Below are 56,424 nucleotides of genomic sequence, written 5' to 3' on the forward strand. Positions count from 1 at the left end.
GCCCCCGACGGAGGCCCCGCCGCCGCCCAACGACACGCCGCCGCCGCCGTCCGCCAAGCCGCCGCCGTTGGTGGTGGGCATGACCATGTCGTCCACCACCAGCGCGGGCTCCTTCGCCGCGCCCGTGGGCAACACCGCCTACGGCAAGGCCAACGGCCCCGCGAAGGCGCCCCAGGACGTGAAGGGCTACTCCGCGCCCAAGTACGTGCCGGTGTACCAGGTGGACTCGGAGCCGTCCGTCGCGTCCGAGGTGAAGATTCCCTACCCGGACGAGGCGCGCCGCGCGGGCATCGAGGGCACCGTCACGCTGTCCATCGCCATCGACGCGGAGGGCAAGGTGAGCAACGTGAAGGTCATCTCCGGGCCCGGCTACGGCCTGAATGAGGCCGCGCGCGACGCCATCCGCCGCTTCCGCTTCAAGCCCGCCATCAAGGGCGGCGAAGCGGTGGCCACGGAGATGAAGTACTCGTACACCTTCCTGCTGGACTGAACGCGCCTCAGCCCTACTGCGTCTTGAGCGCGCGGCGCATGATGTCGCGCAGCGCGGTCAGGTCCTCGTCCGGCATCGCGGCGATGAGGGGCGGCGGCGAGCTCAGCCGCGCCATCAGCCGGCCGCGCAGCTCCGCGCCGGCCTCCGTCAGCACCAGCATCTTCACGCGGCGGTCATGCTCGCTGCTCTTGCGCTCCACCAGCCCGCGCGCCTCCAGCCGGTCCACCAGCCCCGTCACGTTGGACGCATCACACGACAGGTAGTGGGCGAGCGTGCTCATCGCGAGCGCGCCCTCGCCCAGCTGCCTGAGCACGTGCGCCTGCACGGGAGACAGGTCGAACTCCGCCGCCAGCGCCGGAAAGTTGCGCATGTGGGTGTGCAGCAACTCGTACAGGAGCGCCCACGCCTGCTCGGGAAGTCCACTCTCGCCCTCGGCCTGGCCGGTGGTGGCCGCCGGCCGGCGCATCACCTGCTCGCCAGGACTGTCGCTGAAGCCGTTCATAGTGAAGTTACGTTAATTCATCGGACACACATAAACAATTGACATCATCAACCATTGACCGCTACTACATTCCGCATATTCCAACATCCGACAGTGCGGATTACTTCAACGCCGCGCCAAGGTCGGGTAGAGGACGCAACGCAGTCGTCCATCGGACGGATCCGCCTCGCGCTCCCGCGGGTCGGTGAGGAGGTCGAGCGGTATGAGTACCTTTCTGGCGCTGTCCCTGTCGGCCACCCTGGCCGCGGCGCCCGTACTGACGCTGGATGAGGCACTGGAGTCCGCCCGCCAGCAGAACCTCGATTTGAAGGTCGCCCAGGAGCGCTTCGAGCAGGCGTCGCTCGCGACGCGCAAGGCCTGGTCGGGCTATCTGCCCACCATCACCGCCGGGGCGTCCATCACGCGCAACAACGTGGCGGCCATCATCCCCGCGGGCCCCATCGCGCCGGTGGACATCACCATCCAGCCGCTCATCCAGCAGGGCGCGCAGCTGGAGGCGCGGCAGGCCATCATCGCGCCGCAGCTGTGGGCGGGCATCGCGGCCTCCTACAAGTCCGTGCAGCTGGCGGAGCTCAACACGCAGACGGCGCGCCGGCAGGTGCTCTTCGGCGTGGCGCAGGCGTACTACGGCGCCGCGGCGCAGCAGGAAGCGCTGCGCGCCCAGGAGCGGCTCCTGGAGCTGAACCAGGCGCGGGAGAAGGACACCCAGGCCCGGTTCGACGCGGGCACGGTGACGCGCGTGGCGCTCTTGCGCGCCCAGCTGGACCGCTCGCGCGCGGAGCAGGACCTGGTGCGCGCGAAGAACGCGCTCGCGGGCCTGAAGCTGGCGCTGGGCACGCTCATCCAGCGCGAGCCGGAGTTCGACCTGGCCCCGCCGCCGGAGCCGACGGTGCCCGCGCAGGCGTCGCCGGAGGACCTGGTCAACCAGGCCATCCAGGAGCGCTCGGACGTGCAGGCCGCGGAAGTGGGCCTGAAGCTCAGCCGCATCAACAAGACGGGCGTCATCCTGAGCTACCTGCCCACGCTGGGCGTGACGGGCGCCTACCGCATCGCGAACGCGGCGGGCTTCACCGGCCAGAACGAGACCTGGGCCATCACCTTCGGCGCCAGCTGGACGCTGTTCGACGGCGGCCTGCGTGAGGCGAACCTCTCCGAGGCGTCGTCGCGCGTGCGCGAGGCCACCGTCACCCAGGCGCTGGCCCAGGCCCGCGTGAAGGAAGAGGTGCGGCGCTCCAAGCTGGACCTGGAGAACGCGCTGGCCAACCGCTCCAAGGCCGAGGAGGCCCTGGAGCTGGCGCGCGAGTCCAACCGCCTGACGGACGTGAGCTTCAAGGCGGGCGTCGCCACCTACCTGGAGGTCGCGGACGCCAACACCGCGCTCACCAACGCGGAAGTGGGCTTCGTGTCCGAGCGCCTCCAGGCGTCGCTCGCCGCGCTGCGCCTGCTCAACTCGCTGGGCTCCTTCGAGTCCGGTTCGGTGAAGAAGGAAGCGGCCGCCCTGGGCGCGGAGCCCGGAGCGGGCGCGCCGAAGTCCCAGCCCGTCCAGGAGCAGCCGGCCCAGCCGCAGCCCGCGCCCCAGCAGTAGGCGCGGGGTGACGTGGAATTCCCGGCGCCCGTCCCAGGGCGCCGGGTCCCCTGCCCTCCCGGGCGGGAAGCAGGTGCTTCGTTGTGGGGGGCCGGCACCGGCCCCACCCTCCCCTGTAGGACCCGTTTCCACGAGGAGGGAACCATGGCGGATGCATCCTGGGGCAACTGCAAGAACTGTCGGTTCTTCGCGGGCAACAGCGACGAGCCGAGCGACGACGCGACGCAGAGCTGCAACCAGCCGGAGCTCAAGCAGTTCGCGCTCGTGGTCTCCGGCGACAGCGGCTGCAACGCCTACGAGGCCCGCACCGGAGAGACGGTGCCCACCTACGAAGAGCCCGCGCCGATGCACTGAGCGCCCGCGTGTCCCACCGGCCCTCAGGTGCCGGTGGCGTCGCGGACCTGGGGCACCGTCGGTCCAGGCTCGTGCACCTCGTGCGCCGCGTGCGCGTAGTAGATGCGCTCCATGAGCTTGCGCTGGTGCACGAGCGGCTTGTCGTACTTGTCCAGCCGCATGCCCTTGTGGCTGTAGGGCGTGTCCGCCACGGTGGGGATGAAGCGCGCGTCGTCGCGCACCTCCCACCAGGTCAGGCCCAGCGCGGCCTTCGCCGCCGCGGGCAGCAGGGGCCGGAGCGCGGGCACCGTCGTGCGCAGGAAGGAGAAGACGTGCAGGCGCGTGGTGCGCGCCGTCTCCGGCACGAAGAAGATGTGCGCCTGCGTGATGAAGGGGCGCGGCGCTCCCGAGGGCTGGACCCAGCTGACGGTGTAGACGCTGCGCACCGGGTCGAAGCGCGTCACCCAGTCATTGCGGAAGACGTCCCCCTTGCCCACCGCGAGCAGGCGCATGATGGGCGCGGGCCGCTGCGGGGCCTGGTAGTGCACCTCCGTGTGGTCCTCGTGGTTGTGCGCCTCGAACTGCACCTCGCCCGCCTGCGCGCCGCTCCACCCCAGCCGGGTATGGACGAAGGGCGTGTGCTCGTCCTCGCTGAAGTTGTCGAGCGCCACGTGCAGCGGCGCCTGGAACAGCGTGGAGAACGTCCCGCCGAAGACGTAGTCCCCGCCGGAGAGCTCCGGCATCGCGGACTCGGGCGTGTCCGCGTGCGCGAGCCAGAGGTAGCCGTGGCGCTCCACCACCTGGAAGCTCTTCGCCTCGCAGTGGCGCAGCTCCGGCTGGCTGGGGTTGATGCCGTGGCCTCGCGCGTCGAAGCGCCAGCCATGGTACGGGCACTGGAGCAGCCCCTCCTTCGTCACGGTGCCCTTCGACAGCGGCGCGAAGCGGTGCGGACACGCGTCCGACAGCGCCGCGGCCTTGCCGGAGGCGTCCCGGAAGAGCGCGTAGGCGTGGCCCGCCAGCTCCACGCGGACGGGCTGGCGGCGGAGCTGGCGGGAGGGGAGCACCGGATGGAAATGCCTGACGACGTCGGGGGTAGGCTCCATGGCGCGCGCAGTATAGCGGTCTGTCGCGGCGGACCCAGGTGGGTGGCATAGACTGCCCGGCCGTGAAAGCCCCCGCCCCTCCCCGCCGCCGTGTGCGCTGGTTCGCTGTAGGAACCATGGCCGTGCTGATGGCGCTCGCCGCGGGAGCGTGGCTGTACGTGCGCGGCGCACTGCCGGCGCCGGTGCCCCCGGCGGCCGGGCCCTTCGGCTACACGGACTACGCGCAGGCGCTGAACCACGTGCGCCCCAGCGGGGACCTGGACTTCGAGGGCCTGAGGCGCGACCGCGCGGCGCTGGAGCGCTTCGTCGCGTCGCTCGCGGCGGTGTCGCCGCACCGGCGGCCGGAGCTCTTCCCGTCGTCCCAGGACAGGATGGCGTACTGGATCAACGCGTACAACGCGCTGGTGCTCCTGCAGCTCGTGGAGCGCTACCCGGAGGGCGTGACGTCATCCTGGTTCGGCCGCTTCTACTGGGGCCGCACGTGGCCGGTGGGCGGCGAGCGGCTGACGCTGTACGCCCTGGAGCAGCGCATCCTCCTGGGCGAGTACGCCGACCCGCGCGTGCACTTCGCCCTCTTCCGGGGGACGCGCGGCGGGCCCCAACTGGACGGCGCGCCCTATCAGCCGGAGTTCCTGGACGCCCAGCTCAACGACGCCAGCCGCCGGTATGTCGGGGACGCGCGGAACGTGAAGCTGGAGGACAAGACCGTGCGCCTGGCGCACCTGTTCGAGGAGCGGAAGCAGGACCTCCTCGCCGCGCTGCCGGAGGGCCGGGGCGGCAACGTGCTCCAGTTCGTCTGGGCCTTCCTGCCGGACACCTGCGAGGAGCGCCCGGGCTGCGACACGCGCGGCGACCTGGACCGCGCCTGCGGCCCCGACCTGGACAGGTGCCGCATCGCCTTCGTCCCCGAGGACACGTCTCTGCCCGACGCCGCGAGCACCGCCGAGCGGCGGCGCTGACAGGGCCCCTTCTCGGCTAGCGTCCCGCCATCGCGAACGAACACGCGGGAGGCACCGGGACATGACGATGGGAGCGGTGTGGCTGGCGACGTGGCTGGCCCTGGGGAGCGCGGACCTGAAGTGGGAGCCGCAGGCGAGCGGGACGACGGTGCGGCTGCGCGGCGTGAGCGCGGTGGACGACCGCGTCGCGTGGGCCAGCGGCGACAAGGGCACCGTCGTGCGCACCACGGATGGCGGCAAGACGTGGACGCGGGCGCCCGTGCCGGATGCGGAGGTGTTGGACTTCCGCGACGTGGATGCGTTCAGCGACCGCACCGCCTACGTGCTGTCCATTGGCGCGGGTGACAAGTCGCGCATCTACAAGACGACGGACGGCGGCGCGCACTGGACGCTCCAGTTCACCAACACCGTGCCCGGGGCCTTCTTCAACGGCATGGCCTTCTGGGACGAACAGCACGGCATCGCGTTCAGCGACCCGGTGGACAAGCACTTCGTCGTCATCACCACGGAGGATGGCGGCGCGACGTGGAAGCCCGTGCCGCAAGGGGCCCTGCCGGCCGCGCTCGAGGGGGAAGCGGGCTTCGCGGCCAGCGGCACGAGCATCGCGGTGTACGGCAGGTCCCACGTCTGGTTCGGGCTGGGGGGCTCCATCGCGCGCGTGCTGCACTCGGCGGACCGGGGCAAGACGTGGGGCATCGCGCCCACGCCGCTGGCCACGGGGGAAGGCGCGGGCGTGTTCTCGCTCTACTTCTGGAGCCCCATGGCGGGCGTCGCGGTGGGCGGCAACTACAAGCAGCCGGAGGTGGCCACCGGCAACGCGGCGCTCACGCTGGACGCGGGCAAGCGTAAGTGGACCGTGCCGGAGAAGGCGCCTGGGGGCTACCGCTCCTGCGTGGCCCCGCTCACGCGCGAGCGGAAGATGTCGCTTGTCACCGTGGGCCCCACGGGTTCGGACGTGTCGAAGGACGCGGGCAGGACGTGGGAGCCACTGGACCCCACCGGCTTCCACGCCGTGTCCACGCCGCCGCGCAAGCAGGACACGGCCTGGGCGGTGGGTGAGGAGGGGCGCATCGCCAGGCTGGTCATCGCGGCGCCACCTGCTCCGTGACTGGAGCGGGCGCGGGGCGCTTCCTCCCCGCGCCGGCTGCTTCACTTCACCAGCAGCGCCGCGCCGATGATGCCGCTGTCGTCGCCCAGCTCGGCGTCGGCGATGAGCAGGCCCTCGCGCGACACGCGGGACGACCACTGCTGCACGCCGTCCAGCACCTGCCGCTTGATGCCCGGGCAGTGCGTCAGCACGCCTCCGCCCAGCACCAGCCGCGACGGGTTGAGCACCGTCACGTAGTTGGCCACCGCGAGCGCCAGGAACTGCGCCGCGCGGGTGTGGAGCTCCCTGGCCTTCGCGTCCCCCGCCTCCGCCGCCGTCTCCAGCGTCACCGGGGTGATGGTGTCCGGGTCGTCGTGGGTCAGCGTCTCCAGCACTCGCGAGCTGCCGGACGCCAGGAGCTCCTTCGTCTGCGCGATGAGGTTGTGGCCGCCCGCGTACGCCTCCAGGCAGCCGTGCTCACCGCAGCCGCACAGCCGGCCGCCGGGCACCACCTTGATGTGGCCCAGCTCGGCCGCCACGCCGCCGCCGCCCTGCACCAGCCGCCCGTCCGCGATGATGGCGCTGCCCACGCCGGAGCCCACGAACACCACCAGGATGTCCTGGGCGCCGCGACCCGCGCCCGCGTGCAGCTCGCCCCACGCCGCCGCGGACAGGTCGTTCACCACCTTCACGTCGAAGCCCAGCCGCTTCGTCAACATCGCGGCCAGGGGCACGTCGCGCCAGCCCAGGTTGGGCGCCACGGAGATGACGCCCGTGTCCTTGTGGATCTGCCCCGCCGCGCCCACGCCGCAGCCGTCCACCTTCACGCCGGACTGCTTCACCGCATCTTCCGCCGCCTGGGCGATGGTCTCCACCACGCCCTGCGGCTTGCGGTCCTGCACCGCGACCTTGGCGCTCGCGAGGATTTCACCCTTCCCGTCCACCACAGCGGCCCGGGCGAACGTCCCGCCCAGGTCGATTCCCAGCGTCGGCATGTCCAGCTCCCTCCCCTACGTGCGTGCGTGTGCTTCGCGTGGAGCGTCAGCGGCTCAGGCGCCGACTTCCTTCTGCGCCTGCGCGACCGTCTTCTCGATGAGCGCCTGGATCTCCTTCACGCGGGCCTCCGTGCTGGCCTCGTAGCGCAGCACCAGGATGGGCTGCGTGTTCGACGCGCGGATGAGGCCCCAGCCGTCCTCGAACGTCACGCGCACGCCGTCCACGTCCACCACCTTGTGGCCCGCGTCGCGGAGGATTTCCGTGGCGCGCTTCACCATGGCGAACTTCTTCTCCTCCGTCGTGTCGAAGCGCAGCTCGGGGCTGGCGAAGGTCTTCGGCACGTCGGAGAGCAGCTGCGACATGGACTGCTTCTCGTGCGTCAGGATCTCCAGCAGGCGCGCGGACGCGTACACCGCGTCGTCGAAGCCGAAGTAGCGGTGCTTGAAGAAGATGTGGCCGCTCATCTCACCGGCCAGCTCCGCGTGCTCCTCCTTCATCTTCGACTTGATGAGCGAGTGGCCCGCCTTCCACATGATGGGCTTGCCGCCGTGCTTCGCGATGTCGTCGTACATCGTGTAGCTGCACTTCACCTCGCCGATGATGGCCGCGCCCGGGGACTCCTTCAGCACGTAGCGGCTGAAGAGCACCATCAGCTGGTCACCCCAGAGCACGTTGCCCTGGTCGTCGATGACGCCGATGCGGTCGCTGTCGCCGTCGTAGGCGATGCCCACCTCCGCCTTGACCTCCTTCACCTTCTTGATGAGGTCCTGGAGGTTCTCCACCACCGTGGGGTCCGGGTGGTGGTTGGGGAAGTCCGCGTCCATCTCGCAGAACAGGGGCACCACGTCGAAGCCCATGCTCTCGAACAGGGGCACCGCGATGGCGCCGCCCGTGCCGTTGCCAGCGTCGATGACGATCTTCATCCCCTTGCGGCCCACCTTCACCGTCTGGCGGATGAAGTGGTTGTAGGGCGTGATGATGTCGTAGGGCGTGACCTTGCCGGGCTTGCTGGAGGTCGCGAAGTCCTTCGCCTCGATGAGGCGGCGCAGCTCCTTGATTTCGGGGCCGTGGAAGGTCGTCTTGCCCGCGCCAATCTTGAAGCCGTTGAACTCCTTCGGGTTGTGGCTGCCGGTGATCATCGCCAGGCCGTCCACGGGCAGCGTGTTCGCCGCGAAATAGGTCAGCGGCGTCGGCACCACGCCCACGTCGTAGACGTCCAGGCCGGTGGCGGTGAGGCCCTTCGCGAGCGCGTCGCGGAAGCGCGTGGAGGACTCGCGGCAGTCGCGGCCCACCACGATGGAGGTGCCGCCCTTGCGGCGGATCATGGTGCCCAGGCCCAGGCCCAGGAGCTCCACCACCTCGATGGTGAGGTCCTTGTCCACCAGACCTCGGATGTCGTACTCGCGGAAGATGTGCGCGTTCATGGCAGTGTCCCCACCCTCGACAGGAACCGGGAGGGCGTAACGGAAGGCGTCGGACACTACACGAGCGGGCCCGGGGGCTGCACACGCCCGAACGGGCCCGGCTGACTGTTGAACGCCCGGCCCCTCCAGGGAGGGCGGAACCTACCCCTGGCAGGGGCTGATGGCCCCCATCAGGCCATGGCCCCGGGGGCCTGGGCCCCGGCTCCGGCGCCGGACCCCACTGGCACCCGCCGCAGCAGCGCTTGGTAGTGCTTCAGCCAGGACGTGTTCAGCGGGTCCAGCTTGAGGGCCTCCGCGTAGCGCTCCAGCGCGGCCGGGACGGCCCGTTGGACCTCCAACGCATGCCCCTGGGTGAAGAGGGCGCGGGCCTTCTTCTCCACCTCCGGCCGGGCGGCCAGGAAGGCGCTGCGCAGGGCCTCCATGGTGGGCTCCGGGACGCCCGCGGCCACGCAGCGGGCCAGGCCCCCCAGGTTGCCCCGGGTGGCGTCGTAGCCCACGCGGGAGAGCGGATCGCCGAGCATCCGCTGCGCGGCCAGCACGCGCACGCGCAGGGCGTCCAGGGACTGGCGCTGGCCGGTGGGCAGCGGGCGGTGCTGGAAGGCGACCAGGCGGCGCAGGGCGGCCTGGGCGCGGCGGTGGATGTCGCCGAAGTCGGCGTCGTGCTTCGCGCCCAGCAGCGTGTAGGGGTCCCGGGCGACGGCCTCCGCGCGGGACAGCATGCGGGCAAGCTCCGCGTCGGGCGCGGGCTCCGCGTCCTCCATGAGGGCGCGGGAGAGCAGCCGGCCCAGCGCGGGGAACTCGTCGGAGAAGTGGACGAAGACGCCCGCGGGCACGTTCCAGGTGCGCGCCTCGTCGAAGGTGACGTGGCGGACCACGTCGCAGGCGCCCAGGGCCGTCTCGCCCCGGAAGGACACCTCCACCGTCAGCCGCGCGGCGAGCGGGGGCAGGGAGCCCTGGCACTCGGCGAAGAGGCCTTCGGGGGCGACGTCGCTCACGCAGACGGGCTGGAGGACCTCGCCCGGCGTGAGGCCCAGGCGCACGCGCAGGTCCGCGGGCGCGTCCGTGCGGGGCGCGGAGGCCTCCAGCGGCGGCACGGGGTTCACCAGCGGAATGGGCGCGGCGTCATGGACGACGTCCACCAGCGGAATGGGCGGAGGCGACGGAATGGACACGGGCTCCAGCGAGGGCGCCAGCGTCATGAACGGGATGGCCGCGGCGCCCAGCGTGGACGTGGGGTTCACCGCGGCCCGCGCCGCGACGTCCAGGGGCTCGGCGTCCCCCAGCAGCGCCACGGCGGAGGCCCAGAACGCGGCCACCTCCGCGCGCATGGCCCCCGCACCGGAGCGGGCGCCGTCCGCCGCGCGCAACGCCGCATCCTCCACGGACGTGGCGGCCATGCCCCATTCGGGCACGTCCTCCACGATGTCGAAGTCGTCCGCCGCGTCGTGCTCCCCGGCAGCCTCCTTCGCCGTGGCGCCCCCCTCCACGTCGGACACATCCTCGGGCACATCCGCGGACGCGTTGCGCACCGGCGCCTTCAGGCCCAGCGCCTCCGCGAGCGCGACGCGGAAGGCCCACGCGCTGTCGAACCGCTCCTCCGGCTTCGCGGCCAGCGCGCGCATCAGCACGGTGGACAGCGCGGGCGGCACGCTCGCGTTGATGGCGTGCGGCGGGAACAGCGTCACCTGCGCGGAGCGCCCCAAGCCGAACGGCAGCCGGCCCGTCACCAGCAGGTAGCCCGCCACGCCCATCGCATGCACATCCGCGCGAGGGCTCCGGTTCATCCCCACGCACTGCTCGGGCGCCATGAACGTGGGCGAACCCACCGTCACGCCCTGCGCGCGCTCCTCCTGCGACAGCGCCGCCTCCCGCACCGCGCCCGCGCCGAAGTCGCGCACCCGCACGCGCCGCTCGCCCTTCGCGTCGCGCGTGACGAACATCGAATCCAGCGTGAGGTCCCCGTGCACCAGCCCCCGCGCGTGCGCCGCCTCCAGCCCCGCGAGCGCCTGCTCCAACACCTCGCCCACCTCGGCCGGCGACAGCGGCAGGGGCATCGCGCTCAGCGACTCGCCCTCCGGCGCCTCCTGCAGCACGCAGGGCAACCCTTGCGGACCGGGGCGCACGTCCAGCACGCGCGCCACGTGGCGGTGCACGACGTTGCGCTGCGCCAGCGCCTCCGCGATGAAGCGAGCGCGCACGGCGGGGCGGGCCGCCAGGTCCGCGTGCAGCACCTTCACGCAGAAGCGGTGCCCCGTGGGCACGTACTCCGCCAGGTACACCGACGCCACCGCCCCCACCTCCAGCCGGCGCTTCAGCAGCAACGGCCCGTGCCGCTGACCCTCCAGCGAATCCCCCGACACCGGAGGCCGGGCAGCGACGGAGCACGCCTCCCCATCCCGGTGTTCGCCCACGCAGCGCTTGCAGCCCATCGCCATCCCCGCCTGTCGCCCCGGAAATGGGGCGGACCCGGCATGGACTTGCAACCCGCGCGCCTCGTGCCCGGGGCCCGCCTTCGTCTGGACCGCGACACTCCAACACCCGCGAGTGCCAGCAAACCCCGCAAAACGAACCAGGGCCCCCTGTAGAAACGACAGGGAGCCCCGGGAAGAAATGTGTGGGGTGAAACAGGAGGCGAAGTCGCCTCAAGGCCTACAGCAGCCGGGTGCGCTTCCTGGCCTTGAGGGCCTCGACGACCTTCCGGACGTCCTGGCTCTTGTCCTTGGGGACCACGAGCACGGCGTCACCGGAGTCCACCACCACCACGTCGTGCATGCCCACGACGGACAGCGTGCGCTTGTCGGACAGCACCACGCAGTTGGTGCAGTCCACCAGCACCGCGTCGCCGGAGACGACGTTGCCCTGCGCGTCCGCGGGGCGCACTTCCGGGATGGCGGCGAAGGAGCCCACGTCGGACCAGCCGAAGTCGCCGTCCAGCACCGCGATGTTCTCCGCCTTCTCCATCACGCCGTAGTCAATGGAGATGGAGGGCAGCTTGGGGAACACGCGCTTGAGCACGGCCGGGAAGGTGCGCTTGCCCGCGGCCTTCTGGAGCGCGTCCAGGCCCTTCTGCATCTCCGGCATGTGCTTCTGGAAGGCCTCCAGCATCACGTCCGCGCGGAAGACGAAGATGCCGCCGTTCCACAGGTAGTCGCCGCTGGCCAGGTACTCCTGCGCCGTCTTGAGGTCGGGCTTCTCCTTGAACGCCTTCACGCGGCGGCCGCCGCCGTCCAGCGCGGCACCGACCTGGATGTAGCCGTAGCCCGTCTCCGGGCGCGCGGGCTTGATGCCCAGCGTGACGATGTGGCCGCCCTCCGCGATGCGCGCCGCCTCCGCGAGCGTGCGCTGGAAGCCCTTCACGTCACCCACGTGGTGATCCGACGGCAGCACCGCGAGCACGCCCTTGGGGTCGCGCGCGGCCACCTGGAGCGCGGCGAGCGCGATGGCGGGCGCGGTGTTGCGCGCCACGGGCTCCACCAGGAGGTTGCCCTTGGGCAGCCCCTTCACCAGCTTCGCGGCCGTCTTCGCGTGCACGGGGCCGCACACGATGAAGGTGTTCTTCACCGGCGCGAGGCCCTTGAGGCGCTGGGCGGTGTCGGTGAGCAGCGGCTGCTTGGAGGCCAGCGGGAGGAACTGCTTCGGACGGGCCTGGCGGGACAGCGGCCAGAAGCGGGTGCCGGAGCCTCCGGCCATGATGACGGGGTAGAGGGCCATATGCGGGTGCGAGCTCCTAGGGGCACGCCGGCCCATGGCCTGGCGCGCACGGCGGCGCACCATAGCGCTTCGCGCCAGCGTGGGAAGGGGGCTGCTCGCCGCTCAGGCTGGCAGGACCGCGATGGCCTCCACCTCGAAGAGCATCGCGTCCAGTGCCAGCCGGGGGACGGGAATCAGCGTGCAGGTCGGCTTCATGCCGCCGCTCCAGGCCGCGTCCAGTTCGGGGCCGATGATGCGCAGCTTCTCCTCCGTGTGGTCCACCACGAGCATCGTGAGCTTGGCGACGTCACCGACGCCCGCCCCCACGGACTCGAGGGCCGTCCGAACGTTCATGAACGCCTGCCTCACCTGGAGGCGGAAGTCGGGCTCGAGCGCGCCCGTCTCACGCTCGCCCCCTTGCCCCGCCAGGAAGACCAGCCGGGTGCCGGGCGCAACCTGCGCCACGTGTGAGAAGCCATAGGGCGCCGGGTCGAACAACCCCTTCGGGTTCGTCAGCACCACGGTCGGCGTCTTCGAGGAGTCTGAGTTCTGTCCCATGCTTCACCGTCTCCCATCCGGCCCGACGATGGGAAGGGCCTCGCACGTCTTCAATGAGTTCCGGACGTGGCGCTGTTGGACGCGCGTCGCGCCAGCGGAGGAAGGGGGCCCGGCCGCCTGCCCTCCGAGGGATGGGGCGCGACAATGTGGGCAGAGTTTTGACCCGCCCCCGAAAAGCCAGTCTCATGCCCCGGCGTTGAGCCTCAAGCCCACATCCACCGGATGGACGCTGGCCTTCACCGTGCTGCTGGCGGTGGGGTTGTCCCTGGCGCCATTGCCGGAGAAGTACCGCCCCCTCCCCAGCCTCCGTCAGGAAGGTTCGCTCGGGCCCAAGCTGGCGGCGATCGCACTGCCCGCGTCCCTGCGCGGCGTGAAGGCCCCGCGCCCGCCCTCGGACACGATGGTCCCGGACGCCCCACCCACCGCGGTCGCGGAGGCGGACACCGCCGCCAATGACACGGATCCGAAGGCGGGCCCGCAGGTGGGGGAAGCCCCGGCCGTACCCGGCATCGGCCTGGAGGAGCTGAGCGCCCCCACGCTGGCGACCGCGCGGGAGCTGGAGGCGCTGCGCGAGCGCATGGGCGCGAAGCACGTGGACATCGAGCTCAACTGCCGCAAGACGCGCGCGGACGGGACGTGTGAAGAGGACGGCCTGGCGCCGTTCCTGAAGGCGCTGGGAGATTTGCGCGCGGACACGCGGCGCACGCCGGTGCGGGTCGTGCACCTGGGCGATTCGCTCATTGCCTCCGACTACGTCACGGACGTGGTGCGCGACCGGCTCCAGGAGCGCTTCGGTTCGGGCGGTCCTGGGTTCCTCTACATCCACCGGCTGGCGAGCGCCGGCCGCGCCACGCGCGCGGGCACCGCGAGCACGGACGGCTGGAAGATGGAGCGGCTGGTGGACACGCACTGGCCCAAGGACCGCGTGGGCTGGACGGGCGTGGCCTTCTCCACGAGCGGCCCCGCGCAGTCCACGCGCTACTCCGTGGAGGGCGCGCGCCAGGCGGAGCTGTTCTTCCTGGCCCAGCCCGCCAACGGCGCCGTGCAGGTGGCGGTGGACGGAAAGAATACGCAGCGCATCCAGACGCGCGCCTTTGGCTCCAAGGCGGAGGCGGCCTTCGCCCGGCTCAAGCTTCCCGAGGGCGCCAGGACGCTGACGCTCACCGCGAGCGGCAAGACGGAGCTGCACGGCGTGTCGGTGGAGTCGGGCACGCCGGGCGTCGTCTACGACACGGTGGGCCTGCTGGGCGGCATGGCGGAGGTGTACCTGCGCGCGCAGCCCCAGGCGTTCCGCGCGCAGCTCAAGCACCGCAAGCCGTCGCTGGTGGTGTTGATGGTGGGCGGCAACGAGGCGTTCTTCCTCTCGCGCGAGCGCACCACGCTGGAGGAGGTCCGCTCGCAGATAAAGGAGCTGGTGTCGCGCGTGCGCACGGCGGTGCCGGACGCGGCGTGCCTCGTCATGTCGCCCATCGACGCGGGCGTGCGCACGCTGAGCGGCGAGGTCATCACCCGCCGGCACTCGGCGGAGGTGGCGGAGGTGTTCCGCGAGGAGGCGCGCGCGGGAGGCTGCGCCTTCTACGACACGCTGGCGGCGATGGGCGGCGAGGGCTCCGCGCTCAAGTGGCTGGAGTCCGGCCTGATGCTGGAGGACCTGGTGCACCCGCGCGTGCGCGGCTCCAATCTGCTGGGCCACCTGTTCGACCTGGCGTTGCAGCGGACCTTCGCGCGCACGCATCCGCCGCGCGTGCCGGGCACGGACACGACCGGCCTGCGGGACGCGACCCCGGCGCTGCGCCGCACGTTCGAGTCCCTGGCCCGCCGGGAGTCCGGCGCGAAGCTGCGCGTGGGCATCGCGCAGCTGGGCGCGTCGCACACGGCGGCGCATTACTTCTCCGACAAGGTCCGCGACGCGCTGACGAAGCGCTTCGGTGACGCGGGCCGGGGCTTCATCGCGGCGGGCAAGCCGTCGTCCCGGCTGGAGGCGGCGCGCGTGGCGCGCACGCTCGACGGTGCGTGGACGGTGGAGGACGCGAAGAGCACGCCTGGAGGCGTCTCCGGAAGCATCTGGGGGCTCACCGGCATCCGCGCGGTGGGCGCGCCCGGCGCGAGCCTGGGCATCTCCTTCTGCGAGGGCTGCGCGGAGGACAAGAACCGCCAGGGCCGGCTGGACCTGTACGCGCTGGACGCGCCGGGGGCCGCGGCGCCTGAAATCACGGTGGACGGCGAGGAGATTCCGCCGGAAGCACCGCCGCCGGAGCCGCTGACGCAGCCCACGGTGCGCATCCGTTCGTTCCCGGTGACGGGCGTGGCGCACTCGGTCCAGGTGAAGGTGCCGGAGGGTAGCGGGAGCGCGACGGTGCTGGGCGCGTCACTGGAGTACGACGTGCCGGGGCTGGTGTACGACGCGCTGGGGTTGCCCGGCGCCACGGCCTTCACGGCGCGGGACATGGATGCGCCGGCGATGGACGCGCAGCTGACCGCGCGCCGTCCGGACCTGCTGGTGTTCTGGTACGGCACCAACGAGGCGGAGCTGCCGGGGCTGGACGCGAACGGGCTGCGCCAGGACTACGCGGCGTTGATCGCGCGGATGCGCAAGGCGACGAACGCGGAGTGTTTGGTCATCGGCCCCACGGACCGGCTGCAGAAGGACGCGAACGGCCGGTGGGACGAGGCGCCGTCGCTGGCGAAGGTGTTGAACACGCTGCCGCAGGTGGCGAAGGACGCGGGCTGCGCGTACTGGTCCGCGCGCGCGGCGATGGGGGGTGAGCGCTCCATGCAGCGCTGGCAGCGGCAGCCGGAGCCGCTGGGCCACGCGGACGGCGTGCACCTGACGCCGCAGGGATACGCGGTGCTGGCGAACGCGTTCGTGAAGGACCTGATGGCGGCGTACGAGTCCACGAAGAAGGGCGGCGAGCCGACGGCCTCCGCCGCGGGAGCGCCCTGAGCCGTGCTGTCCCACAGCCTCCAGTACGTCGTCTTCGTCATCACGGTGTTCGCGCTCTACTGGGCGGTGCACCGGCATTACTGGCCGCGGATGCTGTTGCTGCTGGCGGCCAGCCTGCTGGTCTACGTGTCGTTCCTCGGGGTGCCCCTGAGCGCGTTCGTGGGCAGCATGCCGCCCGGCGAGCTGGTGGTGAAGCTGGTGCCGCTGTTCATCTTCCTGGCCGGGGTGACGGTGGATCACCTGCTGGTGAAGGGGATGGGGGCCACGGAGCGGCCGGGGCTGCGCAAGGCGCTGGTGGTGCTGTCCATCGTCTCCAACCTGGGGCTGCTGGCGGGCTTCAAGTACCTGGAGCTGCTGCGCCGGACGGTGTCGTCGCTCCTGGGGCCGTGGGGCGTGGAGGTGCGGCCGGAGCCGTTCCATCTGTTGTTGCCGGTGGGCTTGTCGTTCTTCGTGTTCCAGGCCATCAGCTACACGGTGGACGTGTACCGGGGGAAGGCGAGCTCCGAGCACTCGTTCGCGGAGCACCTGCTCTACATGCTGTTCTTCCCGCGGGTGTTGAGCGGGCCGATTGTCCGCGCGTCGGAGCTGATGGCGCACTTCCGGGAAGTGCCCACGCTGTCTTCGGATGACGGGAACAAGGCGTTGTTCCGCATTGCCGTGGGGCTGGTGAAGAAGCTGGTCATCGCGGACGTGCTGGGCAGCGGCATCGTGGATCCGGTGTTCGGCAGTCCGCACGCGTACTCGTCGGCGGAGTGCGCGGTGGCGGCGGTCGCGTACACGCTGGAGCTGTACTACGACTTCTCGGGGTACTCGGACATCGCGATTGGGGTGGCGTCGCTGTTCGGCTTCAAGTTCCCGGAGAACTTCGCGCGGCCGTACCTGGCGAAGAACCTGTTCGAGTTCTGGAACCGCTGGCACATGAGCCTGTCGTCCTGGCTGCGGGACTACCTGTACATCCCGCTGGGCGGCAACCGGCGGTCGAAGCCGCGCGTGTGCTTCAACCTGATGATGGTGATGGTGCTGGGAGGCCTGTGGCACGGGGCGGACTGGCGCTTCGCGGTCTGGGGCGCGGTGCACGGCGTGGCGTTGTGCGGGGTGCGGTGCTGGTGGTGGTTCAAGGGCAAGCAGCAGGAGCCGGGCCCGGTGCGCGTGGCGTTCGGGATGCTGGCCACGTTCACGCTGGTGGTGTTGACGCGCGTGGTGTTCCGGGCGCCGGACATGGCGCACGCGGGTGAGTTCTACGCACGGATGCTGGCGGGAATCCCGGGCCTGGCGAACGTGGGCCCGCTGGTGTGGAGCATGCTGGCCATCGCGGTCCTCGCGCACGCGGTGCCGATGAAGCTCTATGACACCGCGGCGCTCGTGTTCCTCAAGATGCCCGCCCCCGCGAGAGCCGTGGTCCTGGTGCTCCTGGGCCTGGGAATCCGCCAGCTGTCCACGCTGGAGACCCGGCCGTACGTGTACCTGCAGTTCTGAGTAGGCTGGCGCCGGATGGGTTTCCTCCGGCGACAGTTCCTCTGGCCTGGCATCGCGTGCCTGGGCATCGCGTGCGCGGCGTCAGGTACACGGCGGTTCTATCTGGCGTCGGAAATTCCGAAGCAGGATGGCATTGATGGACTGAGCATCGCGCCCGGCCCCTGGCCGGAGGTTCCCGCTGTGCTGACGCGCAGCTCTCTTGTTCCCGACGACCTGGTGATTCCCACGCTCCAGGCTTTGTTGGAGCTTCCCGGCGCCGTGGACGCATGTGACTCGAACAGCGGGCGACCACGCCCGGAGGCGTCCGAATACTGCGTGGCCATCTACCGGACCCCTTCTGACTGGCGCGTTTCCTGGCCCGTGCGCAACACATTGAAGTCGAGCGACTCCTGCATGCCGCCCTTTGGAGGTGTCAACGACGCGGACCTCGGTAGGAACCTTCCGGTCTTTGGCTATGCGCACAATCATCCATGCGCCTCTGGCCTGAGCAATCAGGACCTGCGCACCTGGCCCATGGCCAAGTCGGAAGGTGCATGGGTGATGGTCGCCTATGGCACGACGCCGGATGGACGGCTCGCGCGTGACGAGCAGGGACAGGTGATTCCAGCCTGGGGGTGGCTTGCCACCGGGCATCGTGATGCGCCCCGGTTCTACAGGTGGAACCAGAAAGGCGATGTCTTCCGGTGGGATGTCGATAGGAAGCGTTGGGACTTCCAGGCACGCTGCGAGCCAAGTCCCCCCAGCATGCTCAGGCCTGAAGGCATTCCCCCCAACTGCTCAGCGGCGCTCAACCCTTAGAGGCCCATGAGCCATCCAGGTGCAACATGTTGAAGGCTCCGCACTCCATGTTGATTGCATCGTTGTTCCTGGAGACAGGACTCCTTGGGACGCCTCTGTGCAACAGGCGGCCGGATCCAAGTCCTGCGGCGGCGCAAGCGCAGGAGGCACTTCCAGACGCGGGAGCATCCGCGACCGGCTCTGAAGCAACGATCCCCTGGCCCAAGCAAGACCTGACGCCACTCGCCACGCTGGAAGGGCCCGCCATCCAGGCCGCGCATGCAGCCCTGGAAGAAGCGCTGAAGCAATTTCCGAAGGAGTCCACGGGCCAGTGCGCCTTTTCCGCCCAGGCCCTCGAAGTCGTCATCGGTCAGGAGGCGGGCTGGTACTTCGCTCGCGTCAACCGCCGCGTGGACAGGTGTCCCGGCTTCGGTCCAGGTGTCACGGGCCTCGAAACGGACTGGTTCGAGCTGTACGCAATCTCTCCAGATGGAGCCATCACGCGATACCCCTACCAGCCCTGATTCACACATTCAGGGCATGGAGGGGTACCGCGCCAGCACCTTTCCCTCGGGTGAGACGGCGTACAGTTCGAACACGTCGAATCCGAGCACGGTGCCGGGTGCCCATCCGCACTTGTCGGGCCGTGGGTTGATGCGGACGAAGTAGATCCCTCGCTCTTCACCCACGATGACCTCCATCCCCTTCGCCGAATAGGTGCAGCTCTTGGCGTACTCCTTGGGATAGCGGGAAAGGACCCGCTGCAACGCAGCGTGCGCGGCAATGACCGCGGGCCCGTCCAGAGTCGCCAGGGGCTGAAGGTCATCGGGCCACTGGATGCCTTCCACAACGGCAGTGCCAGTCCGCGAGCCCTCCACTCCTCCGTCCTGAAGGAGCGAGACGCAGAGCAGCACGTGATGCGGCTTCAGCACTGGAACCTCCACCGCGCCTCGTCAAGACGCGCTGTCCCGCCGAGCCTACCCCACAGCTTCAGTTCGCCTGGAGGGTGAACAGGGTCACCCGGTCGTCCGTGGTCAGCCCCACGCGGTACCGCCACGTCGCGGCGCCGAACCGCACCAGGTACGTGTAGATGCGGTCGTCGCCTCGCGTCTCACGCTTCGCCAGGACCAGCGGGCCCGCGGGCCCCAGCCCCTGCAACAGGGACTTGAAGTGTGGACCGGCCTCCTCGAAGTACCTGTCCGGCACGTAGGCGAACATGGACCGTTCCCAGGCGCCCTGGCGCGTCTTCTCCAGCAGCTCCGTGAGAAATGCAGTGACTTGCGGCTCCGTGTCCGGAATGGGCGCCAGGGGCGGCACCGCGAGCGCCGGATTCACGATGGCCGCGATGCCCTCCACGAACAGCATCGGGTTCGAGCGGTCCAGGTTCGCCAGCACCACGATGGACAGCTCGTCTCCCAGGAAGCGTGAGTAGGCCGTGCGGAACCCCTGCCACGCTCCCGTGTGCTGGTGCAGCGGCTGGCCGTTGCGCTCCAACACCTCCCACCCGAATCCGTACGGATGCGTGGCCCCGCTGTTCAGCTTCACCGGTGACACCACCTCCCGCCAGCTGTCCTGCGTCAGGAGGGCCCGCTTCGCCACCGCCTCCTCCCAGGCCAGCATGTCCTTCAGCGAGAAGTAGAGCGCGCCGTCCCCCGTCGTGTTCAACGACTGCGACACCCACTGCTGGTTCTTCACCACGCCACCCACCAGCTCGTAACCCGCCGCGCGGTTCGGGATGACGTCCGCCTCGCTGATGCCTCGCGCTGTCTTCATGCCCGCGGGCTTGAAGACCTGGCGCGCCAGGACCTCCTGATACGTCATGCCCGCGACGCGGTTCACCAGGATGCCCAGCAGCACGTAGCCAGAGTTGCTGTAGCTCCACCGCAGCCCCACCGGGAACTCCAGCGGCAGCTTGTAGATGAACTCCGCGAACTCCTGCTCCGTGTAGTCCTTGCGCTCGTCGAGCAGCCCCTCCAGGTCCTTGATGCCAGACGTGTGCGTCAGCAGGTGGCGCACCGTGATGGGCTTCCACGTCGCGGGCGCGTCCGGGAAGTACTTCGTCACGCTGTCGGACAGCGACACGCGCCCCGCCTCCACCTGGAGCATCAGCGCCGCCGCCGTGAACATCTTCCCCACGGAACCCGACTGGAAGAGCGTGTCCGTCCCCACTGGGACCTGATGCTCCAGGTTCGCGAAGCCGTATCCCTTCGCCAGCACCACCTTGCCGTGGCTCACCACCCCCACCGCGAGCCCCAGCACGCCCAGCCGCTTCTGCTCCGCGCGCACGAACGCGTCGATGCGCTCGCGGAGCGAGTCACGGGCCTGAGCGGGACGGGCCACCAGCAGGCCCATCAGGAAGACGACAGCCAACGCGAGCGGCTTCTGGCGCATGGGGATCTCCAGCATCCCTTGGGGAGCCCCCATCCGCGCAATCGATGCATGCCCCGCGATATGAACAGCTCGCCATGAGCCGCGCGCCATCCATGGGCCCTCCCCCACCTCCGCTCCGCTTCCGCCGGCGACTGCTGGCGGTGATGCTGCTCGCGGGCCTCATCCCCCTGGCGTTGCTGGGCGCCCTCGCACAGGGCGTACTGGAGCGCGTGCTCTCCATCTCCATCGCGCCCGTGGAGGCCGTGCTCGACAACGTCTCCGATGAGCTGGGCCGCCGCGGGCTGCCGCCAGATGCGCTCGACGAGGCCCGGTTGAACCTGGCGCAGGCGGAGCTGGCGCGGCGGGCCCTGGTTCGCCGCGTGCCCATCTTCATCGCCGGGGTGGGCGTCATCGCCGCAGTCGTGCTGGCCGTATCCGCCGTGCTCCTGGGCCGCGTCCTCACGCGCCCCATGGCCACGCTCCTGGAAGGCATGCGGGCCTACTCCCGAGGCGACCTGTCCGTCCGCCTCCCCGTCCCCGAGCCCGCTCGCGACGAGCTCCAGTTCCTCCTGGGCCAGTTCAACCGCATGGGCCAGGAGCTGCTGGACCAGCGCGAGCACCTCAAGGCCGCCCAGCAGATCGCCGCGTGGCAGGACGTGGCGCGGGCGCTCGCCCACGAGCTGAAGAACCCCCTGACCGCAATGAGGCTGTCGCTCGCGCGTCTGTCTCCGCAGGATGCCGGCACCCTGCCAGACCCGACGCGCCTCGCCGAGGCGGTGGCGCTCCTCCAGGAGGAGGTGGACCTGCTCATGCGCATGACCCAGAGCTTCTCCACCTTCGCGCGCCTGCCGGCCCCCCGCTTCCAGGACGTCTCGCTGCGTCCGCTGCTCGCGGAGGTGTGCGCGCTGTACGAGGGCACTTCGCCAGTCCCCGTGGTGCTGGACCCTGGCGAGGAGGTGTCGCTGCGCGCGGACCCGGACGGACTGCGCCGCCTCTTCGGCAACCTGGTGAAGAACGCCACTGAAGCCTCTCCACCGGACGCCCCACCCGTCCACGTCGCGTTACACGAAGCAGCGGACGGCCGCGTGTACGTCACCGTGAGCGATGGAGGCAGCGGCGTCCCGAGCGTGCTGGAGGGCCCTGTCCTCACCCGAGGCCTGTTCAGCACCAAGCCCGGCGGCAGCGGGCTGGGCCTGCCCATCGCGCAGAAGATCGCCCACGAGCACGGCGGCACCTTGAGGTTGGAACCCGGCGCCCAGGGAGGCACCCGGGCCCAGGTGGTGCTGCCCTCCGACGCTTCCCAGGTGACCGCATGAAGACCGGAGCCCGCATCCTCATCGTCGACGACGACCCCGGCGTCCTCAGGGCCGTGCGTGGATTGCTCCAGGACGGAGGCTTCACCCCCGTGGAGGCCCGCTCCACGGCGGAGGCCGCGCGTCTGCTCGAAGCGCCGGACGCGCCACCCGCGCTGATGCTGCTGGACCTGCGCATGCCGGGCGAGACAGGGCTGGAGCTGCTGGCGCGTCTGCCCAAGCCACTGCCCGTCCCCGTGGTGGTCCTGTCCGGCGAGGCCTCCCCTTCCGAAGCGGTGCAGGCCCTGAAGCTGGGGGCCACGGACTTCGTGGAGAAGCCTCCGTCCCCCGAGCGGCTCCTCACGGCGCTGCACAACGCGCTGGCCCTGGGCGCGCTGCGCGAGGAGCGCGAACGCCTGCTGGACGCGCTGGCCCAGCCGGGGAACCTGGTGGGCGAGAGCCCCGCCATGGAGTCCCTGCGTCAGCTCATCGCGCGCGTGGGCCCCAGCGACACGGCGGTGCTGATCACCGGCGAGACAGGCACCGGCAAGGAGCGCGTGGCGCAGGCGCTGCACAAGGCCTCCGGGCGCAAGGGCCGGCTGGTGGCGGTCAACTGCGCGGCCATCCCCTCCACGCTGCTGGAGAGCGAACTCTTCGGCCACGAGCGGGGCGCCTTCTCCGGCGCGGTGGCGCGGCGCGCGGGCCGCTTCGAACAGGCCCAGGGCGGCACGCTGTTCCTGGACGAGCTGGGAGACATGCCGCTGGAGCTCCAGGCCAAGCTGCTGCGAGTCCTGGAGACGCGTCAGGTGGAGCGGCTGGGCGGCACGCTGCCGGTGCCGGTGGACGTGCGCATCCTCGCGGCCACGCACCAGGACCTGGGCCGCGCGGTGAAGGAAGGCCGCTTCCGGCAGGACCTCTTCTTCCGGCTCAACGTGCTGCCGCTGCACCTGCCGCCGCTGCGTGAGCGCCCCGAGGACCTGCTGCCCCTCGCGCGCGTCTTCGCCGCGGAGCTCGCGGGTCCCAAGACGCCGCTCATGCTCGCGCCGGGAGCGGAGGCCGCACTGCGCGCCTACCCGTGGCCCGGCAACGTGCGCGAGCTGCGCAACGTCATCGAACGGCTGAACCTGCTCCGGGGCGACGGTCCGCTGGAGCTGGGACCGGACGCGGTGGCGGCTCCAACAGGCGCCGCGCCCACGCCGCGCAGGACGCTGGGAGACAAGAGCTACCGCGAGCACGTGGAGGACTTCGAGCGGGACCTCATCCGCGCCGCGCTCCGCGAGGGCGAAAGCATCGCCGGGGCCGCCCGCATCCTCCAGGTGGACCGCGGCAACCTCTACCGGCGCATCAAGGCCCTGGGCCTGCCCGTCACCTCGTGAGCCGCGCGATGTCACGGCCACAACCGCCCGACACATCCGGATGTGTCCATGACATCCGCCCGTCTGCTCGCCCTCCGTCGTTCCGGGCACTTGCCGCGAGGCCCCGCCTGGAACGGCGCATGCTCCTGCCGCCTTCCATGAACCGTCTCGCACTGGCGCTCTGCTTCATCTCGCTCACGGCCCTGGGCCAACCCGCACCGGATGCCGGTACCTCCGACACGTCCGTGGCCCTCTCCCCGTCCACCGCACCCCCGGAAGCGGAAGCCGCCTCGGAGGACTCCAGGGAAGCGACGTGCCCGGAGGGCTTCAACGAGGACGACAGCGACCTCTCGGACTCCACGGTGCTCGGGGCCATGCAGGTCGAGGTCGACGGCCGGGGACTCACCCCCACGGGCCTGGAGTTTCGCGGGCTCCAGCGGCTCACGGATCCGCAGGTCCGCAAGCTCGTAGGGGTGCCTCCCGCGGAGGCCTCGCGTCCCCTGACGGCCACGCAGGTGCAGTCCCTGCTGCATCGCCTGGCACGCACCGGCCTCTTCGCTCGCGTGGAGCCCCGCGTTCGCGTCAGTGACCAGGGGCCGGCCCTGCTCGAGGTGACGTTGCAGGAGAACCCCACGCTCACGTCGGTGGAGTTCGAAGGCCTCCAGGACCTCCGGCCCGACGAACTGTGGGGAGCGCTGTTCGAGCTGTCCTCCCTCGCCTCCGACGAGGACGAGGAGGAGGAGGAGGACGAGGTCACCACGCTGCGCGTCCACAAGCGCCACGGGAGCCTGCGGGTCGTCAGCCCCTGCCCCGCGCCGCGTCCGCCGCGCCCGTGGCTGGCGCGAAGGGAAGCCGGAGCGTTCCGCCCCGGCATCATGCTGGGAGGCGTGGACGCCGCGCTCGGCCGGGTCCTCCAAACCCTCCGCGAGGACGACGGCTACCTGCTCGCGACGGTGTCCGCCACGCTGTCCCCCGAAGGCCGGCTGGTCGTGACGGTGGACGAAGGCCGGCTGGAGTCCGTGGAGGTGCGGGGCGTGGACGACGCGATGGCCACGCGCGTGCGTAAAGCCCTGAGCCTGGAGCCCGGTGATGTCTTCCTCCGGAGTGATGCGCGCCGTGCCATGGAGCGCATGGAGTCGCGGCTGCCCTTCCTGCGAGCGGTGGACAGCGAGGACCTCCAGGACGAACGCGCGAGCGTGCGCATCGTCGAAGAGCGCGAGGCCGAAGGCACGCGGTACTACGTCACGAGGGAGGAGCCCCGCCGCAAGTCGCGGCGCCACGAGCGCGTGGAGTTCGAGCTGGGCTGGGATCCGCTGTTCGACGGAGACGGCGACACCGGGAGCGACGGCCTCACGCTGGAGGGCAAGCGGCTGATCGTGCACGTGCGCCCGCGTCCTCCGGACCTGGATGTGGACCTGCTGCCCGTGCACACGCAGGTGACGGGCTTCGCTCCGGGGCTCAAGGCGAGCCTGCGCTTCTTCGACTCGCGGGACCGCGTGCACACGACACTGGAGGGAGGCTTCTTCATCCCCCTGCGGCTGGGCGGTCAGCGCATCCCGGGCGATCCGGAAGGCACCAGCAGTCAGCGCCACGTCAACCTGCTGGGCGGCGCCAAGGTGCAGCTGCCCGCGCTGGGCATCGAGGAGCTCGGCGCGCAGGTGCATGACTTCATCGACACGCTGGACCGCTGGCGGCTGGGGGACTTCGACTCGTACTTCTACTCGTTCCTCATCAACCGGCCGGACCGGGACTACTTCCGCCGTCAGGGCTTCACGGCCTTCGCCACCTGGCGCTGGGCGGAGTCGTGGCTCGCGGGCGTGGAGGTGCGCGGTGACACGGCGAGCTCGCTCCAGTCCTTCACGCCGCCGCTCAGCCTCTTCCGGAACGACGACCCGCCGTTCCCGAACGCGCCGGTGAACGAGGGGCGCTTCCGTTCAGCGGTGGTGCGGCTGGAGTACAGCGCTGCCGCGGAGCGAGGCACGCGCGTGGGCTCCCTCTTCCGCACGCCGGAGACGTCCCTCTTCGAGCGTCACGAGAGCTGGAAGCGCGAGCCCACGCTGCGCGGCTTCGTGACGTTGGAGGTGGGCGAAGGCCCGGGGGCGGACGGCGCGGATGCACGCTTCTGGAAGCTGGTGGGCGACGTCGCCATGGACCTGCCCATGAAGTGGCACACGGGCCTGAGCCTGCGCCTGCGGGCCGCGACGGGCCACGACCTGCCGCTCCAGAAGCAGGAGGCGCTGGGAGGCTGGACCGCGCTGCGAGGCTTCGGCTTCAAGGAGTTCCGAGGAGGCGACAGCTCGGTGCTCGCGAGCGCCGAGTACCGCTGGCACGGCCTGGGCGTCTTCGCGGACCTGGGCTCGGTGCATGCCGCAGGCGCGTGGTCGGACGCGCAGCTGGGCCTGGGCGGCAGCCTCCACTTCGGTGACTCCGTGCGCTTCGAAGCCGCCTGGCGCATCGACGAAAAAGCCCGGCTCGAGCCCGAGGCGCGCCTGCTGTTCAACCGGACCTTCTGAGCCATGGGATGGCACGCCACAGAGAGCAGGCATGGCGCGGCGCTCGTCGTCGCGGCGGGCCTGCTCGCGTCCGAGGCACACGCGGAAGAGGCGTCCGCCGCCTGCACCGCGACGCTCTCCGGCAAGCGCGTGATGGTCCGGCCGGAGGCACGCGCCTTCATCTCCCCGGAGCTGGACCGGCTGGTGCGGCTGGGGCTCGCGGGAAAGCTGGAGGTGGAACTGACGCTCTGGCGGCGCCGTTCCTTCTGGTTCGACGCGCACCTGGACAGCGCGCGAGTGACCCAGGTGCTCGCGTTCACCCGCGACGGCTACCGGCTGGACGGACGCGAGCTGACGGGAGGCGTGGGCACGCTGGAGCTGGAGCGCGTGGCCTGGACGCTGGACGCGAAGCCCGGAGCGGACGAGCACTTCGTCGTGCAGGTGGAGGTGCGGCTCCAGGTCGTGACAGCCGCGAGCCTGGGCCGCATGGCGCGCTGGCTCACCCAGGGTGAGGCCACGTCCTCCGGAACACCCGTCCTGGGGAGCCTGCTGCGCTCCGTGGCGGAAGACCTCGCGAGACAGGCCACCGGTCGCTGCGACGTGAGCCGCCAGCCCTGAATCAGAACGCCGCCATTTTCGGTGCAGCGTTCTTGCAGTACCGTCATCCGCGGAGTCGTGCGCTCACGGAGCCAAGAGCAGCGTCCGTTTCAAATGCTCAGTGCGGACGACGACCTCTTGCCATGACCTCGCGCACGAAGACCCGGCGCCTCCCGCGCACGAACCCCAAGCCCACGAAGAAGGCTCCGGGGAAAACACCTGTCTCTCTCATCTCTACCCCCCCGGGTTACGCGGAATGGCTCGCCGACGTGAAGGCGCGCATCCACGCAGCACAGCAACGTGCGACCCTCGCGGTGAACCGCGAGCTTCTCGCGCTCTACTGGCGGATTGGTCGCGACATCCTCGTGCGACAGCGGCGAGCGGGTTGGGGTACAGGTATCGTGGAGCGCGTCTCCGCGGATTTGCACTCCGCCTTTCCCGAGATGAAGGGATTCTCCCGCGCGAACCTGATGTACATGCGGGCCTTCGCGAAGGCTTGGCCGGACGAGGCCTCAATTGTCCAACAGCCTGTTGGACAATTGCCCTGGAGCCACAACCTCGTACTGCTCACCAAGCTCAAGACGACGCAGGCACGCCTTGCATACGCGGCGCGTGCCATCGAGCACGGCTGGTCACGCACGGTCCTCTCACTTCACATCGAACAACGCACGCTGGATCGCGAGGGCAAGGCCGTCACCAACTTCGCGGAGCGGCTGCCCAAACCAAGATCGGACCTGGCACGCGAGAGCCTGAAGGATCCGTACCGCTTCGACTTCCTCACGCTCGGCGCCGATGCGAATGAGCGCGAACTTGAGGATGCCCTCGTCACGCATATCTCGCGGTTCCTGATCGAGCTCGGCGCTGGCTTCGCGTACGTTGGCCGCCAGGTCCATCTTGAGATCGATGGCCGGGACTTCTACCTCGACCTGCTCTTCTATCACCTGCGACTCCGCTGCTACGTCGTCGTCGAACTCAAGGCAGGTGAGTTCGAGCCCGAGCACGCTGGCAAGCTCAACTTCTACTTGAGCGCCGTCGACGCGAAGATGCGCGGCGAGCACGATGGACCCAGCATCGGAATCCTCCTCTGCAAGACCAAGAGCCGCGTCATCGCCGAGTACGCCTTGCGCGACACGAACAAGCCGATGGGAGTGGCCGAGTACCAGCTCGTACAAGCATTGCCTGTACGCCTCGAAAGCAGCCTCCCGAGTATCGAACAACTCGAATCCGAATTTGGGGAGTCACCCGAACCCGAGATTCGCCCCGAGTTGCATGATGAATCCCCAAGCGGTCGCCTTGCCAAGACCATCGCCGGGACACCGCGCCCCAAGGAGGCTCCGCGAGGAAAGCAGCCACGCCAATTGACGAGGAGAAAGTCATGAGCCCACGGGCTGTGCCAGCGGCATGGAGGCCTGAGGCTCCATATCAGCCCCGCCGTGCCACCAGCGCCACCAGCGCGATGCGCTCCACGCCCGCGTACGGCGCCTTCTCCAGCTCCTCGCCGAACACGTCCGGATCCAGCTCCTCGTAGCGCACTTCCGTCAGCGGCGCGGCCCGCCACACCGGCTCCAGCGCCGTGCGCAGCAGGTCCTCACCGTCCACCACCGGCGCCCCTGTGTAGAGCACCAGCGTGCCGCCCGGCTCCAGGCGCTCCACGCCTTCACGCACGATGCGCACCGACAGCTCCGTGCCATGCGTGCCGCCGCCATCCCGGTACGTGCGCTTGTCCGTGTCCGCCAGGTACGGCGGATTCGCCATGATCAGGTCGAACCGGCCAGACACGCCCCGCAGCAGGTCCGAGTGCACCGCCTGGACGCCATGCGCGCCGTTCAGCCTCGCGTTCACCCGCGAGTACTCCAGCGCCAACGGGTTCAGGTCCGCGAGCACCACCGCCGCGCTCCGCCCCGCCACCGACAGGCCTCCGGCTCCCGAGCCGCACCCCAGGTCCACCACGCGCCGGAAGCTGCCCGGCACCCGCTGGAGCAACGCGCAGAACCGGTAGGTGTCCGGCCCGAAGAACACCGCGTCCTGCTCCGACGTGGGCCACGCGGAGTGGACATACAGCCCCGCCCCCAGGCTGGAGAACCGCACCCGGCTCCGGTGCGTCCCGTCCTTGCAGTCGACCAGCGCGCCCGCCTCCTCCAGCAGCGCCACCATCCGAGGCTCCAGCACGCCCGGCCCGAAGGGACGGCTCCACCCGAACACGTCCCGGACCGACTGGGCCTGCTTCGCCCCCGGCCGCGCATTCACCCGCCGGTGCGTCTCCGGGGTCACCGTCGTGAAGGCATACCCCCTGGCGCGCAGGACCTCTCCCAGCGCCACCAGCGCGGCCTCCCTCACCTCCATGCCCCCGGCCCCATTGCCACCATCCACGTCGCGCCCTTTCGAAGGGTGTCCCCCTCAACGTGGGACCGGCCCTCCAGGGCGACAAGGCACCTTTACGCCAGGGCCGCCCGCCAGCACGGGCGCCATCACGAGCCCTGGGGGCTCAGCGGCCAGCAGGCGGGGGAGCGTCCAGCAGGCCGTGGAGGCCCGGCACGTCCACCACGAACTGCAGGAAGTTGCGCAGGATGCGCCCCGTGGCGCCCCAGATGACGTGCTCGCCGTGCGTGTAGAAGTGCACGTCGTGCTCCATCCCCTCCCACATGTGCCGCTCCACGCGGAGGATGGAGGGGTCCAGCAGGCGCGCCAGCGGCACCTCCAGCACCAGGTCCACCTCCACCGGATTGGGCACGTACTTCCCGTCCCCGGGGATGACGCCCACGTAGGGACGGATGCGGTACGCGGACGTGGTGGGCGTCTCGTCCAGCAGGCCCAGCACGCGCACGTGGGCGCGCGGGATGCCCAGCTCCTCGTCCGTCTCGCGCAGCGCCGTCTCCAGCGGGGTGACGTCCCGCGCCTCCTGGCCGCCGCCCGGGAACGCGTACTGCCCCGCGTGCGTGCGCAGGGTGGCGGGCCGCCGCGTGAAGACCATGTGCGGCACGCCGTCCCGCTCGAAGAGCGGCACCAGCACCGCGGCCTCTCGCAGCGCCCGGCCCTTCCACTCGAACGTCCGCGCCGGCCTCGCCGTCAGCCGCGTCTCCAGCGCATCGAACAGGGCCTGCACGCGCACGACCTCCCCCTTCCTCAGTCCGTGATCTGCTTCTCCACCGGCGGCTTCGTCGGCGCCTCCGGCGTCGCCAGGTTCTCCACGCCAGACATCGGCTTGAGGATGTTCGCCTGCAACAGCCCCAGCAGCAGCACGCCCAGCGCGATGCGGTACACCACGAACACCAAGGTGGTGCGCCGCTTCAGGAAGCTCAACAGCCACGCGATGGCCGCCATGCCCGACAGGAAGGCCACCAGCGTCCCCACCACCAGGGCCACCGTCGACGGGCGCTGCGTGGCCTCCAGCAGGTGCTTCAACTCGAAGATGCCCGCCAGCGTCGTCGCCGGAATGGACAAGAGGAACGAGTAGCGCGCCGCGTCCTCGCGCTTGAGCCCCAGCGACAGGCCGCCCGTGAGCGTCGTGCCGGACCGGGAGGAGCCCGGCACCAGCGCCAGCGCCTGCCACAGGCCGATGAGGATGCCGTCCTTCCACGTCATGTCCGCCACGGTGCGCTGGTGCGACGCGCGCTTCTCCACGACGAACAGCACCACCGCCAGCACGATGAGGCTGCCCGCGATGACGTAGAGCGAACGGAACTGCGTCTCGATGAGCTTCTTGAACGCCAGCCCGCAGATGCCGATGGGCAGCGTGCCCACGCCCACGAACCACGCGAGCCGCGCCTCCAGCGTGCCGAACGGGTCCCGCTTCACCAGCCCCACGACGAACGCCTTCACCAGCGCGACGATGTCCTTGCGGAAGTAGATGAGCACCGCGGCCACCGTGCCCAGCTGGATGATGGCCGAGTACGCCGCACCCGGATCCGGCCAGCCGAACAGCTCCGGCGCGATGCGCAGGTGCGCGGTGGAGCTGATGGGCAGGAACTCCGTGAGACCCTGGACCAGACCCAGGACGATGGCTTCGAGCAGGCTCATAGGGGATGTGGCCGCCAGGGATATGCCCTGCCCCCCTGCCCCGCAAGCGCGAAGGTTCCCCACACCCGGGCCCAGGTCCGCCACCCGACCGTCCGGTCCGGGGAGCCGGGAGGGCAACCCGGGTAGGCTGGACCCCGCCATGCCCCCCGTCCCCCTGTGTCCCTGCTCCTCCGGCCAGCGCTACAAGCAGTGCTGCGCCCCCTTCCACAAAGGCGAGGCGGAGGCCCCTGACGCGGAGCGCCTCATGCGCAGCCGCTACAGCGCCTTCGCCCTGCGCGAGGCCGCCTACCTCTGGAAGACGCTCCACCCTGAACATCCGATGAGGGCCCGTCCAGAAGCGGACGTCGTGCGCGAGCTGCGAGCCTTCGCCCAGGCCCACCAGTACCCGGGGCTGGCGGTGTTGGGCCACCAGCCTCCGGACGCGACGGGGCTTTCCCGCGTCCTCTTCTTCGCCAGGGTGTTCGAGAAGGGGAAGGACCAGTCCTTCGTGGAGCGCTCGGACTTCCGCCACGACGGCACCGGCTGGCGCTACCTGGACGGCGTCCTCAAGCTGCCGCGCGAGCTGAAGGTCCCGCCGGAATCCCTCACGCTCGAAACCTTCCCCACGGACTGAAGGCACGGCCGCGAAAATCCCCCGTCAGGAAATTCGCGGCCTCTGCGTCCCTGGAGGTGCTGCCCGGCCGGAGAGGCCCTACACGCTCTGGTAAGGCTCCACCACAATGGGGCTCGCGGTTCGAATCCGCCTTGGCATGATCGCCAGCCATCCGGCTTCTCCACTCGGGCAGCACCCTTTTCTCCTCACGTCACCCCCGGGACCGCGCGTCCCTGTCGAGTGACGAGAGGTCCCGGTCATCGCCGTCGCCGCCCGGTGCGCCATCCGCGCCCAGTGACACGATGGCCGGCACGCCCCTGTCCAGCGTGTACACGTAGTCATTGCCCCACGGGTCGCGCGGCAGCTCCGGGAGGATGCGCTCCTCCACCAGCACGCGCAGCCCGGAGGTGGTGTCCGGCAGCCGGCCCTTCTTCATCGCGTACAGCTGGAGGCCCTGCCCCAGCGAACCGAAGTCCAGGCCCACGCGCTGCTGCTTCGCCTGGCCGAACTGGCTCATCACCGACACGCCCACCGCCGCCGCGATGAGGCCCAGGATGGTGATGACGACCATGATTTCAATCAGCGTCATGCCGCGCTGACGTCGCTTCTTCGTGTCCATGTCTGTCTTTCCGGCACGCCGACCGGCATGGGCCGCTGTCAGCGTGTCCCTCACGGAAGGCCCCTCTGCCTTCCGGGATGACTGCCATTGCAACCCATGGGCCCACCTCACTCCGCCAGGAGGACACGAGAGGACAGGTCCGCGTCCGGGCCTTCACCGTCCGGGATGCCGTCACGTCCATGGGACAAGATGACCGGCGTGCCCGCCTCCACGCGGTACACATAGTCATGGCCCCAGGGATCCACGGGGAGCCGCTCCAGGAGGTGTTCCTCCTCGAGGACGGAGAGCCCCGCCGAGGGCGCCAGCGCGTGTCCGGTGCGCTCCTCGTACCGTGACAGCGCCAGCAGGAGGTGCCGCATGTCCTGGGCCGTCATCCGCCGCCGCTCCCCTCGCTCCAGGTTCAGCACGTACAGCGCCATCGCGGCGTAGCCCAGGAGGACCAGCACCACGAAGGTCACCCACACGCCATGGGCCCTGAGCCAGGGACGGAGGCCACTTCGGAAGGTCATGTCTGTCTTTCTGGCGCGAACGTCCTGCGCGACGCGCCACCGTGTCGTGTCACCGCGCGCACCCAAGAGGCACACGGCCTCAAGACACGCCCCTCCGTGCAATCGCCGCACCCACTTCAATCGACGTCAGGTGGATGTCCGCGCCCTTCAGCGCGTTGTGCATCTTCTTCGTGATGTTGAAGAAGTCCGGCTGCCACCCGCTCAGGCCACCTCCGGCGCGTGCGACACCACCCAGAGCGGTGTGTCCCCACACTGCACCAGCAGCTCGTCCCCCTGCCGGGCCAGCAGCGTGCCCGGCTGCGCGTGAGGGTCCTCGCCCCGCCACGCCCGCGTGCGCTGCACCCGGACCCAGCGGCCCTGGAGCAGGGCCCGCGCATCACCCCGTCCCTCACGCCACCCGGCGAAGCGGCACGCGCGCACCTTCAAGTGCACGGAGCGCGCGCTGTCGCGCCAGTCGATGTCCCGGTACGCCGGCTCGAAGAAGGGCGCCAGGGTCGCGTCCGCGTCCGCCTGCCGCTCGCCCACGTCCCCGCGCGCCACGCGCTCCACCACCCCGGGCAGCAGCCGGCACGACGCGAGCATCAGGAGCTCGAAGATCATCTCCTCCGTGTCCTCGTCCTTCACCGCGAACGTCCCCTGCGCGAGCACGGGCCCGGTGTCGAAGCTCGCGTCCATGCGGTGGAAGGTGAGCCCCAAGTCGCGGGCGTCCTCGCGCAGCGCCCACCCCAACGGACAAGGCCCCCGGTATCGCGGCAGCAGGGACGGGTGCACGTTCACCGCCCCCAGCCGGGGCAGCGCCAGCGCCTCCGGCGGTAGCCGCCACGGGAAGAAGAAGCACAGGAGGAGGTCCGGCTTCAGGCCCGCCAGGAGGGGCGTCAGGTGCGCCCGCTCGCTCACCAGCAGCACGTCCACCGACGGTGGCGCGGCCTCGAAGAGCCGCCCCAACTCCGCCCAGCCCTCCATGTCCAGCGGGTACAGGCCCCGGATGCCCGCGGGCACCACCAGCGCCACCACGTCATGCCCCTGGGCCCTCAGCGCCAGCGTGAAGTCGTGCGCCACCGCGGGGGCCACGGTGAGCAGCACGATGCGCCAGCCAGACGCGGCACCCGGAGTCGGCATGGCCGTGTCCTAACAGTTCACCCGCCGTGCGCGCCCGGCGAACGCACGCGCCATGCCCGGAAATGAAGACGCGCTCGCCCCCGGGGAGGGGACGAGCGCGTGGGCTCAACCGGAGTGCTTCCGGTGCGTCAGACCGCCTTCAGGCGGGGCGTGCGCGTCTTGGGCGCGGGGGCGGCGACGGCCTCACGGAGCGCGTCCTTCTTGTCCGTGCGCTCCCAGGTGAACTCCTTCTCGGAGCGGCCGAAGTGACCGTACGCGGCGGTCTTCTGGTAGATGGGCCGCAGCAGGTCCAGGTGCTCCGTGATTTCGCGCGGGCGCAGGCCGAACGTCTGGCGCACGGCGCGGGCAATCTGCTCTTCCGGAACGGTGGACGTGCCGAAGGTCTCCACCATCACGCTGACAGGCTCCGCCACGCCGATGGCGTAGGACACCTGCACCTCGCAACGGCTGGCCAGGCCCGCCGCCACGACGTTCTTCGCGATGTAGCGGCCCATGTACGCGGCCGAGCGGTCCACCTTGGACGGGTCCTTGCCGCTGAACGCGCCGCCACCGTGACGGCCCATGCCGCCGTAGGTGTCGACGATGATCTTCCGGCCCGTGAGGCCCGAGTCGCCCATGGGGCCGCCGATGACGAAGCGGCCCGTGGGGTTGATGAAGAACTTGGTCTTGTTGTCGATGAGCTTCTTCGGCAGGACCTTCAGGATGACGTCCTCGCGGATGGCCTCCTGGATCTTCTTGTTGGAGACGTCATCCGAGTGCTGCGTGGACAGCACCACCGCGTCGATGCGCAGCGGCTTGCCGTCCTTGTACTCCACCGTGACCTGGCTCTTGCCGTCCGGGCGGATCCACGGGTGGTTCTTGCGGCGCACCTCCGCCAGGCGGCGGGTGAGCTGGTGCGCGTAGTGGATGGGCGCGGGCATCAGCTCCGGCGTCTCGTCGCACGCGAAGCCGAACATCATGCCCTGGTCGCCGGCGCCCTGGTCCTTCTTGTTGTCCACGCCGCGCGCGATGTCCTGGCTCTGGCCTTCGATGGCCACCATGACGCCGCAGGTGTGGCCGTCATAGCCCATGGAGCTGTCGGTGTAGCCGATGCGCGTGATGGTCGAGCGGACGATCTTCGGGATGTCCACGTAACAATTCGTCGTCACCTCGCCCGCGACGATGGCGAGGCCCGTCTTCACGAGCGTCTCCACGGCGACGCGCGCCTGCGGATCCTTGGCGATGATGGCATCGAGCACACCGTCGGAGATCTGGTCGGCGATCTTGTCCGGGTGGCCCTCGGTGACGGATTCAGACGTGAACAGGAAGTCGGTAGGCATGTCTTCTCGGGCTTCGCGCTAATTCGGTGACGCAGCGCAGGGGGCGGACACTAAACGTGCGGTCCCAGCAGAGTCAAACCTGTCGCCACGGGGGTTTATTCGGCGCGAAGTGCCCCTCGGCCAGGCGGACCCGACGCCGCGGGTGCGCCTGCACGCCGGATGAATTTCATGGTTCGCGCGGCGTTCTCCTGGGCTACAGGACCCGCGCCCTTCTTCTGGAGGTCACAGACCCATATGAACGCCATCGCCCGCCTTCGCACCCTTCCCTTCCTGGTTGCCCTCACGTTCGCCGTGCCCGCGCTCGCCGCGCCCAAGGCTTCCGAAGCCATCACCAAGCCGGTGAAGACCGTGGTGCAGTCCGTGCGCTACGAGAAGGACCTCAAGGCCCTGGAGAACCTGGGCAGCGACCAGCAGGGCCTCTTCCTGCTGGGCGACGAGTGGACCAAGGCCACGGACGCCCAGCGCAAGGAGTTCACCCAGCTCTTCCAGAGCCTGTTCGCGAGGATCGCCTTCCCCAAGGTGCGCGAGAACTTCAAGAACCTGGACTCCATCACCTACGACGAGCCGCAGGTGACGGGCGACAAGGCGCTCGTGGGCTCCACCATCTTCATCAACCACCCGCTGAAGAAGCAGGAGATGAAGCTCAAGTACGCCGTGGAGAAGGTGGGCAGCGGCTGGAAGGTCGTGGACGTGTCCGTGCTCGGCGACTCCATGCTCACCGGCATCCGCGATGATCAGGTCCGCCCCCTCTTCAAGGAAGGCGGCTGGGACGGGCTGCTCGGCGCCATGCGCGCGAAGAACAACGAGCTGGGTGCGGTGAAGCTGAAGTAATCCAGTCAGCCGCCGCCTGGGCAGCCAGGCAACCCGGCCCTCGCCAGCCCCCCGGGTTTCGGGAGGAGGCCCGGGCCGGGTAGGCTGAGGCGTTCCTCCTCCCCCGGAGCGCCTGGCGAATGACTGTTTCGACCCCCGCCCCGCGGCTGTTGCTCCGGGGTGCGCCGTCCGACCGTGAGATGGACGCGTTCTGCGTCCAGTACGCGCCCCGGGCCCCCGGCCACCCCGCGGTCCGGGACCTGCTCCGGCTCTTGTCGGAGGTCCCCGATGACGGCCTGGAGCCGCGCCTGGAGTGGGTGGAGCGGTGGATGCACTGGATGCGCGAGCGCATCCCCGCCCACGGCCTCACGGACGCGGACGACCCGTCGCTGTCCCCCGCGAACTCCCGGCTGTCCCTGCTGGTGCGCGTGCTGGAGGGCGAGAGCGCCCTGCGCGCGTCCGTCACCCGGCTGGTGGCGGGCGTGTGCGCGGGGAGCCGGGGCCTGAAGCTCTTCGCCCAGGTGGGCCTGAGCGCGGGCAACGGCTTCTTCTCCGAATTGACGGACCGCCTCGCGCGCGGCGTGCTGCCCGCGCCGCCGGAGCCGGGCAAGCTGTCGGAGCTGCTCCTGCGCCTGTTCCCGGTGCCGGAGGACGCGGAGTGGCTGGGCGCCCTGTCCCCCATGCTGCTGGCGCGGCTGACGGCGCTGGTGGGCGAGCCGCCCCCACCGGAGCCCACCCCGTCCGCGCGGGTGCGCGGGGACCTGATGGACGCGCTGCTGCTGCTGGGCGTGCAGGTGGCGGGGCTGGGGCTGGCGGAGGACGTGCGCGACCGCACGCCGGACATGTCCTTCCGCGCGTCGCCCTTCCTGCGGCTGCGGCTGGTGTGTGACGCGGTGCTGGCGCGCGACGGGGCGCAGGAGGCGCTGGCGGACCTGGTCCGCGGGGTGGAGGACTGCCGCGGCGTGGTGCGCACCGTCACCCGGCACCTGGAGGACTCTGGCGTCAGCGTGGACCTGGTGTACCGGCTGGAGCGCATCCAGCGCGGCCTGGACCGGATGGAGGCCGTCGCGCGGGTGCTGGGCGCGCCCCGCGGCGAGCCCCGCTGGCGCGAGGCGCTGGCGCTCCTGTCGGACCTGCTGGAGCACGCGCACGAGGACCGCTCCGTGCGTGCGCTGGTGCGCCGCAACGCGCGGCTGATGGCGCGAAAAATCATCGAGCGCACCGGCAACACGGGTGAGCACTACATCACCTCCACCACGGCCGAGTTCCACCACATGGTGCACTCGGCGGCGGGCGGCGGGCTCGTCGCCGCGGTCGCCGTCGCGCTGAAGTTCCTCCTCACCGGCCTGCCGCTGGCCCCCTTCTTCGCGGGCCTCTTCGTCGCGCTCAACTACGCGGGCGGCTTCGTGGTGATGCAGCTCTTGGGCTTCACGCTGGCCACCAAGCAGCCGTCCATGACGGCCTCCACGCTGGCGGCCGCGGTGGGCGAGGACGCGGGCCCGGACGAAGGCACCCGGCGAAGGGAGCGCCTGGCGGCGCTGGTGCCGCGCATCACCCGCTCGCAGCTCGCGGCCATCCTGGGCAACCTGGGCTGCGTCCTCCCCGTCGCGGTGGCGCTGGCGCTGGGCTTCCAGTTCCTCAAGGGCCACGCCTACCTGACCGCAGAGCAGGCGCAGCACGTGGTGGAGACGCTGCACCCCTGGAAGAGCGCGACGCTCCTCTACGCCACCCTGACCGGGGTGATGCTCTGGGCCTCCAGCGTCGCCGCGGGCTGGTTCGAGAACTTCATCGTCTACCGCCGCCTGCCGGAGGCGCTCGCCCACCACCGCGTGCTGCGCGCGCTCTTCGGAGCGACGGGCGCGCGCAAGGTGGCGGACGCGCTGATGCACCACGCGGCGGGCGTGGGCGGCGGCGTCACCCTGGGCGTGCTGCTGGCGGTGATGCCGGGCGTGGGCGGCTTCTTCGGCGTCCCCCTGGACGTGCGGCACGTCACCTTCTCCTTCGGCGCGCTGGCCTTCGCCGGGTGCGCGCTGGGCCCCTCCGCCGTGATGGAGCCGGGCTTCCTGGCGGCCGCCGCGGGGGTGCTCGTCGTGGGCGTCGTCAACTTCGGCGTGTCCTTCGCGCTGGCCCTGGGCGTGGCCCTGCGCGCCCGCGACGTCCCGGTGCGCGAGGGCGCGCGCTTGCTGGGCGCGGTGTTCCTGCGCTTCCTGCGAAGCCCGCTCCCCTTCCTCATCCCGCCCCGCGACGAGCCCGTGCCGGGTGGGACGCAGGCGCAGGTCGTCCCCCTGGGCGGGCCTCCAGGACACTGAAGTCGCGGTTTATTCCCTCGGGGGAAGAGGCCCTGTCTCGCGCGGAGGTGGGGCGGACAGGCACCCCGGGCTTTGCTTCCGGGCGGGAACGTTCGGCGGTAGGGTCCCGCGCCCATGAGCGGCAATCCTTCTTCCCATCCCCCGCCCCGCCTCGCGCTGGCCTATGCAGAGATGCTGGTCCGGCGTCCCGGCACCGTGATGATCGTGCTGCTGTTGCTGCTCGGCATCTCGGTGTGGGGCACGTCGAAGCTGACCATCAATTCGAACCAGCTGGACCTCATCTCCCAGGACCTGCAGGAGGTGAAGGACGTCAAGCGCGTCATCGACATGGTGGGCGGCAGCGGCTTCTTCATGCTCACCTTCCGCGGTGACGACGAGGCCACGCTCAAGAAGGTCGCGGACGACGTGGCCGCGATGGTGGGCAAGGACAAGCAGAACGCGCGCTCCATCACCTACAAGATTCCCGTCGAGTTCGTGCAGAACAACATGGTGCTGTTCGTGAAGACGGAGGACCTGGCCGAGGGCAAGCGCCGCATCATGGCGTTCCTCAAGGATCAGATCCGCCGCGCGAACCCCTTCTACATCGAAATCAAGAAGACGGAGCCGGTGAAGCTGGACCTGCAGGACCTGGTCGACAAGTACTCCAGCGTTGGCAACAAGAGCATCGCGGACGACTACTACATCTCCCAGGACCGCAAGCTGCTGCTGCTCCTCATCAAGCCGATGTGGGACACCAACCAGATTGGCAAGACGAAGGAGTACGTGGACAAGCTGCGCGTGGACCTGGAGCAGTACTCCAAGAGCAACGCCGCGGGCGTGCAGCTGGTGGAGGACTACTACAAGATGGGCGACAAGAAGACGGTCGCCTACGGCTTCACGGGTTCCTACAAGACGGCGGTGGACGACTCGTACGCCATCGAGGACTCGCTCCAGCCGGTCACCATCATCGCGCTCGTCGCCATCTTCGCCATCACCATCGCGTTCTTCCGCAAGTGGGCGCCCACGCTCATCGTGGTGAGCGGCACGGTGGCGGGCACGCTGTACACGCTGGGCTTCACCTACGCGACGCTGGGTGAGCTCAACATGATCACCTCCATCCTGGGCGGCATCCTGATGGGGTTCGGCATCGACTACGGCATCCACTTCATCTTCCGCACGCGCCTGGAGCTGGGCGCGGGCAAGCCCTACGACGTGGCCATCCGCGACGCGGTCATCAACGCGGGCCGCCCGGCGCTGGTGTCCGCGGTGGTGGTGGCGGGCTCCTTCTACGTGCTGATGGTGAGCGAGTTCAAAGGCTTCTCCCAGTTCGGCTTCCTGGCCGGCACGGGCACGCTGATGCTGGGCTTCACGCTGTTCTCCTGGTGCCCGGCGATGCTGGCGCTGGCCGGCCGGCGCAACCCGGAGCTGCCGCAGAAGCTCATTGGCGTGATGAAGCCGCCGCCCACGACCAACGCGTCCGGCAAGGAGCTGCGCATCCCGCGCCCCGGCCTGGTGCTGGCGGTGGGCTGCGTGATTGTCGCGGTGGTGTGCGGCGCGGCCATCCCGTGGAAGAGCGGCGAGCCCCCGGCGGACGCGGGCTTCTTCGCGCGGCTGCCGTACGGCGTGCGCTTCAACTACAACACCCGCGCGCTGATGCCGGCGAACCAGCCGTCCGTGGTGCTGCAGGATGAAATCAACGCGCGCTTCAAGATCGCCAGCGACCCGCTCGCCATCTACACCCGGGACCTGGCGGAGACGGAGGCCCTCTACAAGGAGCTGACGGCGGACCCCAAGAAGCGCCCCGCCATCTCCCAGGTGATGAGCCTCTTCACCTTCGTGCCGCCGGAGGGCATTGCCCAGGCGAACGCGAAGATATTGGAGGAGTGGCAGGAGGAGCTGAAGGAGATCGACGTGAAGGCGCTGCCGCCGGAGACGCAGGAGAAGGCGGCCCTGTTCTTCAAGATGCTGGAGGCCCGTCCCTTCGACGTGCACCAGGTGCCGGAGATCTACGCGTCGCAGTTCCGCCACCTGCCCACCACGAGCCCGGAGAACCACGGCTACCTCACGTTCATCTACCCGAGCGTGGACCTGTGGGATGGCAAGCAGATGCTCCAGTTCGCGGACCAGACCCGATCCATCAAGGGCATGGTGACGCCGGGCAAGTTCACGGAAGGCGGCCCCACGGGCGCGCCGGTGGAGAAGGAGTTCCGCGCCGCGGGCGCCACGCAGCTGTACGCGTCGCTCGCGCGCATGGTGCTCAAGGACGCGAAGCTCACGGTCATCCTCACCGCGCTGTGGATCCTCGTGATGCACTTCGCGGACTTCCGCAACGCGAAGCTGGCGCTGGCGTCCGTGATTCCGCTGACGGTGGGCCTGGCGATGATGATGGGCTTCATGGCGCTGTTCGACCTGCGCCTGAACTTCATGAACATCATCATCCTGCCCATCCTCCTGGGCTTCGGCGTGAGCCACGGCCTGTACCTGCTGCACCGCTTCCTGGAGGGCACGTCCCCGCTGGTGGCGCTGCGCAGCGTGGGCGCGGCGGTGGTGTCCTCCACGCTGACGGCGGTGGCGGGCTTCGCGGCGCTGCTGGTGGCCAGCCACAACGGCCTGCGCTCCATGGGCATCGTCGCCTGCATCGGCCTCATCACCACGCTGCTGGTGTCCTTCACGGTGCTGGCGGCGGTGATGCAGCTGATGCACGACAAGCGGCAGAAGGACGCGGGACGTTCGCCGGAGGGCGGTTCCGCCTCGGGCGGTGACACGTCCTCCACACGCGCCGCCTGACAGCGCGGAGGAAGCGCTTAATATCCGCGCCGGACCTTTCGGCCCCGCCTTCCCCTGAAGGGAAGCGCGGGGCCGTTCTTTTCTTCGGGAGCTTCAAGCCATGGGGACGTTCAAGCGGGTGGGCGCGGTGCTGGGTCTGATGGTGCTCACGGGTTGCGCGAGCACGGTGAAGAGCCAGCGGCTGCGTCCCGACTACGCGACGGTGGACCGGCTGCAGGTGAAGCGGCTGGCGGTGGTGACGCAGCCGTTCCCGCAGGGCCAGCAGTACATCGGGGACCTGTGGAGCCTCATCGCGCGGCAGTGGCTGAACCAGAACCGGGACTACATCGTGAAGGCCAACACGTCCCTGCCGGAGCGCCCCACGGACCCCACCTTCAAGGACCAGTGCGTGGAGGGCATCGAGGGCGTGCTCTGGCTGGACCCGGCGGTGAAGCGCGTGGGTGACGGCGCGGAGGTGGCGGTGCGCGCGCAGCTCATCCGCTGCCGCGACGGCGAGGAGGTCTGGGCCGCGGAGGCCGGCGGCAGCTGGGACTCCGAGGACAAGAAGTACGTGGAGCGCAAGCAGCAGTACGCGACGGAGCTGGGCCAGGAGGTGGAGCCCTACGTGGTGCCGTCCTACAAGCTGCTGGTGGCCACGCTGGACACGCTGCCCAGTCCCCAACTGAACGACGCGGACACGGAGGAGAAGATCGACCTGGGCGAGTAGCGTCACGCCCCGGTGGAACCTGACGTCCTCATCGGAAGGCTGTTGCTGGCCACGCTGCTGGGCGGCCTCCTCGGCGTGGAGCGAGAGGCGCGCAATCAGGCCGCGGGGCTGCGCACGCACACGCTGGTGGCGCTGGGGGCGTGCTGCTTCACGCTCTCCAGCGTGTACACGGAGGAGCTGCTCCGGATGGGGGCGAACCCCAGCGGCACGCAGACGGACATCAGCCGCATCGCCAGCCAGATTGTGGTGGGCATCGGCTTCCTGGGCGCGGGGGTCATCCTGCGCCACGGGGAGGCGGTGAGAGGGCTCACCACGGCGGCGAACCTCTGGCTGACGGCTTCCGTGGGCCTGGCCTGCGGGCTGGGCCTCTACGTGGCGGCTGGCGCCACCGTGGCCTTGGCCCTGCTGTCGCTGGTGGTCCTGCGCCCCGTCTCCCGGCTGCTGTCACCCGAGGCAGGACGGCACGGCGGATCCAGCCGGCATGACCAGCCGCCACAGGGCAAGAACAGCGAGGACGGGCCCCCCACCGGTGATGGGGAATCCCGTCCTGAGTGACGCGCGGGTTCCAAGGCGGCGTCAGACACCACCATTAGCGTCGTGGCATGGCGACACAGCCCGCAGCGCTACGAGCAGCAATTTCTGGATGGGTGCTCCTGGCCCTGTTGCTGGGATGCGCGGGAGGAGGATCTGCGCGGTTCTGGTTCGATACGGAGCGCCGCCTCGTTGTCGCCGGCCCCATGGTGGGTCCTTTCGACAGTCTGATGGCCCTGGCCCCTGAGCTCTGCAAGGTGGTGAGACAGCTGCCCGGCGCCACGGCGGGAAACACGCGTGAGGGGCAGGAGTACTGCGGGGTCATCTACCAACGGAATTTCGAGTCGTCGTTCTACGCCAGCCATCCGTCGACGCTCAGCCATCCGCTGCCCTTGCCGGGTGGGAGGAAATCCTGCAAGCCACCGGAGCGAGTCGAGGACCCGGACGCACGCACCATCAACATCTACGCGGACTACCACAGCCATCCCGCCATCACGGGGTTCTCGCCGGAGGATCTCCAGGCGCGCACACAGCGCTATTACTTCCGGCTGATGTTCAACCCCGTGTGCGAAGTCCGGCTCTATGACTTCCAGGAGCGAACCGTCTTCCTGCTCGAGGCCGGTCAATTCGTGCCCGTGAAGCGAATCACGGACGATCTGCGCGGGCAGTAACCCTACAGTTCGCGGTGAAAGCCCTTCTGGAGCGAGGACACATGAAGCGTCTGGGCCTGGCACTGCTGCTCTTCACGGCGTCGGGGTGCATGCACCTTCACCGGCCAGCGCCCGTGGCCCCTCCCGAAGTGGCGCAGGGCATCCACTTCCCGGAGTGGCGCAAGGAGGACTCCACCACCGTGCAGGGGCCCCAGCTCAAGGCCCTTCAGATCGCGTTGGATGACTTCATGCCCCCGGGGCGAGGCGCGCCCGGTGGCGCGGACCCCATGACCCGGTGCCTGTTCCAGCTTCCCACCTATGACGCCTGGATCCAGCGTGGCGACAAGGTGACCTTCATCCACTTCACGCCGCTGGAACAGGAGCGCTGCGGCCTCAAGTCGGAGGTCATGGATGCAGGCGCCAGCTACGCCGTCAGCGACGAGGGGGTCATCCTCAAACGCGAATGAGCCGCGAGGAAGCACCTGCTTCCTCACGCCCCCCAGCGCCCACCCTCGTCCGGACGCCCGCTACTCCATGGGCACCAGCGCGCCCGTCAGATCGTGCGTGTAGGCCACCGGCCGGTGCGGCGCGTGCGAGGCGTCTTCCCTGTCGTGGCGCGCTTCATCGTCCAGGTCCAGCGCGCCCTCGGCCAGCACGGCGCCCGGGAGGCTGGCCAGGTCCCGGCGCAGGTAGACATCGTCCCCGTCCAGGTCGTCGACCTCGCAGAAGCGCACCGGGTATTCCCGCTCGAAGATGCGGCCCTTGCCGATGGTGAAGCCGCGCGGATCCACCGCGACGATGCCGCCGAGCGCTTCGCCGTCCCGGTCCCGCACCACCATGCCCCGCTGAATGTCCGTTGGCTTGAACACGCTGCTGCCTCCTGCATTCGTGTCCGGCGAACGTGCGCACTCCGCCTGGAAACGGCGACCCCCTCCCCTCGCATTCACGCGAAGGGAGCAGGGCCTACACGGACTCAGGTTCAGGGTCCCGCATCGGCGACAGCAGCGAGCCTTCCTGGCCGCCGAAGCGCCGGTCCATCTCCGTGCGCACGAAGCGCTCGATCTCCTCCGCGGTCGTCAGCTCCATGGCGCCCTGGAGCATCTCCACCGCCTCGCTCCGGCTCACCCGGCGCATCAGCCGCTTCACCACCGGAATCTGCCCGGACGTCATGGACAGCTCGTCGAAGCCCAGCGCCAGGAGCACCAGGGTGAAGAGCGGGTCGCCCGCCATCTCGCCGCACATGGAGACGGGGATGTTGGCGGACTTCGCCGCGTCCACGACGTTCTGGAGCATGCGCAGCACCGACAGGTGCAGCGGCCGGTAGAGGTACGCGACCTCGCGGTTCTGGCGGTCGATGGCCAGCGAGTACTGGATGAGGTCGTTCGTCCCGATGGAGAAGAAGTCCGCCTCCTGCGCCAGCCGGTCCGCGATGGTCGCCGCGCTGGGCGTCTCCACCATGATGCCCACCGGGAAGCGCTTGCCCACCGGCACTCCCGCTCTCCCCAGCGCCGTGCGGCACGCCTCCAGCTCGCTGCGCGCCTCCCGCAGCTCACTGACGCCGCAGATGAGCGGGAACATGAGGCGCAGGTTGCCGTGCACGCTCGCGCGCAAGAGGGCGCGCAGCTGGACGCGGAACAGCTCCCGGTTGGACAGGCAGTAGCGGATGGCCCTCAGGCCCATGGCCGGGTTGGGTTCCTTCTCGTGCTTCGTCTTGCCCGGCACCTTGTCGCCGCCCAGGTCCAGCGTGCGGATGGTGACGGGGCGCCCGCCCATGGCCTCCAGCACCTGCTTGTAGGCGCGGTAGTGCTCCTCTTCCGTGGGCGCCGTCTTGCGGTCCAGGAACATGAACTCCGTGCGGTACAGGCCAATGCCCTCCGCGCCGTGAGCCAGGAGCGAGGGGATCTCCTCCAAGAACTCCATGTTGCCGTTGAGCCGGATGCGGAAGCCGTCCGTGCTCACCGAGGGCTGATCCTTGGTGGTCAGCGCCAGCTGCTCGCTCTCCAGGTAGCGGCGCTGCTCCTCCCGGAACAGCGCGAGCTGGTCCTCCGTGGGGTTCACCAGCACCACGCCGCGCGTGCCGTCCATGGCCACCAGGTCGCCCGGCGAAATCTGCTCGCTCGCGCGCCCCGCGCCCACCACCGCGGGCGTCTCCCGCGCGCGGGCGACGATGGCGGTGTGGCTCGTCTGTCCGCCCAGGTCGGTGACGAAGCCCGCCACGCGTCCGCTGCGAGCCATCATCGCGGCGTCCGCGGGCGGCAGGTCATGCGCGACGACAATGGCCTCCGCGGGCACCTCCACGTCCTCGTCCACCACCTGGCCCATCAGGTTGCGGATGATGCGGTCGGCCACGTAGTCCACGTCCGAGCGGCGCTCGCGGAAGTACTCGTCCGGGATGTTGTCAAAGAGGTGCTTGATCTTCCGGGCCGTGCGGCGAACCGCCCACTCCGCGTTGATGCGGTCCTCCACGATGAGGCGGTTGACCTCGTCCACGAGCATGGGGTCGTGGAGCATCAGCCGGTGCGCTTCCAGGATGAGGGCGTGGTCGCTGCCCTCCGTGCGCGTAATCTGGTCCTTGAGCTCCGCGAGCTGTCGGTCGGACAGGTCGATGGCGGTCTTCATCCGCATCCGCTCGGGTTCCACCTCCGCGTCCGCCAGGCGCAGCTTGGGCGTGCGGATGCGCTTCCTGTCCAGGATGAAGGCATGGCCCACCGCCACGCCCGGGGAGGCGCCGATGCCCGTCAACCTGAGTGTAGGGGTGGCCTGGCTGCTCACGGTTCTCCTGACCTCTTGGGGAGTCTAACTCCCCTTTGGACGCTTACTGCGCTTCGCCAAACCGGTCCTCGATGAGCTTTTTCAATTCGGACAAGCAGGCCTCGGCGTCCTCGCCCTTGCAGGTGAGGGTCACCTGGGTGCCCTGGGCCGCCGCGAGCATCAGCACACCCATGATGGACTTGGCGTTGGCGCGCTGCCCGGAGGCCTTGATGAAGACCTCGCTCTTGAAGCGGTTGGCCACCTTGACCATCTGCGCCGCGGCCCGGGCGTGCAGCCCCAGCGCGTTGATGATCTCGAAGGTTCCCTCGGCTTCACTGGCCATCGTGCGACTCCCGCTTCACTCGACTGTTCGTACTCACAGAAAGGCACCCGCCGCGCAGGCCAATCCCGCCGCGACGTAGAGGACCACGTAGGTGGGGACCCGCCGGTTGACGAGCACGTACGCCAACACGCCCACCGCCAGGCACCCCACCGCCAGGAACGGCGCCCAGGTCCCGCCCGCCGTCGCCCCGAAGCTCACCGCCAGCCACGCGGCCAGGCCACCCGCGCTCGCCGCCGCCACGCCCCGAAGCCTCGCGCCCTTGGCGGGCAGGTTCACCCGCGCCACGGCCTCCACCAGCCGGTCTCCCAGATGAAGGCCCAGCCAGTACAGCCGGATGCGCAGGAGCAGGTGGACCAGGTTGTACAGCACCAGGAAGAGCGCCACCGCCCAGACGCCCAAGAGCGGCACCATGGCCGCGCACAGCCCGCCCACCGCGGGCTTGAGCGACAGCCAGAAGAACCCGTCCCCCAGCGCCGCGAGCGGCCCCATCAGCGCCGCCTTGAAGCCCACCACCCGGTCCGGCGTCTCCTCCCCCCGGGCAATCTTCTGCTCGTGGTTCACCACGCCGCCCACGATGGCCGCCGCCACGTACGGGTGCGTGTTGAAGAAGACCAGGTGCCGGCGCACCGCCGCCTCGCGCAGCGGGCCCGGCGGGTACAGCTTCGCCAGCGCCGGGTACACGGCGTACGCGAGCCCCAGGTTCTGCATGCCCTTGGGGTTCCACGACGCCTGGAGGAAGAGCGAGCGCAGGAACACGCGCAGCAGCGTGCCCCGCGACAGCCGCGCGGGCGGCGTGAAGGCCGGCGCGGCGGCGGGCTCGGAGGGCACGGGCGTGGGCGTGGGCGTCGTGCTCACGGCCGCTGCTCCTGCAGCTGCACCAGCACCACCGCCGTGGTGACGGCCGCCGCGGCCAGGCCCGCGTACAGGGGCGCGCGCTTCGCGTGGCTGGACTGCGCGGCGATGGCCGCCGCCACGGACGCCATGGCCGGGTACGCCCACGCCAGGCCCCGCACCATCCCGTGCGGCAGCGCCACCATCAGCGGCTCCAGGAAGTAGCCGGCCAGCGCGCACGCGCCGGTGATGGCGCCGTAGGACAGGAAGTGCGGCCACATGCCCCACAGGTTCTGCCGCATGGCCCGGTTGAGGTTGCCCGCCTCCGCGGACGCCAGCGCCACGCGCGCGAGCCGGGCGGAGTAGCCCTCCAAAAGCCGGTCCAGCCGGCGCCCCACCCGCCCCAGGCCAATGAAGAGCAGCACTGCCAGCGACCAGATGGCCGGCGTGGAGCCCGCGCCGGTGGCGGCGGTGAGGGTGGCGGCGGCGGCGGCGGTGCCGGTGGCCGCGAGCGTGTCGTTCTCCGGCAGGGAGGCGCCCAGGTTGGCGGTGCCCAGGTAGAACAGCTCCAGCAGCATGCCGACGGACAGGCCCCCGCCCACGTCGCCCAGCAGGGCGCCCATGAACGTGGCGGCCACCAGGGGCCGGGACAGCATGGCCTGGAGGAACGCCTTGCGCTCCACGGCCACCAGCCCCCCCCAGAGACACGCGAGCGCCACCTGGGTCCAGCCGACGTTCACCGGCTCACCCGGCCTTCGACCAGCGCTCGGTCAAGTCCGGCAGGTCCACGGACTTCTCCGCGGGCACGGCGCGCGCCTCCACGCGCACGCCCTGCGCGGACAGCTGCTGGAGGGCCTGCAGCTCCCCTTCCGCCAGGAAGACGGACGGCGACACCTGCCGCCTCCCGGTGCCGAAGTGCACGTTGCCCAGGTTCAGCTGGTCCATGGCCAGCCCGTTCTGGAAGGCGAAGGGCACGGAGGCGACATCCCTCAGGAGCACCAGCGTGCGCACGCCGTCCTTGGACAGGGTGGCGAAGTCCACCTGCGCCAGGGGGAGGATCAGCACCTCGATGGCGCTCTGCACGGCGAGCGCCATGGCGGCACGGATGAGGGGACTGGAGGCCGCCTCATCGTCCGCCACCACCACTCGGGACACCTTGAGGTGGGGGAGCCAGGCTTCGACGACCTGACCATGGATGAGGCGGTTGTCGACGCGGACCAGGGTGATCACGGCAGTCTCGAATCGCCGACCCGTGCGGGTCCGTCAAGTTCGCGGCTGCTGCTGGGCCTCGCGAAGCAGGGCGGATGCACAGGTGATGTTGCGCTGGCCGTACGACGCCAGCTGGTTGGCCATGTCCGACAGGGCCATCTGCTCCGAACGGAGCGAGTTGGCCTTCAGCAGCATGGGCAGATTGACGCCGGCCAGGACTTCCAGATTCATCCGCTGACACATCATCAGCGATTCCTTACAGGGGGTCCCTCCGAAGAGGTCGGCCATGATGATGACGCCGTCCCCTTCATCCACCGCCTTCACCGCCTGCTTCATCTTGGCGCGGAGGTCCTCGACAGGGGCCCCCGGCTCGATGTTGCAGGTCGCCACCGCGGGCAGCTTGCCCACGATCTGTTCAGCGGTAGAGACAAGCTCATCCGCGAGACGCCCGTGCGATGCGATGACGAGGCCGACCATTGATCACCCCTGAGCCACTTCCCGGGAGAATTTGCGTCCTACGCCCATCAACGACCGGACGCAACTCCGGCGAAGTATTCCGCCTGCACCTGGGAACCGCTGCCCCAACAACTTCGCTTCGAAGGTAAGGCGACTGCGCCCACCATGCCTGGAATTTCAGGTCCGGGGAAGGGACACGGTGTCGTCTGCCGGACGGGGAGCCGGGCGCGGTCTCCCCACGCTCTAGGAGATGCGCGGTGTGGCCCCGCGGTGCGTGCCCCGCGGGGCGAGCCCGGCGCCCCCGCTCGGTGGGTAGGAAGCCGACCGTGCCATCACAGCGGAGCGGCTGTATCACCTGGGAATCCCGGGAGGGCCCGCGAGGTCCACCGATACTCGGGGCATGCGGGATTCCTGGGACCTGTCGCATCGGGTGCGGTGTCTCAGTGGACGACCAGGCGAGCCCTCTGCTCGGCGGGCCGGATGCGCGCGGTGGCGCCAGCGCCGAAGGTGAGGAAATCCTCCTCCATGCCGTCGCTGAAGATGACGCCGCCCTGGGGCATGCGGGACTCGAGCACCAGCTCCGCCTGGGCGGTGACGAAGCCTCCGACGATGTCCGCGCCGGAGTGACGGCTGACGAAGGGCTCGCGCACGACGAAGGCGAGCCGCGCGTCCTCCCAGCCGAGCGTCCAGGGCTTCCCCGGCGTGCCGCCCGTACAGCGGGTGAGGCCCTGCGCGAGCGCGAACACGGACGACAGCCACCCGCTGGAGCCCGCGCCCGTGGACACGAGCACGCCGCTGGAGGACTGGGACTCCTCCTTGCCGCCGTAGCGGACCTGGTAGCGGGCGGACACATGCGTGCGCGCGCCGATGAACAGGTCGTTGAAGGCGAGCAGCCGCTGACCGTCCTGGAGCCGCGCCTCCGCCAGTTGCACCTGGCGCATCCTCGCGCGGCCCTCCAGGGTCCGCTGCACCGCGCTCCGGGCGTCTCGTGGGAGGAAGGGCAGGAGCACGCCGTCGAACCGCTCCGGGTCCGGGTTGACGCCCACGAGCGGCTGGCTGCCCACGTACTTGGCCACGTTGGCGACGAGCCCGTCCTGCCCCACCGCCACCACCACCTCCTTGCCGGTGAAGAGGAAGGTGGGCACGAGCGAGCGGTCCACCTGCTGCACCGGCAGGCCCACGTCCAGCTGCGAGCGCAGGCCGTCCACCGCGCGGCGGTAGGCCTCGTCCTCCGCCTCGAACCCGTGGAAGTCCTGGCCGTTGTGTTCCACGTAGAACTTCGCCTGCTTCTTCGTGTTGAAGCGGACCACCAGGTCCGCCAGCCGCGTCTTGCGCGTGACGAGGACGACCTTCTCGAACATGGCGTGTCTCCTTCCCGGGCCTTCAGCGGTCGAAGTGCTGGACGTCCGCGCGGCCGGGCTTGTTCGGCTTGGGGCCCGAGCGGGGTCCCGGGTTCTGCCCCGCGTCCGGGGGCAGCAGGGAGCGCAGCAGGTCCGGCGACACGTTGAGCTCGCCGATGCGCTCCGCGTTCTCGCCCATCTCGCGGAAGGCCAGGGCGATGTGGAGCGCGGGGTCGCCGCCGTTGGCGGACGTGGCCAGGAGCGTCCTCCAATCCACGTTCTTCACCGGCTCCAGCGTCTTCTCCAGGGTGTACGCGCGCGCGTCCGCGGACTGGCGCTCGTTCTGGACCCAGCGCTCCATGAGGGCGGCGCGCTGCTCCTCCACCGCGATGTCCGCGGCCATCTTCGCCTCGCGAATCTGACGCTGGCGCTCCTCCACCACCAGCTCCGTGGCCAGCTCGCTCTCCTTGATGCGGCGCTCCTGCTCCACGGCCGCGTTGCGGCGGGCGTAGATGGCTTCGTCCGCTTCCCGCTGGAGCCCTTCGCGCGCGGCGGCCTCCAGCGCGCGCGCCATCTCCGGCGTGGGCTGGATGGAGAGCACGGAGAAGGCCATCACGTGCACGCCCAGCGCCTTCACGGACTCCGCCTCCGCCAGCGCCGCCAACACCCGGGCCTCCAGCATGTCGGACTGCACCAGCACCTCGCGCAGGCTCAGGGACTGCACCACCGCGCGGGCGCGCACCTGCGCGGCCTGCACCAGCCGGTCCGACAGCTTCTCCGGGTCGTCGGAGCGGTGACGCCCCGCCGGGGTGATGGAGTAGTCCAAGAGCCCCGCCAGCCTCCGCGCGTCCTCCACCCGGTATGTCAGCTGTCCTTGAATCGTCACCGGCTGGAAGTCGCGGGTGACCTCATTGAAGGCGAACGGGACGTCCGCGCTGGACAGGGGCACCGCCACCAGCGTCGTCGCCGGCTTCCAATAGAGGAACGACAGGCCCGCGCCCTCACGGACCACCTCGCCGTCCCGGTACTGCATCACGTACGTGGTCGGCGTCGACTTCATGTACCCGATGAACATCCGCGCATCCCCCTCACCTGCTGCGTTTGGTTTGTGTGATTTAGACACCATCTTAGTGTCACCCATACACATTCGCAACAAGGAGTGCGGGAAAGCGGTGTAGGTGGCGTGGATGCCGGTGGACGGGGTGGGCCCGGGCGTCCTTGAATCGGGGGCATGACGCGCAAGCTCGGGGAGCAGTTGATCCTGGATGGAGTGCTGACGCCGGAGGTGCTGTCCCGAGCGCTCGCGCGGCAGAAGGAGACGGGGCTGAAGCTGGGCGAGAGCCTGGTGCGGCTGGGCGTGGACGAGACGCCGGTGTTGCGGCTGTTGGCGCAGGAGTTGAAGACGCGCTTCGTGTCCACGGAGAAGCTGGCGCAGGCGAAGGTGGACCCAGGCCTGTTGGAGCGGGTGCCGGTGCGGCTGGCGGAGGGCTTCGACTTCATGCCGCTGCGGCTGGTGCAGGACGCGCTGTACGTGGCCATCTCCGAGCCGCAGCGGCAGCGGGCGTTGGAGGAGATTTCGAAGACGGTGGGCGTGGCGCAGGTGCTGCCGTTCATCGCGGTGCGCAGGTCCATCCGCGCGGCCATCCGGAAGCACTACTACGCGGACGCGCACGCCTTCGAGCACCCGCCGGAGGACCTGGCGTGTCCGCACTGTGGCGCGTCGTGCAAGCCGGGGGACTTCCAGTGCGCGCGCTGTGAGCTGCTGCTCGTGAGGAGCGTGGAGGACCTGCCGCCTCGGGACAACGTGTCGCTGGTGCGCGCGCTGCTCACGAGTCCGGAGCAGACGGGCGCACGCGGCGTGCCCCGTCCGCCGCAGCAGGAGGCGACGCGGGTGGTGTCGTTCCAGGCGCAGGCCCAGCCGAAGGCGAAGGGGCCGCCGGTGCGGCCGGTCATCGTCGCGGGGCTGGACCTGGTGAACCGGCCGCTGAGCCCGTTCGAGGCGTATGTGCTGTCGTTCGTGGACGGGCGCACGGCGCTGGCGGACATGGCGATGATCACCCAGGTGACGGAGCTGGAGCTGCGCTCGGTGTTCGAGTCGCTGTCGGAGCGCGGCGTGACGAAGCTGGTGGGCACGCTGGCATCGGCGGAGGTGGCGTTCACGGGGGATGGCGTGCCCGCGTTCTCGCGCGAGCCGAAGACCGTGCCTCCGGCTCCGGCCGCGAAGGTGGCGGCGGCTCCCGCGGCCCGTGCTCCGGCGCCGCGGCAAGCGCCGATGCCTTCGGTGTCGCTGGCCGCGGCGCTGACGGCGAAGCCTCCTTCCGTGGCGCCGGCTCCGGTGGCCCGGAAGGAGGACGCGCAGGAGGAGGTGCTCCAGCGCGTCGTTCGGCTGGAGCAGGCGGGGAAGTTGGCGGAGGCGCTGGACCTGCTGGAGCGCAGCATCGGGCTCCTGCCGAAGCCCGCGCCGCTCTACAACCGCATGGGGATGATCGTCCTGAACCACCAGCGCGATTACGAACGCGCCAGTGCGTTCTTCCAGAAGGCGTCGGACCTGGAGCCGGAGAACAGCGTCTACACGATGAACCTGTACTCCGTGCTGGCGCTCACTGCGGAGGCCACGAACGCGGGACAGAAGAAGCCCCGGCGCTGAAGGTGCACATGCCCTCCCCTTCCGAGTCGTACCTGCTGGACTTCCATGCGCGCCTCGCGGGGGTGACTTCGCGGTGGTTCGCTTCCGCTCCGGTCGAGGTAGCAGGTGGGACGGCGCCTTCAAGCTATGCGCTGCTGGAGGCGGTCGTGCCTCACGATGGGCGTCCGCTGACGGTGCTCGATCTGGCGTGTGGGGATGGGCATCTGCTGGAGCTGCTGTCCCGGAGGCAGCAGTCCGGGTTGTCGCTGCTGGGGCTCGACATGAGCGAGCATGAACTGGCCGCGGCACGGGCGCGGTTGAACGGCGCGGCAACGCTGATGCAGGGACGCGCGCAGTCGCTTCCATTCGAGAACGCCAGTGTCGATGTCGTGTTGAGCCACCTGGCGCTCATGCTGATGGATGACGTGGAGACCGTGCTCGCGGAGCTGCGGCGCGTGCTGAAGCCGGATGGACGGGTGTCCATCGTCGTCGGTGGAGACCTGGTACCGGGGAATGCGTTGGAGGTGTTCGCTGGACTCATGAAGAGCGCGGCGGATGTTCCTCCTACCCGGCTGGGTGACCCTCGGGTCCGCTCCACGGACGGCTTGCAGACGCTCTTCGCCGAGGGCTTCGTGGACGTCACGGTGCGGTCCCTCTCCGTGCAGGGTGATGGGTCACCGAGCGAGGTCTGGGAGTCGCTGCTCACGACGTATGACGCGGACCGCTTGTCTCCGGCGGCACAGGCATCACTCAAGGCCTCGTTCCTCCAGGCCTTGGAACCATTGCGACGCTCGGATGGCAGCGTTCCATTGCGCTGGGGCATGCGGCAGCTGACCGCAATCCGGAAGCCCTGATCAGAAATATGTCCGGGCGCTCACAACCGCCGACAGACGAACCCCTGCTGAGTCGGAGTACAGGCCGTTGCTCCGAGTTCCTCGAAGACGTGCCGCAAGGTTGGAGTCAGCTTGACCCCGAAGACCTCGATTTCGGACCACGGGGGATCATGTGAGAACTCACCATGGTGCTCGTCCACAGTACCGGCGATCCGGGCACACATCGCCTCGGGTGATTCTCCCTCGATCGCGGCGAATGACGTGACGCCCACCGAGAGAGGATCAACTGCCTCATCCACCAGGCCGCTCTTCCAAACGCTTTGGATGACGGGAGTGTTCTCGCGCGACTTAACGACCCATACGTGAAAGACGCGAGCCAGCTCAGCCACCCGGTCTCCACAGCCCTGATCAACCACGATCCCCACCTTGTGCGGCGGCATTGGCATGGTGCGGTCCCAACCCGGCTTACACGGGCGGCGTCCACGGGACGACGTGCGGCGTGTTGCCGTCCTCCGTGGGCTTCGTCTCGTGGAGCGTCATCGCGAGGGCGCCCGTCGCCGCGTCGCGCGTGTGATGCACGATGAGCGCAGGGGTGGGAATCCCCGGCATGGCTTCCGTCAGCCACGCGTAGCCCTCCTCGGGGGTCTTCGCCTCCAGGACGCAGACCGTGGCGTGTCCCGTTTGCGCCGCGGTGCAGAGCATCTCCATGTCCTTCAGCGTGCGCACCTCGTCCGCGAAGACGAGGTCCGGGTCCTGCCGCAGGAACGAACGCAGCGCCTGCGCCAGCGGCAGTTCTCCGCTCACCTTCACCACACCGATGGCGCCTCCCGGCCCTCCCTTCGGCTCCTCCACGGCCGCCAGCGCGTGCACGTTGTCGGGCAGCGCACCCATCACCGCCCGCAGGGTCGTGCTGCGGCCCGTGTTGGAGGCTCCCGTGAGCATCACCAACTGGCCGTTGAACAGCGTCTTGTCCAGGCGGTTGAAGAGCCCCTGGAGGAACGCCGCGTGTTCAGCGGAGAGCGGGAGGCTGGCGATGCTCGGATACGCCTGCCGCGTCTCCCGGTCCCTCGCCAGCGCCGTGGTCCAGGTGCCCAGTGCGTCTTCGCGGAACGACACGCGGAACTCAATCTCCGGATCCGCCGCGCCCGCCGGGAAGGACACGTGGCCCCGGTTCGGCATCACCGGATCCGCGCCCCGCTTCGCGTGCGCCGCCAGCGCCTTGCCCAGCGGCCGATACAGTTCGTACGCCAGGGGCTGACGCACCGGCACCCGCTCGGCGCCCCGCAATCCCACCGTGCCCGGCGTGTCCTTCGCGATGAAGAACAGCGTGATGCCCGCGCTGATTACCTGGCCGCCCGTCTCCGCTCGGGCTTCGTCGCTGTCGTCCTCGTCCTCGACGCTCTCCGTGTCATCCGCCGCCCAGACGGAGAACATCGCCGCCCCTGTCCTGCCCACGACGTCAAAGAGGGCCGCCGCCAAGGCTTCCGGCGTCTTCGGCGATGCGGTCGCTCCGGACGAGGCCCGGCCCGCCTCCCCCAGCTTCTGGAGCAGGCTGGCGAACACGGCCTCCGGCGTGGACGGGACTTCGGACTTCGGGCTCAGCGTCGTCATGGGCGCGGACCATGGCATGGCCCGTCGCGGCCCGGCCACGGGGGAAACGGCCCCGGGAAGCCCCCTTCTCCGTGGAAACCGGTACGGCTGCCGGCCTGCCTTGAGAACGGGCGAGGAAGCCCCACAGAAGGGCTCCCCTCCAGCAGGCGCTTGGGTAACATCGCTTGATGTTCAGGCGTCTCACCAACGCGCTGCGACGGCTGTGGCTCCGCCCCTCCGAAAGCAGCCCCTCGGACCGGCAGCAGAGCCTGCCCGGCGGTACCGAACCCACCGTCGCCTCGCCCCGGCGCTCGCGCGCGTCGGTCGCGGAGGAGGCCTCGCCTCCGGTCCGCACCAGCCGCCCGCGCCGCCCGGCCGTCCGCATCGTCGCGCACGGGGCCGCGCCGCACGTCAGCAACCGCAAGACGTCCCGCCGCGCTGGCGTCACCACCCCGCGCTTCTACGACCTGCACGACGACTTCCGCGCCCCCGGCCGCTGGGAACCCGGCGACCCGCTGGACCTGGCGGACAAGGAGGTGGGCGACGTGTGGATGTTCACCGCCGGGCGCCCCGTGAACCCTCCCGGCCCCCTCCACATCCCCAACGAGCTGAGGGCCGCGCCGCTGGACTTCAGCCTCGCCGGCGCCGGCCTCACCCCCGTGGTGCACCCGCGCGTCGCCGCCGTGTTCGCGCGACTGGCGCCAGAGGACGTGCAGCTCATCCCCGTGAACATAGAGGGCCAGCCGGAGCCGTACTTCCTCGTCGTCGCCACGCGCCTCATCCGCTGCGTGGACGAAGCCGCCTGCCTGGAGGTCCTCCGCTACGGCCCCGGCGACGGCGTTCCCGCGCGCGTGGGCCAGTACCGCTCCGTCCGGGGCCTGCGCATCGACCCCACCCAGGTGGGCCGCGCCCGCGTGTTCCGCCCCTGGGGCTGGCCCGTCACCCTCGTCGTCTCCGAGGTCGTCAAGGAGGCCCTGGAGAAGGAAGGCGTCACCGGCGCCCGCTTCACGCCCGTCACGGACACCCGGCACTGACAGGCCGGGGTCCGGAAGGCACTTCAGCGCCCTACTCCTTCTCGATGTCCCGGTCCCACAGCTGCACGCGGCCGTAGTCCGCGGACAGCCGGCGCACCATCTCCGCCGCCAGCGCCACCGAGCGGTGCTTGCCGCCCGTGCACCCCAGCGCCACCGTGAGGTACGCCTTGCCCTCCTTCTGGTAGCGGGGGAACAGGAACCGGCAGAGGTCCACGACCTTCTCCAGGAACGCTTGCGTCTCTTCCCGCTCCAGCACGTACCCGGACACCTTCGGGTTCTTGCCCGTGAGCCCCTTGAGCTCCGGCACGAAGTACGGGTTCGGCAGGAAGCGCACGTCGAACACCAGGTCCGCCTGCGGCGGCACGCCGTACCGGTAGCCGAAGGACATGATGGACAGGCTGGGCCCCGTCGTGGGCTCCGGGCTGAAGCGCCCCTGCACCATGCGCTTCAGGTCGTGCACGTTCAGCGCCGACGAGTCGATGACCTGGTCCGCCATCTCCCGCAGGTCCTTCAGCGCCTCGCGCTCCGCGTGGATGCCCTCCGACACCGTGCCATCCGGGGCCAGCGGGTGACGGCGGCGCGTCTCGCTAAAGCGGCGCATGAGGCTGTCGTCGCTGGCGTCCAGGAAGAGCACGTCCACCTGGTGGCCCGCGCGGCGCACTTCGTCGAGCACGCGGGGCGCGTCCTTGAGGAAGACGCCCTCGCGCGCGTCGATGACCAGCGCCATGCGCTCGATGTGGCCGCCCCCCGCCAGCTCCGTGAGCTTGGGCAGGAGGAGCACCGGCAGGTTGTCGATGCAGAAGAAGCCGGCGTCCTCCAGCGCGCGGATGGCGGTGGACTTACCGGAACCTGACATGCCGGTGATGACGATGATCTGCTTCGCGGGGGCGGTCACTCGACCTCTTCTCCCAAGGTGCGGCGCATCGCCCCCTGGGCGATGGCTCGATTGAGTCGCTCGGCGAACTCTCGCGCCGAATGGTGGCCCTGAAGCTTCAACAGTTGGTTGCGCGCGGCCACCTCCACGATGGTGGCCATGTTGCGTCCAGGACGCACGGGGACGACCGACAGGGGGATGTCCACGCCAACAATCTGCAGGTGCTTGTCCTCCACGCCCAGACGGTCGTACTCCTGGTGCGGATCCCATTCCTGCAGCTCAATCACAAGCTCAATCTTCTTCTGTTCCCGGACGGCGGACACTCCGAAGAGGTCCTTGATGTTGATGATGCCCAGTCCGCGAATCTCCATGTGGTGCTTGATGACCGGATTGCCCGCGCCGTAGACGGCCCCCTTGCGCCGGGTGACGTCCACGATGTCGTCCGCCACCAGCCGGTGGCCGCGCATCACCAGGTCCAGGGCGATTTCACTCTTGCCGATGCCGCTCTTGCCCAGGAGCAGGATGCCCACGCCGAAGACGTCCATCAGCACGCCGTGCAG

The 56,424-nt window shown here is 70.0% G+C and carries 53 protein-coding genes (1 of these 53 only partly in view); 24 read left to right on the top strand and 29 right to left on the bottom strand.

Annotated elements, in window-relative coordinates:
• Nucleotides 1-490 (top strand): energy transducer TonB (locus D7W82_RS11225; protein ID WP_147439296.1); only part of this gene is annotated, 490 nt, incomplete at its 5' end.
• Between the two features lie 13 nt (nt 491-503).
• Here D7W82_RS11225 and D7W82_RS11230 read toward each other — a convergent pair.
• Nucleotides 504-992, bottom strand: a complete 489-nt coding sequence (locus tag D7W82_RS11230; protein ID WP_120618343.1) for a MarR family winged helix-turn-helix transcriptional regulator — start codon at nt 990-992, stop codon at nt 504-506.
• A gap of 202 nt (nt 993-1,194) precedes the next feature.
• On the opposite strand from D7W82_RS11230, the gene D7W82_RS11235 reads away from it, so the two are divergent.
• Nucleotides 1,195-2,577 (top strand): TolC family protein, encoded by a 1,383-nt coding sequence (locus D7W82_RS11235; protein ID WP_120618344.1) that lies wholly within the window; start codon nt 1,195-1,197, stop codon nt 2,575-2,577.
• 144 nt (nt 2,578-2,721) lie between these two features.
• Entirely contained in the window at nt 2,722-2,931 is a 210-nt protein-coding gene (locus D7W82_RS11240) for a hypothetical protein (RefSeq protein ID WP_120618345.1), read from the top strand.
• 23 nt (nt 2,932-2,954) lie between these two features.
• Here the strand turns inward: D7W82_RS11240 and D7W82_RS11245 are convergent, their stop codons facing one another.
• Nucleotides 2,955-3,974: a Rieske 2Fe-2S domain-containing protein gene (locus D7W82_RS11245; protein ID WP_233587418.1), complete on the bottom strand. Its 1,020-nt coding sequence runs from the start codon at nt 3,972-3,974 to the stop codon at nt 2,955-2,957.
• Nucleotides 3,975-4,129: 155 nt separating this feature from the next.
• On the opposite strand from D7W82_RS11245, the gene D7W82_RS11250 reads away from it, so the two are divergent.
• Together D7W82_RS11250 and D7W82_RS11255 are read left to right on the top strand one after the other, a co-directional pair.
• On the top strand, nt 4,130-4,972 hold the full coding sequence (locus D7W82_RS11250) for a DUF547 domain-containing protein (RefSeq protein ID WP_120618347.1): 843 nt from the start codon (nt 4,130-4,132) through the stop codon (nt 4,970-4,972).
• Nucleotides 4,973-5,033: 61 nt separating this feature from the next.
• Complete coding sequence (locus D7W82_RS11255) at nt 5,034-6,080, top strand: oxidoreductase (RefSeq protein ID WP_120618348.1); 1,047 nt, start codon at nt 5,034-5,036, stop codon at nt 6,078-6,080.
• Nucleotides 6,081-6,121: 41 nt separating this feature from the next.
• On the opposite strand, the gene D7W82_RS11260 is transcribed toward D7W82_RS11255, so the two are convergent.
• The 5 genes from D7W82_RS11260 to D7W82_RS11280 form a co-directional block, all read right to left on the bottom strand.
• A complete protein-coding gene (locus D7W82_RS11260; RefSeq protein WP_120618349.1) occupies nt 6,122-7,054 on the bottom strand; it encodes an ROK family protein in 933 nt (310 codons plus the stop codon).
• Between the two features lie 54 nt (nt 7,055-7,108).
• On the bottom strand, nt 7,109-8,479 hold the full coding sequence (locus D7W82_RS11265; protein ID WP_120618350.1) for a phosphomannomutase/phosphoglucomutase: 1,371 nt from the start codon (nt 8,477-8,479) through the stop codon (nt 7,109-7,111).
• Nucleotides 8,480-8,649: 170 nt separating this feature from the next.
• Nucleotides 8,650-10,914 (bottom strand): serine/threonine-protein kinase, encoded by a 2,265-nt coding sequence (locus tag D7W82_RS41460; protein ID WP_233587419.1) that lies wholly within the window; start codon nt 10,912-10,914, stop codon nt 8,650-8,652.
• Between the two features lie 214 nt (nt 10,915-11,128).
• Nucleotides 11,129-12,190, bottom strand: coding sequence for a mannose-1-phosphate guanylyltransferase (locus D7W82_RS11275; protein WP_120618351.1), 1,062 nt, complete (start codon nt 12,188-12,190; stop codon nt 11,129-11,131).
• Nucleotides 12,191-12,292: 102 nt separating this feature from the next.
• On the bottom strand, nt 12,293-12,727 hold the full coding sequence (locus D7W82_RS11280) for a RidA family protein (protein WP_120618352.1): 435 nt from the start codon (nt 12,725-12,727) through the stop codon (nt 12,293-12,295).
• Between the two features lie 196 nt (nt 12,728-12,923).
• Between D7W82_RS11280 and D7W82_RS11285 the strand changes: the two genes are divergently transcribed.
• The 3 genes from D7W82_RS11285 to D7W82_RS11295 are packed head-to-tail and all read left to right on the top strand — an operon-like array spanning nt 12,924 to nt 17,945.
• Nucleotides 12,924-15,671, top strand: coding sequence for a GDSL-type esterase/lipase family protein (locus tag D7W82_RS11285; protein ID WP_120618353.1), 2,748 nt, complete (start codon nt 12,924-12,926; stop codon nt 15,669-15,671).
• Between the two features lie 3 nt (nt 15,672-15,674).
• A complete protein-coding gene (locus tag D7W82_RS11290) occupies nt 15,675-17,147 on the top strand; it encodes an MBOAT family protein (RefSeq protein WP_120618354.1) in 1,473 nt (490 codons plus the stop codon).
• 15 nt (nt 17,148-17,162) lie between these two features.
• Entirely contained in the window at nt 17,163-17,945 is a 783-nt protein-coding gene (locus D7W82_RS11295) for a hypothetical protein (RefSeq protein WP_120618355.1), read from the top strand.
• Between the two features lie 512 nt (nt 17,946-18,457).
• Here the strand turns inward: D7W82_RS11295 and D7W82_RS11305 are convergent.
• Nucleotides 18,458-18,856: a hypothetical protein gene (locus D7W82_RS11305; RefSeq protein WP_233587420.1), complete on the bottom strand. Its 399-nt coding sequence runs from the start codon at nt 18,854-18,856 to the stop codon at nt 18,458-18,460.
• A gap of 58 nt (nt 18,857-18,914) precedes the next feature.
• Nucleotides 18,915-20,315 carry a serine hydrolase gene (locus tag D7W82_RS11310; protein WP_120618385.1) on the bottom strand — a complete coding sequence of 467 codons (1,401 nt, stop codon included), beginning with the start codon at nt 20,313-20,315 and terminating at the stop codon, nt 18,915-18,917.
• Between the two features lie 74 nt (nt 20,316-20,389).
• On the opposite strand from D7W82_RS11310, the gene D7W82_RS11315 reads away from it, so the two are divergent.
• From D7W82_RS11315 to D7W82_RS11335, 5 genes are all read left to right on the top strand, one after another.
• Complete coding sequence (locus D7W82_RS11315) at nt 20,390-21,610, top strand: ATP-binding protein (RefSeq protein WP_233587421.1); 1,221 nt, start codon at nt 20,390-20,392, stop codon at nt 21,608-21,610.
• Nucleotides 21,607-22,962, top strand: coding sequence for a sigma-54 dependent transcriptional regulator (locus D7W82_RS11320; RefSeq protein WP_120618356.1), 1,356 nt, complete (start codon nt 21,607-21,609; stop codon nt 22,960-22,962). The genes D7W82_RS11315 and D7W82_RS11320 overlap by 4 nt, the downstream gene beginning before the upstream one ends.
• Before the next feature lie 137 nt (nt 22,963-23,099).
• Nucleotides 23,100-25,454 (top strand): hypothetical protein, encoded by a 2,355-nt coding sequence (locus D7W82_RS11325; RefSeq protein WP_120618387.1) that lies wholly within the window; start codon nt 23,100-23,102, stop codon nt 25,452-25,454.
• A gap of 3 nt (nt 25,455-25,457) precedes the next feature.
• Nucleotides 25,458-26,051 (top strand): hypothetical protein, encoded by a 594-nt coding sequence (locus D7W82_RS11330; RefSeq protein WP_120618357.1) that lies wholly within the window; start codon nt 25,458-25,460, stop codon nt 26,049-26,051.
• A gap of 248 nt (nt 26,052-26,299) precedes the next feature.
• On the top strand, nt 26,300-27,409 hold the full coding sequence (locus tag D7W82_RS11335; RefSeq protein WP_233587422.1) for a YhcG family protein: 1,110 nt from the start codon (nt 26,300-26,302) through the stop codon (nt 27,407-27,409).
• Nucleotides 27,410-27,452: 43 nt separating this feature from the next.
• Here the strand turns inward: D7W82_RS11335 and D7W82_RS11340 are convergent, their stop codons facing one another.
• From D7W82_RS11340 to D7W82_RS11350, 3 genes are all read right to left on the bottom strand, one after another.
• Nucleotides 27,453-28,373, bottom strand: coding sequence for a class I SAM-dependent methyltransferase (locus D7W82_RS11340; protein WP_120618358.1), 921 nt, complete (start codon nt 28,371-28,373; stop codon nt 27,453-27,455).
• 142 nt (nt 28,374-28,515) lie between these two features.
• Nucleotides 28,516-29,139 (bottom strand): CoA pyrophosphatase, encoded by a 624-nt coding sequence (locus D7W82_RS11345; protein ID WP_120618359.1) that lies wholly within the window; start codon nt 29,137-29,139, stop codon nt 28,516-28,518.
• 14 nt (nt 29,140-29,153) lie between these two features.
• On the bottom strand, nt 29,154-30,047 hold the full coding sequence (locus D7W82_RS11350; protein ID WP_120618360.1) for an undecaprenyl-diphosphate phosphatase: 894 nt from the start codon (nt 30,045-30,047) through the stop codon (nt 29,154-29,156).
• Between the two features lie 139 nt (nt 30,048-30,186).
• Here D7W82_RS11350 and D7W82_RS11355 point away from each other — a divergent pair, with 139 nt between their 5' ends.
• A complete protein-coding gene (locus D7W82_RS11355) occupies nt 30,187-30,660 on the top strand; it encodes a YchJ family protein (protein WP_120618361.1) in 474 nt (157 codons plus the stop codon).
• Between the two features lie 190 nt (nt 30,661-30,850).
• Here D7W82_RS11355 and D7W82_RS11360 read toward each other — a convergent pair whose 3' ends face one another.
• The 4 genes from D7W82_RS11360 to metK all read right to left on the bottom strand — a co-directional run bounded on the left by D7W82_RS11360 (nt 30,851) and on the right by metK (nt 34,205).
• Complete coding sequence (locus D7W82_RS11360) at nt 30,851-31,258, bottom strand: type II secretion system protein GspG (protein ID WP_120618362.1); 408 nt, start codon at nt 31,256-31,258, stop codon at nt 30,851-30,853.
• A gap of 107 nt (nt 31,259-31,365) precedes the next feature.
• Complete coding sequence (locus D7W82_RS11365; protein ID WP_120618363.1) at nt 31,366-31,767, bottom strand: type II secretion system protein GspG; 402 nt, start codon at nt 31,765-31,767, stop codon at nt 31,366-31,368.
• Between the two features lie 201 nt (nt 31,768-31,968).
• Nucleotides 31,969-32,886, bottom strand: coding sequence for a methionyl-tRNA formyltransferase (locus D7W82_RS11370; RefSeq protein ID WP_120618364.1), 918 nt, complete (start codon nt 32,884-32,886; stop codon nt 31,969-31,971).
• Nucleotides 32,887-33,014: 128 nt separating this feature from the next.
• Nucleotides 33,015-34,205: a methionine adenosyltransferase gene (metK, locus tag D7W82_RS11375; protein ID WP_120618365.1), complete on the bottom strand. Its 1,191-nt coding sequence runs from the start codon at nt 34,203-34,205 to the stop codon at nt 33,015-33,017.
• Nucleotides 34,206-34,439: 234 nt separating this feature from the next.
• Here metK and D7W82_RS11380 point away from each other — a divergent pair, with 234 nt between their 5' ends.
• From D7W82_RS11380 to D7W82_RS11410, 7 genes are all read left to right on the top strand, one after another.
• Nucleotides 34,440-35,036: an ABC transporter substrate-binding protein gene (locus D7W82_RS11380; RefSeq protein WP_120618366.1), complete on the top strand. Its 597-nt coding sequence runs from the start codon at nt 34,440-34,442 to the stop codon at nt 35,034-35,036.
• Between the two features lie 119 nt (nt 35,037-35,155).
• Nucleotides 35,156-37,324: a site-specific recombinase gene (locus D7W82_RS11385; RefSeq protein WP_120618367.1), complete on the top strand. Its 2,169-nt coding sequence runs from the start codon at nt 35,156-35,158 to the stop codon at nt 37,322-37,324.
• Between the two features lie 114 nt (nt 37,325-37,438).
• Nucleotides 37,439-40,090 carry an RND family transporter gene (locus D7W82_RS11390; protein WP_120618368.1) on the top strand — a complete coding sequence of 884 codons (2,652 nt, stop codon included), beginning with the start codon at nt 37,439-37,441 and terminating at the stop codon, nt 40,088-40,090.
• 100 nt (nt 40,091-40,190) lie between these two features.
• Nucleotides 40,191-40,796, top strand: coding sequence for an MXAN_6521/LA_1396 family lipoprotein (locus D7W82_RS11395; RefSeq protein WP_120618369.1), 606 nt, complete (start codon nt 40,191-40,193; stop codon nt 40,794-40,796).
• Nucleotides 40,797-40,808: 12 nt separating this feature from the next.
• Nucleotides 40,809-41,351, top strand: a complete 543-nt coding sequence (locus D7W82_RS11400; protein WP_233587423.1) for an MgtC/SapB family protein — start codon at nt 40,809-40,811, stop codon at nt 41,349-41,351.
• 206 nt (nt 41,352-41,557) lie between these two features.
• Complete coding sequence (locus tag D7W82_RS11405; protein WP_233587424.1) at nt 41,558-41,998, top strand: DUF4329 domain-containing protein; 441 nt, start codon at nt 41,558-41,560, stop codon at nt 41,996-41,998.
• Nucleotides 41,999-42,039: 41 nt separating this feature from the next.
• Nucleotides 42,040-42,444, top strand: coding sequence for a hypothetical protein (locus D7W82_RS11410; protein WP_120618371.1), 405 nt, complete (start codon nt 42,040-42,042; stop codon nt 42,442-42,444).
• Nucleotides 42,445-42,504: 60 nt separating this feature from the next.
• Here D7W82_RS11410 and D7W82_RS11415 read toward each other — a convergent pair whose 3' ends face one another.
• From D7W82_RS11415 to D7W82_RS11455, 9 genes are all read right to left on the bottom strand, one after another.
• On the bottom strand, nt 42,505-42,846 hold the full coding sequence (locus tag D7W82_RS11415) for a hypothetical protein (protein WP_120618372.1): 342 nt from the start codon (nt 42,844-42,846) through the stop codon (nt 42,505-42,507).
• 94 nt (nt 42,847-42,940) lie between these two features.
• Nucleotides 42,941-44,749 (bottom strand): phosphoenolpyruvate--protein phosphotransferase, encoded by a 1,809-nt coding sequence (ptsP, locus tag D7W82_RS11420; RefSeq protein ID WP_120618373.1) that lies wholly within the window; start codon nt 44,747-44,749, stop codon nt 42,941-42,943.
• A gap of 43 nt (nt 44,750-44,792) precedes the next feature.
• On the bottom strand, nt 44,793-45,071 hold the full coding sequence (locus D7W82_RS11425) for an HPr family phosphocarrier protein (RefSeq protein WP_120561227.1): 279 nt from the start codon (nt 45,069-45,071) through the stop codon (nt 44,793-44,795).
• Between the two features lie 33 nt (nt 45,072-45,104).
• A complete protein-coding gene (locus D7W82_RS11430) occupies nt 45,105-45,899 on the bottom strand; it encodes a PTS system mannose/fructose/sorbose family transporter subunit IID (RefSeq protein WP_120618389.1) in 795 nt (264 codons plus the stop codon).
• A gap of 23 nt (nt 45,900-45,922) precedes the next feature.
• A complete protein-coding gene (locus D7W82_RS11435; RefSeq protein WP_014399909.1) occupies nt 45,923-46,642 on the bottom strand; it encodes a PTS sugar transporter subunit IIC in 720 nt (239 codons plus the stop codon).
• Nucleotides 46,643-46,646: 4 nt separating this feature from the next.
• Nucleotides 46,647-47,132 (bottom strand): PTS sugar transporter subunit IIB, encoded by a 486-nt coding sequence (locus tag D7W82_RS11440; RefSeq protein ID WP_120618374.1) that lies wholly within the window; start codon nt 47,130-47,132, stop codon nt 46,647-46,649.
• Between the two features lie 33 nt (nt 47,133-47,165).
• Nucleotides 47,166-47,588, bottom strand: a complete 423-nt coding sequence (locus tag D7W82_RS11445; RefSeq protein WP_014399911.1) for a PTS sugar transporter subunit IIA — start codon at nt 47,586-47,588, stop codon at nt 47,166-47,168.
• A gap of 419 nt (nt 47,589-48,007) precedes the next feature.
• Nucleotides 48,008-48,928 (bottom strand): NAD+ kinase, encoded by a 921-nt coding sequence (locus D7W82_RS11450; RefSeq protein ID WP_120618375.1) that lies wholly within the window; start codon nt 48,926-48,928, stop codon nt 48,008-48,010.
• A gap of 22 nt (nt 48,929-48,950) precedes the next feature.
• Nucleotides 48,951-49,982 (bottom strand): SPFH domain-containing protein, encoded by a 1,032-nt coding sequence (locus D7W82_RS11455; protein ID WP_120618376.1) that lies wholly within the window; start codon nt 49,980-49,982, stop codon nt 48,951-48,953.
• Nucleotides 49,983-50,138: 156 nt separating this feature from the next.
• Between D7W82_RS11455 and D7W82_RS11460 the strand changes: the two genes are divergently transcribed.
• Together D7W82_RS11460 and D7W82_RS11465 are read left to right on the top strand one after the other, a co-directional pair.
• Nucleotides 50,139-51,554 carry a tetratricopeptide repeat protein gene (locus tag D7W82_RS11460; RefSeq protein ID WP_120618377.1) on the top strand — a complete coding sequence of 472 codons (1,416 nt, stop codon included), beginning with the start codon at nt 50,139-50,141 and terminating at the stop codon, nt 51,552-51,554.
• 8 nt (nt 51,555-51,562) lie between these two features.
• Nucleotides 51,563-52,387: a class I SAM-dependent methyltransferase gene (locus D7W82_RS11465; protein ID WP_120618390.1), complete on the top strand. Its 825-nt coding sequence runs from the start codon at nt 51,563-51,565 to the stop codon at nt 52,385-52,387.
• A 20-nt stretch (nt 52,388-52,407) separates the two neighbouring features.
• Here the strand turns inward: D7W82_RS11465 and D7W82_RS11470 are convergent, their stop codons facing one another.
• Together D7W82_RS11470 and D7W82_RS11475 are read right to left on the bottom strand one after the other, a co-directional pair.
• The gene (locus tag D7W82_RS11470; RefSeq protein ID WP_120618378.1) at nt 52,408-52,755 is read right to left on the bottom strand and encodes a hypothetical protein; all 348 of its coding nucleotides are present in this window, start codon (nt 52,753-52,755) and stop codon (nt 52,408-52,410) included.
• A gap of 76 nt (nt 52,756-52,831) precedes the next feature.
• Nucleotides 52,832-53,977, bottom strand: coding sequence for an ATPase, T2SS/T4P/T4SS family (locus D7W82_RS11475; RefSeq protein WP_158617635.1), 1,146 nt, complete (start codon nt 53,975-53,977; stop codon nt 52,832-52,834).
• 167 nt (nt 53,978-54,144) lie between these two features.
• Here D7W82_RS11475 and D7W82_RS11480 point away from each other — a divergent pair, with 167 nt between their 5' ends.
• A complete protein-coding gene (locus D7W82_RS11480; protein WP_120618380.1) occupies nt 54,145-54,990 on the top strand; it encodes an imm11 family protein in 846 nt (281 codons plus the stop codon).
• A gap of 31 nt (nt 54,991-55,021) precedes the next feature.
• Here the strand turns inward: D7W82_RS11480 and rapZ are convergent, their stop codons facing one another.
• Together rapZ and hprK are read right to left on the bottom strand one after the other, a co-directional pair.
• A complete protein-coding gene (gene rapZ, locus D7W82_RS11485; protein WP_120618381.1) occupies nt 55,022-55,885 on the bottom strand; it encodes an RNase adapter RapZ in 864 nt (287 codons plus the stop codon).
• Nucleotides 55,882-56,424, bottom strand: the 3' portion of a protein-coding gene (hprK, locus tag D7W82_RS11490; RefSeq protein WP_120618382.1) for an HPr(Ser) kinase/phosphatase. It continues 423 nt past the right edge of the window; only the last 543 of its 966 coding nucleotides appear in the window; its start codon lies off the right edge, out of view; the stop codon is at nt 55,882-55,884. The genes rapZ and hprK overlap by 4 nt, the downstream gene beginning before the upstream one ends.

It is taken from the genome of Corallococcus sp. CA049B, from assembly GCF_003611685.1.
GTDB lineage: Bacteria > Myxococcota > Myxococcia > Myxococcales > Myxococcaceae > Corallococcus > Corallococcus coralloides.

Excerpts from the sequence above, each read along its gene's own strand:
- D7W82_RS11230 (WP_120618343.1), bottom strand. The coding sequence starts at position 992 with ATGAACGGCTTCAGCGACAGTCCTGGCGAGCAGGTGATGCGCCGGCCG.
- D7W82_RS11235 (WP_120618344.1), top strand. The coding sequence starts at position 1,195 with ATGAGTACCTTTCTGGCGCTGTCCCTGTCGGCCACCCTGGCCGCGGCG.
- D7W82_RS11240 (WP_120618345.1), top strand. The coding sequence starts at position 2,722 with ATGGCGGATGCATCCTGGGGCAACTGCAAGAACTGTCGGTTCTTCGCG.
- D7W82_RS11250 (WP_120618347.1), top strand. The coding sequence starts at position 4,130 with ATGGCCGTGCTGATGGCGCTCGCCGCGGGAGCGTGGCTGTACGTGCGC.
- D7W82_RS11255 (WP_120618348.1), top strand. The coding sequence starts at position 5,034 with ATGACGATGGGAGCGGTGTGGCTGGCGACGTGGCTGGCCCTGGGGAGC.
- D7W82_RS11260 (WP_120618349.1), bottom strand. The coding sequence starts at position 7,054 with ATGCCGACGCTGGGAATCGACCTGGGCGGGACGTTCGCCCGGGCCGCT.
- D7W82_RS11265 (WP_120618350.1), bottom strand. The coding sequence starts at position 8,479 with ATGAACGCGCACATCTTCCGCGAGTACGACATCCGAGGTCTGGTGGAC.
- D7W82_RS41460 (WP_233587419.1), bottom strand. The coding sequence starts at position 10,914 with ATGGCGATGGGCTGCAAGCGCTGCGTGGGCGAACACCGGGATGGGGAG.
- D7W82_RS11275 (WP_120618351.1), bottom strand. The coding sequence starts at position 12,190 with ATGGCCCTCTACCCCGTCATCATGGCCGGAGGCTCCGGCACCCGCTTC.
- D7W82_RS11280 (WP_120618352.1), bottom strand. The coding sequence starts at position 12,727 with ATGGGACAGAACTCAGACTCCTCGAAGACGCCGACCGTGGTGCTGACG.
- D7W82_RS11295 (WP_120618355.1), top strand. The coding sequence starts at position 17,163 with ATGGGTTTCCTCCGGCGACAGTTCCTCTGGCCTGGCATCGCGTGCCTG.
- D7W82_RS11310 (WP_120618385.1), bottom strand. The coding sequence starts at position 20,315 with ATGCGCCAGAAGCCGCTCGCGTTGGCTGTCGTCTTCCTGATGGGCCTG.
- D7W82_RS11315 (WP_233587421.1), top strand. The coding sequence starts at position 20,390 with ATGAGCCGCGCGCCATCCATGGGCCCTCCCCCACCTCCGCTCCGCTTC.
- D7W82_RS11320 (WP_120618356.1), top strand. The coding sequence starts at position 21,607 with ATGAAGACCGGAGCCCGCATCCTCATCGTCGACGACGACCCCGGCGTC.
- D7W82_RS11325 (WP_120618387.1), top strand. The coding sequence starts at position 23,100 with ATGAACCGTCTCGCACTGGCGCTCTGCTTCATCTCGCTCACGGCCCTG.
- D7W82_RS11330 (WP_120618357.1), top strand. The coding sequence starts at position 25,458 with ATGGGATGGCACGCCACAGAGAGCAGGCATGGCGCGGCGCTCGTCGTC.
- D7W82_RS11340 (WP_120618358.1), bottom strand. The coding sequence starts at position 28,373 with ATGGAGGTGAGGGAGGCCGCGCTGGTGGCGCTGGGAGAGGTCCTGCGC.
- D7W82_RS11350 (WP_120618360.1), bottom strand. The coding sequence starts at position 30,047 with ATGAGCCTGCTCGAAGCCATCGTCCTGGGTCTGGTCCAGGGTCTCACG.
- D7W82_RS11355 (WP_120618361.1), top strand. The coding sequence starts at position 30,187 with ATGCCCCCCGTCCCCCTGTGTCCCTGCTCCTCCGGCCAGCGCTACAAG.
- D7W82_RS11360 (WP_120618362.1), bottom strand. The coding sequence starts at position 31,258 with ATGGACACGAAGAAGCGACGTCAGCGCGGCATGACGCTGATTGAAATC.
- D7W82_RS11365 (WP_120618363.1), bottom strand. The coding sequence starts at position 31,767 with ATGACCTTCCGAAGTGGCCTCCGTCCCTGGCTCAGGGCCCATGGCGTG.
- D7W82_RS11370 (WP_120618364.1), bottom strand. The coding sequence starts at position 32,886 with ATGCCGACTCCGGGTGCCGCGTCTGGCTGGCGCATCGTGCTGCTCACC.
- metK (WP_120618365.1), bottom strand. The coding sequence starts at position 34,205 with ATGCCTACCGACTTCCTGTTCACGTCTGAATCCGTCACCGAGGGCCAC.
- D7W82_RS11380 (WP_120618366.1), top strand. The coding sequence starts at position 34,440 with ATGAACGCCATCGCCCGCCTTCGCACCCTTCCCTTCCTGGTTGCCCTC.
- D7W82_RS11385 (WP_120618367.1), top strand. The coding sequence starts at position 35,156 with ATGACTGTTTCGACCCCCGCCCCGCGGCTGTTGCTCCGGGGTGCGCCG.
- D7W82_RS11390 (WP_120618368.1), top strand. The coding sequence starts at position 37,439 with ATGAGCGGCAATCCTTCTTCCCATCCCCCGCCCCGCCTCGCGCTGGCC.
- D7W82_RS11395 (WP_120618369.1), top strand. The coding sequence starts at position 40,191 with ATGGGGACGTTCAAGCGGGTGGGCGCGGTGCTGGGTCTGATGGTGCTC.
- D7W82_RS11405 (WP_233587424.1), top strand. The coding sequence starts at position 41,558 with ATGGCCCTGGCCCCTGAGCTCTGCAAGGTGGTGAGACAGCTGCCCGGC.
- D7W82_RS11410 (WP_120618371.1), top strand. The coding sequence starts at position 42,040 with ATGAAGCGTCTGGGCCTGGCACTGCTGCTCTTCACGGCGTCGGGGTGC.
- D7W82_RS11425 (WP_120561227.1), bottom strand. The coding sequence starts at position 45,071 with ATGGCCAGTGAAGCCGAGGGAACCTTCGAGATCATCAACGCGCTGGGG.
- D7W82_RS11445 (WP_014399911.1), bottom strand. The coding sequence starts at position 47,588 with ATGGTCGGCCTCGTCATCGCATCGCACGGGCGTCTCGCGGATGAGCTT.
- D7W82_RS11450 (WP_120618375.1), bottom strand. The coding sequence starts at position 48,928 with ATGTTCGAGAAGGTCGTCCTCGTCACGCGCAAGACGCGGCTGGCGGAC.
- D7W82_RS11455 (WP_120618376.1), bottom strand. The coding sequence starts at position 49,982 with ATGTTCATCGGGTACATGAAGTCGACGCCGACCACGTACGTGATGCAG.
- D7W82_RS11460 (WP_120618377.1), top strand. The coding sequence starts at position 50,139 with ATGACGCGCAAGCTCGGGGAGCAGTTGATCCTGGATGGAGTGCTGACG.
- D7W82_RS11465 (WP_120618390.1), top strand. The coding sequence starts at position 51,563 with ATGCCCTCCCCTTCCGAGTCGTACCTGCTGGACTTCCATGCGCGCCTC.
- D7W82_RS11475 (WP_158617635.1), bottom strand. The coding sequence starts at position 53,977 with ATGACGACGCTGAGCCCGAAGTCCGAAGTCCCGTCCACGCCGGAGGCC.
- D7W82_RS11480 (WP_120618380.1), top strand. The coding sequence starts at position 54,145 with ATGTTCAGGCGTCTCACCAACGCGCTGCGACGGCTGTGGCTCCGCCCC.